This window comes from Vibrio sp. 03-59-1, from assembly GCF_013114135.1.
Lineage (GTDB): Bacteria > Pseudomonadota > Gammaproteobacteria > Enterobacterales > Vibrionaceae > Vibrio > Vibrio cortegadensis.
The window spans coordinates 57,672-115,342 of the sequence record NZ_VTYA01000004.1 but is presented as its reverse complement, the minus strand read 5'-3'; the positions used below and the strand labels follow the sequence as shown (position 1 = coordinate 115,342).

55 protein-coding genes, 1 riboswitch and 1 other annotated feature (2 of these 57 cut by a window edge) are annotated in these 57,671 nt (G+C 41.9%); of the genes, 34 read left to right on the top strand and 21 right to left on the bottom strand.

The genetic code is table 11. The features are described 5' to 3' along the window. The 3 genes in view from F0249_RS05340 to F0249_RS05330 are tightly spaced (each overlapping or abutting the next) and all read left to right on the top strand, a layout consistent with a single transcriptional unit that may run on beyond the window. On the top strand, window positions 1-80 hold the final stretch of the coding sequence (locus tag F0249_RS05340; protein ID WP_171756074.1) for a DUF2878 domain-containing protein. It extends 424 nt beyond the left edge of the window; the window shows 80 of its 504 coding nt (coding positions 425-504); its start codon lies off the left edge, out of view; its stop codon occupies window positions 78-80. Beyond that, complete coding sequence (locus tag F0249_RS05335) at window positions 49-804, top strand: hypothetical protein (protein WP_171756023.1); 756 nt, start codon at window positions 49-51, stop codon at window positions 802-804. The genes F0249_RS05340 and F0249_RS05335 overlap by 32 nt, the downstream gene beginning before the upstream one ends. Then, window positions 804-1,340: a DUF3833 domain-containing protein gene (locus F0249_RS05330; protein ID WP_171756167.1), complete on the top strand. Its 537-nt coding sequence runs from the start codon at window positions 804-806 to the stop codon at window positions 1,338-1,340. Before F0249_RS05335 ends, F0249_RS05330 begins: the two co-directional genes overlap by 1 nt. Before the next feature lie 112 nt (window positions 1,341-1,452). On the opposite strand, the gene purB is transcribed toward F0249_RS05330, so the two are convergent. From purB to mnmA, 3 genes are all read right to left on the bottom strand, one after another. After that, the gene (purB, locus tag F0249_RS05325; protein WP_171756073.1) at window positions 1,453-2,823 is read right to left on the bottom strand and encodes an adenylosuccinate lyase; all 1,371 of its coding nucleotides are present in this window, start codon (window positions 2,821-2,823) and stop codon (window positions 1,453-1,455) included. Window positions 2,824-2,896: 73 nt separating this feature from the next. Further along, a complete protein-coding gene (gene hflD / locus F0249_RS05320) occupies window positions 2,897-3,514 on the bottom strand; it encodes a high frequency lysogenization protein HflD (protein WP_017052225.1) in 618 nt (205 codons plus the stop codon). 26 nt (window positions 3,515-3,540) lie between these two features. Further along, the gene (gene mnmA, locus F0249_RS05315) at window positions 3,541-4,665 is read right to left on the bottom strand and encodes a tRNA 2-thiouridine(34) synthase MnmA (protein ID WP_171756072.1); all 1,125 of its coding nucleotides are present in this window, start codon (window positions 4,663-4,665) and stop codon (window positions 3,541-3,543) included. Between the two features lie 200 nt (window positions 4,666-4,865). Here mnmA and F0249_RS05310 point away from each other — a divergent pair, with 200 nt between their 5' ends. After that, entirely contained in the window at window positions 4,866-5,135 is a 270-nt protein-coding gene (locus F0249_RS05310) for a hypothetical protein (RefSeq protein WP_171756071.1), read from the top strand. 105 nt (window positions 5,136-5,240) lie between these two features. Then, complete coding sequence (locus F0249_RS05305; RefSeq protein ID WP_136993885.1) at window positions 5,241-6,545, top strand: inosine/guanosine kinase; 1,305 nt, start codon at window positions 5,241-5,243, stop codon at window positions 6,543-6,545. 68 nt (window positions 6,546-6,613) lie between these two features. Here the strand turns inward: F0249_RS05305 and F0249_RS05300 are convergent, their stop codons facing one another. Continuing rightward, entirely contained in the window at window positions 6,614-7,021 is a 408-nt protein-coding gene (locus F0249_RS05300; RefSeq protein ID WP_017052221.1) for an H-NS family nucleoid-associated regulatory protein, read from the bottom strand. A gap of 419 nt (window positions 7,022-7,440) precedes the next feature. Beyond that, window positions 7,441-7,621, top strand: a riboswitch (Lysine riboswitch). 113 nt (window positions 7,622-7,734) lie between these two features. On the opposite strand from F0249_RS05300, the gene F0249_RS05295 reads away from it, so the two are divergent. From F0249_RS05295 to hisIE, 9 genes are all read left to right on the top strand, one after another. Continuing rightward, a complete protein-coding gene (locus F0249_RS05295) occupies window positions 7,735-9,330 on the top strand; it encodes a Na+/H+ antiporter NhaC family protein (protein ID WP_171756070.1) in 1,596 nt (531 codons plus the stop codon). 188 nt (window positions 9,331-9,518) lie between these two features. After that, window positions 9,519-9,651 (top strand) — a sequence feature (His leader region). 67 nt (window positions 9,652-9,718) lie between these two features. Further along, a complete protein-coding gene (gene hisG / locus F0249_RS05290; protein ID WP_171756069.1) occupies window positions 9,719-10,615 on the top strand; it encodes an ATP phosphoribosyltransferase in 897 nt (298 codons plus the stop codon). A gap of 5 nt (window positions 10,616-10,620) precedes the next feature. Continuing rightward, window positions 10,621-11,943, top strand: coding sequence for a histidinol dehydrogenase (gene hisD / locus F0249_RS05285; protein WP_171756068.1), 1,323 nt, complete (start codon window positions 10,621-10,623; stop codon window positions 11,941-11,943). A 2-nt stretch (window positions 11,944-11,945) separates the two neighbouring features. After that, window positions 11,946-12,989: a histidinol-phosphate transaminase gene (gene hisC / locus F0249_RS05280; RefSeq protein WP_171756067.1), complete on the top strand. Its 1,044-nt coding sequence runs from the start codon at window positions 11,946-11,948 to the stop codon at window positions 12,987-12,989. Between the two features lie 92 nt (window positions 12,990-13,081). Beyond that, complete coding sequence (hisB, locus tag F0249_RS05275) at window positions 13,082-14,155, top strand: bifunctional histidinol-phosphatase/imidazoleglycerol-phosphate dehydratase HisB (RefSeq protein WP_113795953.1); 1,074 nt, start codon at window positions 13,082-13,084, stop codon at window positions 14,153-14,155. A gap of 14 nt (window positions 14,156-14,169) precedes the next feature. Beyond that, complete coding sequence (gene hisH / locus F0249_RS05270) at window positions 14,170-14,790, top strand: imidazole glycerol phosphate synthase subunit HisH (protein ID WP_171756066.1); 621 nt, start codon at window positions 14,170-14,172, stop codon at window positions 14,788-14,790. 72 nt (window positions 14,791-14,862) lie between these two features. Continuing rightward, complete coding sequence (gene hisA / locus F0249_RS05265) at window positions 14,863-15,600, top strand: 1-(5-phosphoribosyl)-5-[(5-phosphoribosylamino)methylideneamino]imidazole-4-carboxamide isomerase (protein WP_017054705.1); 738 nt, start codon at window positions 14,863-14,865, stop codon at window positions 15,598-15,600. After that, the gene (hisF, locus tag F0249_RS05260; protein WP_017054706.1) at window positions 15,582-16,355 is read left to right on the top strand and encodes an imidazole glycerol phosphate synthase subunit HisF; all 774 of its coding nucleotides are present in this window, start codon (window positions 15,582-15,584) and stop codon (window positions 16,353-16,355) included. Before hisA ends, hisF begins: the two co-directional genes overlap by 19 nt. Further along, window positions 16,352-17,005 (top strand): bifunctional phosphoribosyl-AMP cyclohydrolase/phosphoribosyl-ATP diphosphatase HisIE, encoded by a 654-nt coding sequence (gene hisIE / locus F0249_RS05255; RefSeq protein WP_017054707.1) that lies wholly within the window; start codon window positions 16,352-16,354, stop codon window positions 17,003-17,005. Before hisF ends, hisIE begins: the two co-directional genes overlap by 4 nt. Window positions 17,006-17,090: 85 nt before the next feature. Here hisIE and F0249_RS05250 read toward each other — a convergent pair whose 3' ends face one another. The 4 genes from F0249_RS05250 to F0249_RS05235 all read right to left on the bottom strand — a co-directional run bounded on the left by F0249_RS05250 (window position 17,091) and on the right by F0249_RS05235 (window position 20,332). Continuing rightward, window positions 17,091-17,630 carry a YchJ family protein gene (locus F0249_RS05250; protein ID WP_136995643.1) on the bottom strand — a complete coding sequence of 180 codons (540 nt, stop codon included), beginning with the start codon at window positions 17,628-17,630 and terminating at the stop codon, window positions 17,091-17,093. Window positions 17,631-17,707: 77 nt separating this feature from the next. Further along, window positions 17,708-18,931: an EAL and HDOD domain-containing protein gene (locus tag F0249_RS05245; RefSeq protein WP_017054709.1), complete on the bottom strand. Its 1,224-nt coding sequence runs from the start codon at window positions 18,929-18,931 to the stop codon at window positions 17,708-17,710. Between the two features lie 108 nt (window positions 18,932-19,039). Beyond that, entirely contained in the window at window positions 19,040-19,768 is a 729-nt protein-coding gene (gene lpxH / locus F0249_RS05240; protein WP_136995645.1) for a UDP-2,3-diacylglucosamine diphosphatase, read from the bottom strand. A 69-nt stretch (window positions 19,769-19,837) separates the two neighbouring features. Then, window positions 19,838-20,332: a peptidylprolyl isomerase gene (locus F0249_RS05235; RefSeq protein WP_017054711.1), complete on the bottom strand. Its 495-nt coding sequence runs from the start codon at window positions 20,330-20,332 to the stop codon at window positions 19,838-19,840. A gap of 194 nt (window positions 20,333-20,526) precedes the next feature. On the opposite strand from F0249_RS05235, the gene cysS reads away from it, so the two are divergent. Together cysS and F0249_RS05225 are read left to right on the top strand one after the other, a co-directional pair. Further along, window positions 20,527-21,909 (top strand): cysteine--tRNA ligase, encoded by a 1,383-nt coding sequence (gene cysS, locus F0249_RS05230; protein ID WP_017054712.1) that lies wholly within the window; start codon window positions 20,527-20,529, stop codon window positions 21,907-21,909. Window positions 21,910-21,985: 76 nt separating this feature from the next. Further along, window positions 21,986-22,564: a thymidine kinase gene (locus F0249_RS05225; protein ID WP_017054713.1), complete on the top strand. Its 579-nt coding sequence runs from the start codon at window positions 21,986-21,988 to the stop codon at window positions 22,562-22,564. A gap of 169 nt (window positions 22,565-22,733) precedes the next feature. Here the strand turns inward: F0249_RS05225 and F0249_RS05220 are convergent, their stop codons facing one another. Both F0249_RS05220 and F0249_RS05215 read right to left on the bottom strand, forming a co-directional pair. Then, window positions 22,734-23,570: an NAD-dependent epimerase/dehydratase family protein gene (locus F0249_RS05220; protein ID WP_171756065.1), complete on the bottom strand. Its 837-nt coding sequence runs from the start codon at window positions 23,568-23,570 to the stop codon at window positions 22,734-22,736. Further along, the gene (locus tag F0249_RS05215) at window positions 23,567-24,457 is read right to left on the bottom strand and encodes a LysR family transcriptional regulator (RefSeq protein ID WP_171756064.1); all 891 of its coding nucleotides are present in this window, start codon (window positions 24,455-24,457) and stop codon (window positions 23,567-23,569) included. Before F0249_RS05215 ends, F0249_RS05220 begins: the two co-directional genes overlap by 4 nt. A 92-nt stretch (window positions 24,458-24,549) precedes the next feature. Here F0249_RS05215 and F0249_RS05210 point away from each other — a divergent pair, with 92 nt between their 5' ends. Further along, entirely contained in the window at window positions 24,550-24,972 is a 423-nt protein-coding gene (locus tag F0249_RS05210) for a PACE efflux transporter (protein ID WP_113795958.1), read from the top strand. A gap of 70 nt (window positions 24,973-25,042) precedes the next feature. Here F0249_RS05210 and F0249_RS05205 read toward each other — a convergent pair whose 3' ends face one another. Then, entirely contained in the window at window positions 25,043-25,279 is a 237-nt protein-coding gene (locus tag F0249_RS05205) for a TIGR02647 family protein (protein ID WP_017054717.1), read from the bottom strand. Between the two features lie 297 nt (window positions 25,280-25,576). Here F0249_RS05205 and F0249_RS05200 point away from each other — a divergent pair, with 297 nt between their 5' ends. Then, window positions 25,577-26,959 carry a hypothetical protein gene (locus F0249_RS05200; protein ID WP_171756063.1) on the top strand — a complete coding sequence of 461 codons (1,383 nt, stop codon included), beginning with the start codon at window positions 25,577-25,579 and terminating at the stop codon, window positions 26,957-26,959. A gap of 204 nt (window positions 26,960-27,163) precedes the next feature. Next, window positions 27,164-28,000, top strand: coding sequence for a formate transporter FocA (gene focA, locus F0249_RS05195; RefSeq protein ID WP_017054719.1), 837 nt, complete (start codon window positions 27,164-27,166; stop codon window positions 27,998-28,000). 235 nt (window positions 28,001-28,235) lie between these two features. Here the strand turns inward: focA and F0249_RS05190 are convergent, their stop codons facing one another. Continuing rightward, entirely contained in the window at window positions 28,236-29,039 is an 804-nt protein-coding gene (locus tag F0249_RS05190) for an ABC transporter permease (protein ID WP_171756062.1), read from the bottom strand. 437 nt (window positions 29,040-29,476) lie between these two features. Between F0249_RS05190 and torE the strand changes: the two genes are divergently transcribed. The 5 genes from torE (at window position 29,477) to F0249_RS05165 (ending at window position 36,264) form a co-directional block, all read left to right on the top strand. Further along, complete coding sequence (gene torE, locus F0249_RS05185) at window positions 29,477-29,653, top strand: trimethylamine N-oxide reductase system protein TorE (protein WP_017054721.1); 177 nt, start codon at window positions 29,477-29,479, stop codon at window positions 29,651-29,653. Between the two features lie 45 nt (window positions 29,654-29,698). Further along, window positions 29,699-30,880 carry a pentaheme c-type cytochrome TorC gene (gene torC, locus F0249_RS05180; RefSeq protein WP_017054722.1) on the top strand — a complete coding sequence of 394 codons (1,182 nt, stop codon included), beginning with the start codon at window positions 29,699-29,701 and terminating at the stop codon, window positions 30,878-30,880. Window positions 30,881-30,905: 25 nt separating this feature from the next. Continuing rightward, entirely contained in the window at window positions 30,906-33,365 is a 2,460-nt protein-coding gene (gene torA, locus F0249_RS05175) for a trimethylamine-N-oxide reductase TorA (RefSeq protein WP_171756061.1), read from the top strand. 257 nt (window positions 33,366-33,622) lie between these two features. Continuing rightward, on the top strand, window positions 33,623-34,189 hold the full coding sequence (gene yeiP / locus F0249_RS05170; protein ID WP_017054724.1) for an elongation factor P-like protein YeiP: 567 nt from the start codon (window positions 33,623-33,625) through the stop codon (window positions 34,187-34,189). A 335-nt stretch (window positions 34,190-34,524) separates the two neighbouring features. Then, window positions 34,525-36,264: a glycoside hydrolase family 36 protein gene (locus F0249_RS05165; RefSeq protein ID WP_171756060.1), complete on the top strand. Its 1,740-nt coding sequence runs from the start codon at window positions 34,525-34,527 to the stop codon at window positions 36,262-36,264. Between the two features lie 180 nt (window positions 36,265-36,444). On the opposite strand, the gene F0249_RS05160 is transcribed toward F0249_RS05165, so the two are convergent. Next, entirely contained in the window at window positions 36,445-37,656 is a 1,212-nt protein-coding gene (locus F0249_RS05160; protein WP_171756059.1) for a putative manganese transporter, read from the bottom strand. A 308-nt stretch (window positions 37,657-37,964) separates the two neighbouring features. Between F0249_RS05160 and F0249_RS05155 the strand changes: the two genes are divergently transcribed. The 3 genes from F0249_RS05155 to F0249_RS05145 all read left to right on the top strand — a co-directional run bounded on the left by F0249_RS05155 (window position 37,965) and on the right by F0249_RS05145 (window position 41,576). Then, a complete protein-coding gene (locus tag F0249_RS05155) occupies window positions 37,965-38,870 on the top strand; it encodes a manganese-dependent inorganic pyrophosphatase (protein WP_017054727.1) in 906 nt (301 codons plus the stop codon). An 84-nt stretch (window positions 38,871-38,954) separates the two neighbouring features. Beyond that, window positions 38,955-39,344 carry a DUF2750 domain-containing protein gene (locus F0249_RS05150; protein WP_171756058.1) on the top strand — a complete coding sequence of 130 codons (390 nt, stop codon included), beginning with the start codon at window positions 38,955-38,957 and terminating at the stop codon, window positions 39,342-39,344. A gap of 279 nt (window positions 39,345-39,623) precedes the next feature. Beyond that, entirely contained in the window at window positions 39,624-41,576 is a 1,953-nt protein-coding gene (locus F0249_RS05145) for a hypothetical protein (RefSeq protein WP_136995653.1), read from the top strand. Window positions 41,577-41,711: 135 nt separating this feature from the next. Here the strand turns inward: F0249_RS05145 and F0249_RS05140 are convergent, their stop codons facing one another. From F0249_RS05140 to pspF, 6 genes are all read right to left on the bottom strand, one after another. Further along, on the bottom strand, window positions 41,712-42,494 hold the full coding sequence (locus tag F0249_RS05140) for an ABC transporter ATP-binding protein (RefSeq protein WP_017054729.1): 783 nt from the start codon (window positions 42,492-42,494) through the stop codon (window positions 41,712-41,714). Further along, window positions 42,491-43,486: an oligopeptide/dipeptide ABC transporter ATP-binding protein gene (locus F0249_RS05135; protein ID WP_017054730.1), complete on the bottom strand. Its 996-nt coding sequence runs from the start codon at window positions 43,484-43,486 to the stop codon at window positions 42,491-42,493. Before F0249_RS05135 ends, F0249_RS05140 begins: the two co-directional genes overlap by 4 nt. Next, window positions 43,486-44,373, bottom strand: a complete 888-nt coding sequence (gene sapC / locus F0249_RS05130; RefSeq protein ID WP_017054731.1) for a putrescine export ABC transporter permease SapC — start codon at window positions 44,371-44,373, stop codon at window positions 43,486-43,488. The genes F0249_RS05135 and sapC overlap by 1 nt, the downstream gene beginning before the upstream one ends. Next, window positions 44,360-45,322 (bottom strand): ABC transporter permease subunit, encoded by a 963-nt coding sequence (locus tag F0249_RS05125; protein ID WP_017054732.1) that lies wholly within the window; start codon window positions 45,320-45,322, stop codon window positions 44,360-44,362. The genes sapC and F0249_RS05125 overlap by 14 nt, the downstream gene beginning before the upstream one ends. Beyond that, window positions 45,323-46,942 (bottom strand): ABC transporter substrate-binding protein SapA, encoded by a 1,620-nt coding sequence (gene sapA / locus F0249_RS05120; RefSeq protein WP_029203576.1) that lies wholly within the window; start codon window positions 46,940-46,942, stop codon window positions 45,323-45,325. It lies immediately after the preceding gene. A gap of 169 nt (window positions 46,943-47,111) precedes the next feature. Then, window positions 47,112-48,110: a phage shock protein operon transcriptional activator gene (gene pspF / locus F0249_RS05115; RefSeq protein WP_171756057.1), complete on the bottom strand. Its 999-nt coding sequence runs from the start codon at window positions 48,108-48,110 to the stop codon at window positions 47,112-47,114. Window positions 48,111-48,302: 192 nt separating this feature from the next. On the opposite strand from pspF, the gene pspA reads away from it, so the two are divergent. The 7 genes from pspA (at window position 48,303) to F0249_RS05080 (ending at window position 55,779) form a co-directional block, all read left to right on the top strand. After that, window positions 48,303-48,974, top strand: a complete 672-nt coding sequence (gene pspA / locus F0249_RS05110; RefSeq protein ID WP_017054735.1) for a phage shock protein PspA — start codon at window positions 48,303-48,305, stop codon at window positions 48,972-48,974. 81 nt (window positions 48,975-49,055) lie between these two features. Further along, window positions 49,056-49,289 (top strand): envelope stress response membrane protein PspB, encoded by a 234-nt coding sequence (gene pspB, locus F0249_RS05105; RefSeq protein ID WP_017054736.1) that lies wholly within the window; start codon window positions 49,056-49,058, stop codon window positions 49,287-49,289. Then, complete coding sequence (gene pspC / locus F0249_RS05100) at window positions 49,282-49,671, top strand: envelope stress response membrane protein PspC (RefSeq protein WP_017054737.1); 390 nt, start codon at window positions 49,282-49,284, stop codon at window positions 49,669-49,671. The genes pspB and pspC overlap by 8 nt, the downstream gene beginning before the upstream one ends. 174 nt (window positions 49,672-49,845) lie before the next feature. Beyond that, entirely contained in the window at window positions 49,846-50,880 is a 1,035-nt protein-coding gene (locus F0249_RS05095) for an efflux RND transporter periplasmic adaptor subunit (protein WP_171756056.1), read from the top strand. Window position 50,881: 1 nt separating this feature from the next. Continuing rightward, window positions 50,882-51,958, top strand: coding sequence for an efflux RND transporter periplasmic adaptor subunit (locus F0249_RS05090; RefSeq protein WP_171756055.1), 1,077 nt, complete (start codon window positions 50,882-50,884; stop codon window positions 51,956-51,958). A 20-nt stretch (window positions 51,959-51,978) separates the two neighbouring features. Then, a complete protein-coding gene (locus F0249_RS05085; RefSeq protein ID WP_171756166.1) occupies window positions 51,979-55,080 on the top strand; it encodes an efflux RND transporter permease subunit in 3,102 nt (1,033 codons plus the stop codon). A 120-nt stretch (window positions 55,081-55,200) separates the two neighbouring features. After that, entirely contained in the window at window positions 55,201-55,779 is a 579-nt protein-coding gene (locus tag F0249_RS05080) for a DNA-3-methyladenine glycosylase I (RefSeq protein WP_171756054.1), read from the top strand. Window positions 55,780-55,884: 105 nt separating this feature from the next. On the opposite strand, the gene F0249_RS05075 is transcribed toward F0249_RS05080, so the two are convergent. Further along, on the bottom strand, window positions 55,885-57,072 hold the full coding sequence (locus F0249_RS05075) for a cystathionine beta-lyase (RefSeq protein ID WP_136995658.1): 1,188 nt from the start codon (window positions 57,070-57,072) through the stop codon (window positions 55,885-55,887). A gap of 121 nt (window positions 57,073-57,193) precedes the next feature. Beyond that, window positions 57,194-57,671, bottom strand: partial view of a cardiolipin synthase gene (gene cls / locus F0249_RS05070; protein ID WP_171756053.1) — the final stretch only. 977 nt of this gene lie beyond the right edge of the window; only the last 478 of its 1,455 coding nucleotides appear in the window; its start codon lies beyond the right edge, outside the window — the gene reads right to left on this strand; its stop codon occupies window positions 57,194-57,196.

The window sequence follows — 57,671 nt, the reverse complement described above, 5'->3', positions numbered from 1 at the left end:
TGATTGAATGGGCCATTGTTATATGGGTGACGTTGAAGGTTTATGATCATGGTAATCAAAAAATTAAATATCAACTGTAGCGAGCATGTGGCTTCGAATAATCCAACAAGAAAAGGGTTATCGCTATTCCTGTTTTTTAGTGCCTTGCTTTTTTGTGAAAAAACATTATCAAGCAGCGGAACGTCAAGTATATCGATAGTCGAAAAGCCTGTAACTCACACTACCTTAACAAACTGGGAGTCGTGGAAAAAAATAGGAGAGGCTCAGCTCTCTTGGCTATTTTTCGATGTCTATAAATCGACCTTATACAGTCCAACAGGGCGATACATTCAAGCGAGGGATATCACTCCTCATCCCATCGCGTTAGATATCAAATACCAAAGAACTATATCCAAGAAGCAGTTATTAGATGCAACGGAGGAGCAATGGAATGAGCTGAAATACCCTCAAGACAAACAAATAGAGTGGCTAGAGATATTAGGGACAATATTTCCGAATCTTAAAGAGGGCGATCGGTTGGTGTACGTCACCGATGGCGAATTAGGAAAAATTTACTTTATCGAAGCGATGTCTGAATCCGATGTTACTCGTCAAAAAGAGGTTGATCGTGAAACAGAGGCTATTAGTAAGAAAAATGCTATTGGTGACAAAAAGACTATTGTCGACAAAAGGGGGACTGACAACAAAAAGGTCATTGGTGAAATAGCAGATGAAGAGCTCAATGATGCTTTTCTTGCCATTTGGTTATCCCCAAAAAGTTCATATCCAGATTTACGTTCACAGCTTATAGGAGCAAGCCAATGATGATTAAATGGAAGGTTTTAAAGCTTTCACTGCTTATTTTTTGTGTTTCAGGCCTCGGTGGTTGTTCATCCGAAATCAGTGATTACCAAGCAAGTACCCCAAAATTTGAGTTGTTTGAATACTTTTCTGGGAACACTCAGGCTTGGGGGATGGTTCAAGACTATAAAGGCGTTCAGACTCGTCGATTTACGGTTTCCTTATTCGGAGAAGTAGAAGACAGAACACTGACATTGACTGAAGACTTTGTATTTGATGATGGAGAAGTTTCACAACGAATATGGGTAATCACGCGTTTGGATGATGGAACATATCAAGGAGAAGCGGATGACATTATCGGCTATGCGATTGGTCAGGAGAGTGGTAACGCACTTTGGTGGCAGTATGACTTCGAACTAAAAATGGAGGACTCAACGGTGACCGTCTTCTTTGATGATTGGTTGTATCGACAGGACGAAAAACGAGTATTTAATGTCACTAGCATTAAGAAGTTTGGCATTGAAGTAGGGAAGGTCACTCTCTTTTTTGAAAAAATCTAAAACCAAATATAGAAAAGGCTCCACTTAAGGAACCTTTTTTATACATTGAGCAAATTCAATTAAGCTAGGCCCAAAGGAACCTATGCCCAATCGAACTTATGCCTCATATTCATTACAGCTTATCAGTTAACTCAATCGCTTGGCCGATGTAGTTCGCTGGCGTCATCTCTTTTAGACGAACTTTTTCATCTTCAGGGATTTCTAAACCATCGATGAATGTACGCATACCTTCGCCGTCTACACGTTTACCACGAGTCAGTTCTTTTAGTTTTTCGTATGGTTTCTCGATACCGTAACGACGCATGACTGTTTGTACAGGTTCTGCAAGAACTTCCCAGTTTTTGTCTAGTTCAGCTTCAAGCGCTGCTTGGTTGATTTCAAGCTTGCTGATGCCTTTTAGAGTCGAGGTGTATGCGATGATTGCATAACCACAACCAACACCTAAGTTACGAAGAACTGTAGAGTCAGTAAGGTCACGCTGCCAGCGAGAAACAGGAAGCTTTTGAGCTAGGTGGCTGAAGATTGCGTTCGCAAGGCCTAAGTTACCTTCTGAGTTTTCAAAATCGATTGGGTTAACTTTATGCGGCATTGTTGAAGAGCCGATTTCGCCAGCAATCGTTTTTTGTTTGAAGTGACCAAGAGCAATGTAGCCCCAAACATCACGATCAAAATCAAGAAGGATTGTGTTGAATCGTGCAATCGCGTCAAATAGTTCAGCAATGTAATCGTGAGGTTCAATTTGCGTTGTGTATGGGTTCCAATTAACGCCTAGAGATTCAGTGATGAATTCTTCGCTAAATGCATGCCAGTCTACATCTGGGTAAGCAGAAAGGTGAGCGTTGTAGTTACCTACTGCGCCGTTGATTTTCGCTAGAATTTCAACATTTTCGATCTGCTTGAATTGACGCTCCATACGATACGCCACGTTAGCCATCTCTTTACCCATAGTTGACGGAGAAGCAGGCTGTCCGTGTGTGCGTGAAAGAAGAGGAACATCGCGGTATTCGTTAGCTAAAGCTTTAATCGCATCGATAACGTTACGGATCTCAGGAAGAATAACCGTATCACGCGCTTCTTTTAGCATTAGGGCGTGTGACGTGTTGTTGATGTCTTCAGAAGTACAAGCAAAGTGGATGAATTCATTGATAGCGTGCAGTTCTGGAACGTCTGCTACTTTTTCTTTTAGGAAATATTCAACGGCTTTAACATCATGGTTCGTTGTGCGTTCAATCTCTTTGATACGCATAGCGTCTTCTTCACTGAAGTTTGCTGCGATGTTATCTAAGAATTGATTCGCTTCAGCACTTAATGTCGCCACTTCCGCAATCGATTGCGTCGCGGCTAATTTTTGTAACCAACGAACTTCAACAACAGTACGGTACTTCAGCAAGCCGTACTCACTAAAGATGCTGCGTAAAGAAATTGTTTTACTTCCGTAGCGACCGTCTACAGGTGAAACAGCAGTTAATGCTGACAATTCCATGTGAATCTCCTAGATATGTAAATAAAAGTTGGGGTGTATAAAAAAGTAGCTCGCCAATCCAGGCGAGCTTTGCTTACATTCGAGCTAATAAAATTTGTGCTTGTTCTACCATTTTCTTACGAGAAAAAACTAAATGGAGGCGACGACCACCCACTTGACGCCAAAGAACAGCGCTGCGAATACCGGATAAAAGCAGTGCACGGACTTTATGTTGATTGGACGTTTGCTGTAATACTGATGGTGTGCCATTTACTTGAATTCGAGGCCCGATAGGACTCACAACGTCTAAGTAAATGCTCGCAATATTGCTGATCATCTGTTCATCAAGCAGATCATAGTGCTCTAGTTGACGTTCCACCATTTGGATACGATCGCCAAGTTGTGACATGGTGTCGTTACGAGCACTTAATTTACGTTCAAGAGCCATCAAACTGATAATGTAGCGTGTAATTTCACTCCCTGTTGGAGTGCTATCAATACCTTGAACTAAGCACTCTAGGCCCAGCTTCAAGTCTGACTCGCGGCCAAAAACACCGATGGTATTGATTGGATTCGTACTTACAATCGCATTCATAGACGCTTCAAAAGCATCATTATCACAAGAACCGTTCTTTGCTACTTGTTGAACTAGAGCAACAGCCTGGCAAATACCAGCAAAAGCAATAGTACGGTCATAAATGGTGTTAGCCACGTTGCGACTCCTAAACTTAGAATGAATTAAATGCGTTTCTCGATGATTCCGCCACCAAGACAAATTTCGTCTTTATAGAACACTGCGGATTGGCCCGGAGTGACGGCAATTTGAGGCTCATCAAATATTACTTTGATGTTCTCATCATCGACAGGGATTATTGTACAAGCAATATCTGTCTGGCGGTAACGTGTTTTCACAGTACATTTCATGGTTTCACGGATTGGTGTGCGATCTACCCAATGTAATTGTGACGCTAATAAGCCTTCAGATTTAAGTAGTGGATGATCCTTGCCTTGTACCGCGATAAGTACATTGCGATTAAGATCTTTCTCACCTACAAACCATGGGTCTTCGTTGCCACCGCCACCTTTCGTACCGCCAATATGAAGACCTTTACGCTGACCCAAAGTATGATACATCAAACCTTGGTGTTGACCGATGACTTTACCATCTGGGCTTTCGATATTGCCAGGTTGCGCAGGCAAGTATTTACCTAAAAACTCAGTGAATTTACGCTCACCGATGAAACAGATACCTGTTGAGTCTTTTTTCTTCGCAGTGATGAGATCTTGCTCTTCAGCAATTCGGCGTACTTCTGGTTTTTCGAGTTCGCCAACAGGGAATAAGCTGCGAGAAACCTGATCTGAACTTAGAGTGTACAAGAAATAGCTTTGGTCTTTGTTTGAGTCCAGGCCACGAAGCATTTCTGGCTTAGCACCATTCTCGATCTCTTCTGCGGTTGGGAAAGTTCGGCGAACGTAATGACCCATTGCGATAAAATCTGCATCGAGTACTTCGTCTGCAAATTCTAAGAAAGCTTTAAATTTAATTTCTTTGTTACAAAGAATGTCTGGGTTTGGAGTGCGACCCGCTTTGTACTCTTCAAGGAAGTACTCAAATACGTTGTCCCAGTACTCTGCAGCAAAGTTAATAGTGTGCAGATGGATGCCCAGTTTGTCACATACTGCTTGTGCATCGGCTAAATCTTCCGCTGCGGTGCAATATTCTTCGTTGTCGTCTTCTTCCCAGTTCTTCATGAACAGGCCTTCTACTTGGTAACCTTGTTGCTGAAGCAGGTAGGCAGAAACCGATGAATCAACGCCGCCGGACATTCCGACAATGACTTTCTTTTGGCTGTTATCTGACATTATATAAAACCACTAAATTGACTTGGGTGCAGATTCTAACAGAAAGAATTTGTGGGGGACAGATCCGAGACGTTAATCACAATTTATTCGATTAAGCGTTACGCAATTCAACCAAATTGAAGCTGAAAATCAGATTTTATTCCCAGTCATGATGAGGATGTGGCATAGTCCGCCTATTAATGATGATGAGAGCTGAAAAAATGACAGAACAAAGTGAATTTATCGATGAAGCAACACTGATCGAAACCATTGAAAATCAATTAGAAGAAGGTAACCCAAAGAAAGTAACTGAAACTCTAATGCGTCTTATGATGACAGGTTCGGCGCGTGAAGATGCCATTCAGGCGATGGCGTGCGCTTTAGCTATAGAGATCTTTGATGTCATGAAAAACGATGCTGAGTTTAATTTAAAGCGCTATTCTGAGCATTTGGATATGCTACCAGATCTTAGCTTTATGGAAGGTGAATAATAATTACCTTTAGCAATCGTTTGCTATAATCTCCATTATTGCCGCGCCTATTTGGTCGCGGTAGAATTCCGGATCTCAACCCTCTCCTTTACTTAGACGAATTGTATGAAATTTCCTGGCCAACGAAAATCAAAGCATTACTTTCCAGTCCACGCTCGCGATCCACTAGTGAGTCAAGCGCATGAAAGTAAAAAAATGTCACGTACCCATATTATTGGTATTGATCAAACATTGGTTGATATTGAGGCAAAAGTAAACTCAGAACTTATCGAAAAATATGGTTTGAGTAAGGGACATTCATTAGTTATTGATGACACTTCTGCAGAAGCGTTATATCAAGAGTTGAAGGAAAACCAACTTATTACTAATGAATATGCTGGTGGCACGATTGGCAATACGTTACACAACTATTCTGTACTTGCGGATGACCGTTCTACTTTATTAGGTGTGATGAGTCAGGACATTAAAATCGGAAGCTACGGTTACCGCTATTTATGTAATACCTCTAGCCGTATGGATTTGAATCACCTACAGGGCGTCGATGGGGCAATTGGTCGTTGTTTCGCACTAATTACAGAAGATGGTGAACGTACTTTTGCTATTAGTGAAGGTCAGATGAATCAACTTCATCCAGATAATATTCCTGAGCGTATTTTTGAAAATGCATCAGCGTTGGTATTAACCGCTTATTTAGTTCGTTGTAAAGCGGGTGATCCTATGCCAGATGCGACAATGCGAGCCATTGAGTATGCGAAGCAATATGATGTGCCAGTGGTATTAACACTAGGTACTAAATTCGTTATTCAGGATGATCCAGAATTTTGGCAAGATTTCTTACAACAGCACGTTACTGTTGTTGCAATGAATGAAGATGAAGCAGAAGCATTAACAGGTGAAAGCGATCCATTAGCAGCCTCTGATAAAGCATTAGATTGGGTTGACTTAGTTTTATGCACTTCTGGTCCTGTCGGCTTATTTATGGCGGGTTATACAGAAGAAGAAGCAAAACGTGAAACCTCGCTGCCACTATTGCCTGGTTCTGTGCCTGAATTTAACCGTTTTGAATTTAGTCGCCCTGCATTTAAAGGTTTGTGTGAAAATCCACTTAAAGTGTACTCACATATTGCACCATATATGGGTGGGCCTGAAAAAATTAAAAATACTAATGGTGCGGGTGATGCTGCGTTATCTGCGTTGTTGCATGATATGGCGGCAAATAAATATCACAAAGAGAATGTGCCAAATTCAAGTAAGCACCAGCATTCCTTTTTGACATATTCATCTTTCTCTCAAGTATGTAAATATTCAAACCGTGCGAGCTATGAAGTATTGGTTCAGCATTCACCAAGACTTTCTCGTGGCTTGCCTGAAAGAGAAGATAGTTTAGAAGAAGCGTACTGGGAACGTTAATTTCTATTATCGTAGATAAATAAAAAGGCTTCCAATTGGAAGCCTTTTTTTTGAATATATTAATTCAATTAAATAGCGAAATCTTCTAAAGATTTACCAGCATCTAATTGATCTTGGATTGCTGAAGGTGTGCGACCTTGACCAGTCCAAGTTTTTTCGTCACCGTTACCATCTACATATTTATATTTAGCAGGGCGTGGTGCACGTTTTTTCTTAGTTGTAGATTTAGTTTCACCAGAAAGAGCGGCAATTAAATCTTCAACATCAATACCGTCTTTTGCAATCATCTGTGCATATTCAGCTAATTTAGCTTCACGCTCTTCGCGTGCTTCACGCTCTTCCGCTTCAGACTCTTGACGCTCTTGAACCACAATTGTAAGTTTTTCTAGTGCTTCTTCTAATTGCTCAAGTGTTAGTTCACGTGAAAATGCACGAAGACTACGAATATTAAGTAGTGTTTTAGTTAGTTCCAACATGACTTTTCCTGTTCGATTAAATAAGGGGGTTTAAACAATAATAAACATCATCAGCTAATAAGACAATATTAATTATTATTTAAATTGTTTATATGATTAAAATTTAGGAATTATTAGAAAAATAGATAGTTTGAACAATAGACTAATTTCATATTGACGTTAAATAAAGTAATTGATATTTGATTTATAAATGCAATAAAGAAAATACATTTGGCAGCATAGGTCAAAAAGATGTGACTTTTGACACATAGTGCTGTGCAACTGCATACTTATTTGTATTGAATATGGTATGTCACATATGTTTTTAACCATGGAATGATGTGTTGCAATGGTGCTATAGATAAGTACAATGAGTTTTACCTGATGCAGGTATGCAGTTTTTTTGTTGCTTTTTTATTCACGCAATAGTCAAATTGTATTCTTGCCGTAGAGGTGCAATTACAATCAGTATCTGTTATTGGGGTGATGCCAATGAATAACAGTGAAAGGTGTAGTTGCCGAAGTAAGTCTGTAAATTAAAACGGCTTGCTGGGGTTGTCATCAAATAGGGACAACACTGCCATAGTCTTATTTTTTAAACTATGGAGCGCTACTGTAGGGTTGGGTTAGGCAATTGCTGTCCTTCCGTTAAGTTACATATAAGTCCGATTTAATAGTGAATCGTCACTTATCTGCAGTAGATCTCTAACCAAAATAACTGGTTTTTGAAGATCATGAATTTAATCGATTTTGCAACATCTCCTCTCTCTCTCTTGCCCGCAATCGTGGCATTGAGTCTTGCTATTATTACTCGTCGAGTTTTAGTCTCTTTAGGTGTCGGTATCGCCATGGGCGCTATTTTGCTTGCTGATTATTCAGTAGGTAGCGCAGTCAGTTACGTCGGAACGAAAGTGTCTGGTGTATTTATTGAAGATGGTGGCATCAACTCTTGGAACATGAGTATTGTTGGTTTCTTACTACTATTAGGCATGATGACAGCTCTGCTTACGCTTTCTGGTGGTACTCGTGCGTTCGCTGAATGGGCACAATCAAGAGTTAAAAGTAAACGTGGTTCAAAACTGCTTGCTGCATTTCTTGGCGTGTTTATTTTTGTCGATGACTACTTTAACAGTTTAGCTGTAGGTGCGATTTCTCGTCCAGTGACGGATCGTTTTTACGTTTCTCGCGCAAAACTGGCGTACATCCTTGATTCTACAGCAGCACCGATGTGTGTGATTATGCCTGCTTCTAGCTGGGGCGCATATATCATGACAATCATTGGTGGCATCCTAGTGACTCATGGTGTGACTGAGTATTCTGCATTGGGCGCATATGTCCGCCTTATTCCAATGAACTTTTATGCGGTATTTGCTCTGTTGATGGTATTCGCTGTTGCTTGGTTTGGACTTGATGTGGGCAAAATGCGAGAGCATGAGATTAACGCTTCTCAAGGTCGCGGTTTTGATGAAGATAATGATAGCCAAGATGCGCATGATCTTAATGAAGAGTTGGATATAAAAGAGAGCAGCAACGGTTCTGTACTGGATCTAGTGCTACCTATTTTGGCTCTTATTGCAGCCACTGTGGCGGCAATGCTTTATACCGGTAGTCAAGCACTGGCTGCGGACGGAATTGCATTTAACGTCTTAGGTGCTTTTGAAAATACCGATGTAGGTAAAGCACTTATCTATGGCGGCAGTGTTGGTCTAGTGTTGGCTTTAGTGACGGTTGTGCGTCAAAAACTGCCAGCGATTGAAATCGTGCGCACTATGTGGATTGGCGCTCGTTCAATGTTCGGAGCCATTCTGATCCTTGTTTTTGCATGGACAATCGGCTCTGTTATCGGTGATATGAAAACGGGTACTTACTTATCATCGCTTGCACAAGGCAATATCGGCACGCATTGGCTACCTGTAATTCTGTTCTTGCTTGCGGGTGTAATGGCATTCTCAACAGGTACATCGTGGGGAACATTCGGCATCATGTTACCGATTGCAGGTGATATGGCCGCCGCAACGGATATTGCATTAATGCTACCAATGCTCGGTGCTGTACTGGCTGGTTCAGTATTTGGTGATCACTGCTCTCCAATTTCCGATACAACGATATTGTCATCTACTGGTGCTCGTTGTAATCATATCGATCACGTTGCGACTCAATTGCCTTATGCAGTTTCTGTTGCGTTAGTCTCTTGTGTTGGCTTCATCGTGCTAGGTTTTACATCATCTGTTGCGCTTTCTTTTGTTGCAGCATCGGTGGCTTTTGTGGCCGTTTGTTGTGTATTAGCCGCGTTATCAAAATCAAAAATGGCAAATGCTCAGAAAGCTTAATTCATTGATTATCTGTGATAAAAAAGGAAGATTCGTCTTCCTTTTTTTGTGCGCGTAACAAATAAATGGTTAGCCAGTTAACTTTTTTTAAATTAGTTGTTGAAAATCATCACTAGCTTAGTTAGTGTGAATGACAAGACAGTAAGCCAACAAGAGTAAATAACTATGCGCAAATTCGTAATGAACATTCATCACCATCATCACCCAGTTTAGTCTTTCGGGAGATACGCGCATACCCGGGAGGCAGGAAAACTCCCGGAGGTTAAGTCAAAGTATTTAGATTTAAACCCTCGGGAGAGAAACTTCCGAGGGTTTTTTTATGCTTACAGAATTCATTATTTTTATAACGACTTAATAAATATTCAATAATTTGCACAGGGATAAAGCAATGCAATCACAACGACTAAGAATCGCAATTCAAAAAAAAGGCCGCTTAAGTAAAGAGTGCCAAGACCTACTTAAAAAGTGCGGTGTTAAATTCAGCATAATGGGTGAACGTTTAGTTGTTCACTCCGAAAATATGCCAATTGATCTATTACTCGTTCGCGATGACGATATTCCAGGTCTTATCATGGACGGTGTGGTAGATCTTGGTTTCATCGGTGAGAATGAATTAGAAGAGGTTCGCCTAGACCGTAAAGCACTGAATGAACCAAGTGAATTTATCGCATTACGCCGATTAGACTTTGGCGGTTGTCGACTGTCTATCGCGATTAATAAAGATGAAGAATATAACGGTCCGCAAGATTTGGCCGGCAAACGAATTGCGACAACATACCCTCAATTGCTAAAGAGCTACATGGATGAACAGGGCGTTGATTTCAGCACATGTATGCTAAAAGGTTCCGTTGAAGTCGCTCCTCGTGCTGGGTTAGCGGATGCGATTGCAGATTTAGTCTCGACAGGTGCAACCTTGGAAGCGAACGGCTTAAAAGAGGCGGAAGTCATTTTCCAATCTAAAGCGACCCTTATTCAGAGAACCGGTGAGTTTGATACTGACAAAGTGGCGCTGATCGAAAAACTGCTGACTCGCATGCAAGGTGTACAGCAAGCAAAAGAGTCAAAATACATTATGCTGCACGCCCCTACCGATAAGCTTGAGCAGATCAAATCACTGTTACCGGGCGCTGAAGATCCTACCGTACTCCCTCTATCATCTGATACGGATAAAGTGGCTGTACACCTAGTGAGTACAGAGAATTTATTCTGGGAAACGATGGAGCAGCTTAAAGAGCTCGGTGCGAGTTCAATTCTAGTGCTTCCTATTGAAAAAATGATGGGGTGATTGAGATGAGAACGGTTGTTTGGCAATCATTAAGTGAATCGCAGCAAGATGCGATTCTAGAACGTCCAGCTATTACTGAAGGCGCGAATATTACCTCTGCTGTCGCTGATGTTATTCGTCAAGTTCGTGCAGGCGGCGATAAAGCATTAATCGAGTTAACTGAAAAGTTTGATCGTGTTGTCCCTGAGTCTATCCGCGTCTCAAACCAAGAGATAGAAGATGCCTCTGCGCGACTGAGTGATTCGATGAAAGAAGCATTGAATCAAGCGTACGACAATATTGCAAAGTTTCATAAAGCCCAAAAGCCTCAACCTTTACGTGTGGAGACTCAACCCGGCGTCGTGTGTGAGCAAGTCACTCGCCCGATCAATACCGTTGGTCTATATATTCCAGGAGGAAGTGCGCCGCTCCCTTCAACCGTATTGATGCTTGGCGTTCCATCGCAAATTGCAGGTTGTCGAAAAGTCGTACTCTGTTCTCCACCTCCTATTGCAGATGAAATCTTATATGTAGCGAAGTTATGTAACATAGATGAAGTGTATAACGTCGGTGGTGGTCAGGCTGTTGCGGCAATGGCTTATGGGACTGAATCAGTTGCTAAAGTAGATAAAATATTTGGCCCAGGGAATGCTTATGTAACAGAAGCCAAGCGTCAGGTGAGTAATGACTTCCGAGGCGCGGCGATAGATATGCCTGCTGGTCCTTCTGAAGTACTGGTCATTGCAGATGAAACCGCTGATCCAGACTTTATAGCGGCTGATCTATTAAGCCAAGCAGAGCACGGGCCAGATTCACAAGTTGTATTGGTCACGCCTTCACCCGTGATTGCCGATCAGGTGACGGATGCAGTACAAGCGCAACTTCAGCAACTCTCTCGCGCAGATATTGCTCAAAAAGCACTATCATCAAGTTTGGTTATTATTGCTGAATCATTAACCCAAAGTATTTCGATTTCAAATTACTATGGTCCTGAGCACTTAATTGTTCAAACTAAGAACCCTCGTGAATTGCTTCCTTTGTTAGACAATGCGGGTTCAATTTTCTTAGGTGATTGGTCTCCTGAGTCTGCTGGTGATTACGCATCGGGTACCAACCACGTGTTGCCGACATATGGTTATACGAAAACATACTCTAGCCTTGGACTAGCTGATTTTTCTAAACGAATGACAGTACAAGAACTCACAGCGGATGGGCTGAAAGTTCTAGCTCCCACTGTCGTGACAATGGCAGATGCTGAAGGGCTAGATGCGCATAAACGCGCGGTAACCATTCGTATTGAAAAGCTTGCAAAAATAGAGATAAGCGACCAAGCAGAGAAGGGAGTTTAGTTATGGAAAAGCTTGCACGTAAACAAGTGCAGTCATTGACTCCTTACTTATCTGCGCGTCGAATTGGCGGCAGTGGGGATGTGTGGTTAAACGCAAATGAATCCCCGTTTGATAACGAATACAAAACCGACTTTTCACGCTTGAATCGTTATAGTGAATGTCAGCCTAAGGCTCTTATCGAAGCATATGCGGCTTATGCAGGTGTTAAACCTGAGCAAACACTGACCTCACGTGGGGCCGATGAAGGCATTGAGCTTTTGATTCGTGCTTTTTGTGAGCCGGGTGAGGATGCGATTCTGTTCTGCCCACCAACGTATGGAATGTACGCGATCAGTGCGGAAACATCTGGTGTTGAACAAAAAACAGTACCGCTTACGCAAGATTGGCAACTGGATATTAACGGTATCGAATCTAATTTAGAGTCAGTTAAATTAGTGTTTGTTTGTAGCCCTAATAATCCAACTGGAAACGTGATTAAGCGCGCTGATATCGTTCGTCTCCTTGAGATGACAAAAGATAAAGCTATCGTGGTCATGGATGAAGCGTATATCGATTTTTGTCCTGAAGTCTCAACGGTTGACTTACTTGAGCAATACCCGAATTTAGCGATTTTGCGTACGCTTTCCAAAGCTTTTGCTTTAGCGGGGTTACGTTGTGGGTTCACCCTCGCGAACAAAGAGATCATCGATGTTTTATTGAAAGTCATTGCGCCATACCCAGTTCCAGTTCCGGTTGCTGAGATAGCCATTCAAGCTTTATCTGAATCAGGATTGGCCCGTGCAAAATTTCAAGTATTGGATTTGAATGCAAACCGAGCTTATTTACAAGCAGGGCTGATGACCATTGCGGGTATCGAAATTTTCGAAGGGTGGGGCAATTACTTATTAGTGAAATTTAGTGATGGTGATGCGTTATTTAAAGCAGCATGGGAAAAAGGGATCATTTTAAGAAACTCCCCAATTAAAGACTGTGTTCGCATTAGTATTGGCAATCGAGAAGAGTGTGAGAAAACGGTTGGATTTATTCGTAACTATTACGCTGTCTAGATGATGATTTAAGAAAGTGGCGATATCGCTCGTTTCATGATTATTGAGGTTAGATTTTTAACCTTTAGCTTTATATTTAAAAGGAAGTTCCAGTGAGCAATCAACAAAAAATTCTATTTATTGATCGAGATGGCACCTTAATTGTTGAGCCGCCGATCGATTTTCAAGTTGACCGTTTAGATAAATTAAAACTTGAGCCCTTCGTGATTCCTAGCCTGCTTTCATTGCAGGAGGCGGGTTATCGATTAGTGATGGTGACTAATCAAGATGGCTTAGGGACAGACAGTTACCCTAAAGCGGATTTTGATGCCCCTCAAGATATGATGATGGAAATATTTGAGTCTCAAGGCGTTAAGTTTGACGATGTTTTAATCTGCCCGCACTTTGAAGAAGATAACTGCTCTTGCCGTAAGCCGAAATTGGGTATGGTTAAAGAGTACCTTCAAGGTGGCAAAGTCGATTTTAAACATTCAGTCGTGATTGGAGATCGCGCCACGGATTTAGCCCTAGCAGAAAATATGGCGATCCGAGGGATCCAATACAATCCAGAGTCGATGAACTGGAAAGATATCTTAAAAGACCTCACGGTGAACGCGAGAACCGCTGAAGTCATTAGAACCACTAAAGAGACGGATATTCGTGTTGCGGTCAATTTGGATGAATCTGGTGGTAATCAGATCGAGACGGGAATGGGCTTTTTTGATCACATGCTTGATCAAATCGCGACTCACGGTGGATTCCAGTTAAAGCTCAATGTGAAAGGTGATTTGCACATTGATGATCACCACACAATTGAAGATACAGCATTAGCGCTTGGTGAAGCGTTAAAAGAAGCGCTCGGAAGCAAGCGTGGCATAGGTCGATTTGGCTTTAGTTTGCCAATGGATGAGTGCTTGGCTCAGTGTGCTTTAGACTTGTCTGGACGCCCTTATCTTAAATTTGACGCAAAATTTAGCCGTGAGCAAGTTGGCGATCTTTCTACCGAAATGGTGGTGCACTTTTTCCGTTCGTTAACTGATACCTTAGCATGCACTCTGCACCTATCATCGACGGGTGACAACGATCACCACATCATTGAGAGCTTATTTAAAGCATTTGGCCGTACACTTCGCCAGGCGATTAAGGTCGAAGGGAATGAATTACCGAGCAGCAAAGGCGTGCTTTAACGAGGGAATGAATCATGCTTAATCAGAAAATTGTCATTATCGATACTGGTTGTGCCAACGTATCCTCAGTGAAATTTGCGATACAACGTTTGGGGTATGAAGTGGTGATTTCGAAAGATCCTGAAGTGGTCTTAGCCGCAGATAAGTTGTTTTTGCCAGGAGTCGGTACCGCAAGCGAAGCAATGAAAAACCTTGAGCAACGAGATCTAATCAGTTTAGTCAAACAAGTAGAAAAACCGCTGCTTGGGATCTGCTTAGGGATGCAGCTGTTAGGATGCCTCTCTCAAGAGAAAGGCCAGAAAGCAGATGCTCAAGTTGAGTGTTTAGGTTTGTGTTCTGGTGAAGTTCGTTTGATGGAAACGGGCGATTTGCCATTGCCACATATGGGGTGGAATACCGTGTCAGCATCTCAAGGGCACCCTTTATTCAAAGATATTGAAGAAGGCGAATACTTTTACTTTGTGCATAGCTTCGCCATGCCCGTTGGTGATTACACCATCGCTCGATGTGAATATGGCAACCCATTTACCGCTGCTTTGCAAAGTGATAATTACTATGGGGTTCAATTTCACCCAGAGCGTTCTTCAAAAGCAGGTTCGAAGCTGATACAAAACTTTTTAGAGCTGAGTTTTTAGAGATGAGTTTTTAGAGCTAAGTTTTTAGGGCTGTAGCCATACCGCATCTATGAGAAAGAAAAGGAATTTACATTGATCATTCCAGCATTAGATTTAATAGAAGGCCAAGTCGTTCGTTTGTTCCAAGGGGACTATGGTCAAGTAACAGAATACAAAGTGGATCCGGCTGAGCAGTTTAATCTGTATCACCAAGCAGGAGCGAACTGGCTTCATCTTGTCGATCTTACTGGCGCAAAAGATACCACTGCCCGCCAACTTGATTTGATCGCCACCTTGTTAGCCAGTACCCCAGCGAGTATTCAAATTGGTGGTGGCGTTCGCAACGAGCAAGATGTGGTGGATTTACTTGAAGCAGGCGCACAACGAGTCGTGGTGGGTTCAACGGCCGTTAAACAGCCTGAATTAGTTAAAGGTTGGATGACAAAATACGGAGCCGAGAAGATCGTACTCGCTCTCGATATCAATATTGATCAGCAAGGCGTACGTAAAGTTGCAATTTCAGGCTGGCAAGAAGATTCAGGCGTGACGATCGAAGCGTTGATCGATGATTATTTAACGGTTGGTTTGAAGCATGTGCTGTGCACGGATATTTCAAGAGACGGGACTTTAGAAGGCTCGAATGTCGAACTGTATGTTGATCTTTGTAAGCAATATCCACAAGTGCAATTTCAATCATCAGGCGGCATTGGATGCTTAGCGGACATTGAAGCTTTAAAAGGAAGTGGTGTCGCTGGCGTGATTGTTGGCCGTGCGCTTTTGGATGGTAAGTTTACCGCAGAGGAGGCGTTCTCATGTTGGCAAAGCGAATAGTACCGTGTCTCGATGTCCGAGATGGACAAGTGGTAAAGGGTGTTCAGTTCCGAAATCATGAAATTATTGGTGATATTGTTCCTTTGGCGCAGCGATACGCTGAAGAGGGGGCGGATGAGTTGGTCTTCTACGATATTACTGCATCGAGTGACGGCCGAGTGGTTGATAAAAGCTGGGTGGCACGTGTCGCGGAAGTGATTGATATTCCATTCTGTGTCGCGGGTGGCATTAAATCGGCTGAAGACGCATCTCGCATTTTAGAGTTTGGTGCAGACAAAGTCTCTATCAACTCGCCTGCGTTAGCAAACCCAGAGTTGATTACCAAGCTTGCTGATAAGTTTGGTGTTCAGTGTATTGTGGTTGGTATCGACTCCTATTTTGACAAAGAGACGGGAAAATATCAGGTATATCAATTTACCGGAGATGAAGCTCGAACTAAGGCTACTAACTGGGAAACCCGTGATTGGGTACAAGAAGTTCAAAAGCGTGGAGCAGGTGAAATCGTATTGAATATGATGAACCAAGATGGTGTTCGTAACGGTTATGATATCGAGCAACTTAATATGGTTCGTGAAGTTTGTGGCGTGCCGCTTATTGCTTCTGGCGGAGCTGGAGCGATGGAACACTTTGCACAAGCGTACAAAAAGGCCAATGTGGATGGGGCACTTGCAGCCTCAGTCTTTCATAAGCAAGTCATCAATATTGGCGAATTGAAACAGTATTTGAAACAACAAGGCGTGGAGATACGTTTATGAGCGATCAATTTCAGCAACAGTGGCAACAACAGGACGTAGCATCGCTTTCGGATCGTATCGATTGGGAAAAAGTTGGAGGGTTGGTTCCCGCGATTGTGCAGGACTTTACCTCAAGCCAAGTGCTTATGATGGGTTACATGAACACTGAAGCATTGGCTAAAACTGGGCAAACGGGTCAGGTCACCTTCTTTTCTCGAACGAAAGAGCGTTTATGGACCAAAGGTGAAACGTCTGGCAACGTACTGCAATTGAAGAATATCTCATTAGATTGTGACAACGATACTCTACTTGTGAAAGTTTCACCAATTGGCCCTACTTGCCATACAGGCACGACAACCTGTTGGGATTCAGACAAACAAGAAGAATCCCAAATGGTTTGGCTTCATCAACTTGAGCAGTTATTGGCTGCCCGCAAGGACGCCGATCCTGACTCTTCTTATACTGCCAGCCTTTATGCCCGTGGCACCAAGCGTATTTCGCAGAAAGTGGGGGAAGAAGGTGTTGAAGTCGCGCTTGCGGCGACGTCGGGTGATAAGGCGGAGTTAGTGTGTGAATCGGCTGATTTGATTTATCACTTGCTTGTTTTACTGCAAGATCAAGGTTTATCGATGAATGATGTGATTAATAAATTAAAAGAGCGACACAAATAATTTTTCAGGCTTGAATCTCATTTTTATTCGTACTGATTCGCTCCGTTTTTCTATTCGGAGCGAATTTTTTGTTTGTTGAGGAGGGCTAACCGCAACACTTCTTAAACTTTTTACCACTGCCACAGATGCATGGATCATTTCGTCCGATCTTGAAATTTTCAACCGTCTGATTTAAACGTGGATCGCTAGGCTGCTGGGGCTCTGTGTTATTAGGCTCATGGGGCTGATCTTGGACTTCTGGAAATTCCCCATCAATGTAATACCAAAGGTCGTTCTCTTTTAAAAAGCGAGACTTTTCTGATAAACAGAGCTGTTCACCATCTTCGTTTAGGTAAGCTTTAAATTCTACAAAGCCCTCATTTTCATCCTTACCCATTGAAGTTGAAATTACTTCAAGTTTACACCAGTCACTATCAATTGAATCTGCAATGCCTTCGCGTTGCTCTTGAGCGTTGCAACTTGGGTGATAAGTATCGACGACGTAATCGACGAGACCCAACACATGAGCCGAGTAACGTGAACGCATTAACTGTTCTGGCGTTGTGACATCAGCATGATGCTTATGAGCAATTTCACAGCAGCTTGAATAAGGTTTATTCGTTCCACATGGGCATGAAGACATGATTTATTCCTGATAATAAAATGACCTCAACAGAGGTCATCTAAAATATGTGAGTGGTGTAGTTGTACTGAGTGCGTTGGTTAATGCTGCATGGGGGACATTAAATCTTGTGACCATGCGACCGCTTCATCACAGCATTGGGCAAGTTGCTCTTCGCTGATACCGAGTTGTTCTCGCAAGAGAAGTGTCTTATCCCACTGTGCTTTTTCATACGCAGTGATCAAGGATAAGAGGTTACCCAGTAAACCTTCTTGCTTCGTGAGGGCGAGTCTTATCTCATCGTCAATTGGGATAGAGTCTATTAATTGATCCAGCGGGTGATCGAGCAGAGAATCAAGCAACGAAAACATACCCGTTAGAAACGCTTGCCCACGAAGATCGTCATTTTGTGTGTCTAGTTTTAGTGATAACAACTCACACAATCTGGCGCGTTGAATCGCGAGTCCATAAAGAGAATCGGGTTTACGCTCTTGAGTTGACGCAATGGCAACGAAAGAGACAAACTGTCTCAGTTTCTGTTCACCCAAATAGACGAGTGCTTGTCTAAAAGACTTGATACTCGTAGTAATCATATGATTTGAGTTTACGTAAGTGAGCAATTTAAACGATAACGTCACATCACACGACAGTAATCTTTCTACTTCAGCAAAGTTAATGGGCTCAACCGCGATCTCTTTACATAACTGAACAATCGTAATGAAATTTGGATTCATCGCTTTACGCTGAATCATCTCCGGCTTACTGAAGAAATAACCTTGAAAGTAATGGAATCCAGCTTTTTTTGCCTCTTCATACTCTTCGTAGGTTTCCACTTTTTCAGCTAAAAATTTGATTTTAGTATTGGCAAGTCGCTGGATGAAAACCGCTGACTTCTCAATTGAAACTTGGCGAATATCGAATTTGATAATAGAGATGTAAGGTAAAAATCGAACCCAAGCTTTACTTGGAATAAAATCATCAAGTGCGAGCTTGTACCCCATTGAAGCCAGCTTCTTAATGGCTTCAAATAGTTCATCATCAGGCTCACAGTCTTCAAGGATCTCAACAATTAAGTTGTGATTTGGAAAAAGAGAAGGAACCAGGTTCACTAAACTTTGATATGGAAAATTTACGAATCCAAGTTTCGTGCCCAACATGCTGTAGTGAGTCGTTAAAAAATGATCAGACAATAACCTGCTGGTTGCGAGGTTAGGGTCGATTTCAGGAAAGGTATTTTTAGGACCGTCTCTAAACAGCAGTTCATAACCGATCGTTTTCTTATCTATGTCTAAGATAGGCTGGCGTGCTACGTAGGTATACTTCAATGTCGAATCGCGTTCGGTTAAGATTATAATGATTTATGATAGCGTTTTTTAGTAAAAATTCTATGTTTCAGTCGAGGAAAATAAAATAAAAAGCGCAATCTTAACTAATTAACCTGAAAAGGGTCTTTCTTGTAGTTCAAAACCCTGCGCGTTTAGTACAAGAACTGAGCCCTGGGTATACCAATCACCAAGAACAATACGAGTTTTTGTACCTTGTGATGTTTGCAAGGAATGAATATTTGGTCTGTGGGTATGCCCATGAATCATCAAATCAACATTATTATGATCGAGCACTTTTTCAACTTCGCTTTGCGTCACATCCATGATATCCAAAGACTTAGTCTGCTTATCTCCTTTGATATCGGACTGCACCTTCGCAACGATTTTTTTCTTAATAAAAAATGGGATTCTATTGAAAACAAACTGTAACCACGGTTGATGTACTTTTTCCCGAAAAGCGAGATATTTCACATCTTCAGTACAAAGGGTATCACCATGCAGTACCACAGCCTTATTTCCATAAAGATCAATGACGGAGACTTCATCTAATAGCGTGACACCCGTCTGTTTAGCAAATCGCTTACCGACTAAAAAATCTCGATTTCCTTGAGTGAAGTAGCAAGGTACGCCAGAGTCGACTAACTGTCGAAACGCTGCGCGAATATCCGATGCGAATGTCGAAGTATCATCGTCACCCACCCAAAACTCGAATAGATCACCTAAGACATAGAGGGCATCGGCATGGATCGCTTCCTCACGCATAAAGGTATAGAAACATTCAGTGATATCTGGACGCTGGGGAGTAAGGTGAAGATCGGAGATAAATAGAGTATTCATAGTATAAAAAAGGGGAGTAATAAATACGCCCCAGTTCCTATTGTTTTGTATCGAATGTATTAAACCGAATTACGCTTCGATTGTTGTACCAGTGATGATCACTTCTTCTAGTGGTACATCTTGGTGCATACCCATAGTACCAGTGCTAACACCTTTGATCTTGTTAACAATATCCATGCCTTCAACAACTTCAGCGAATACACAGTAACCCCAACCATCACGGCTCTCTGAGCGGAAGTTTAGGAAAGCGTTGTCGTTTACGTTGATGAAGAACTGAGAGCTTGCAGAATGTGGTTCCATCGTACGAGCCATTGCTAACGTACCAACTTTGTTTGCAAGGCCGTTATTTGCTTCGTTCTTGATAGTCGCACGAGTTGTTTTTTCTTTAAGGCCAGAAGTCATGCCGCCGCCTTGGATCATGAAACCATCGATAACACGGTGGAAAAGCGTGTTGTCGTAAAAACCATCACGGCAGTACTGTAGAAAGTTTGCGCTAGTTTCTGGTGCTTTTTCTTCGTTTAGTTGAACTTTGATGTCACCAAAATTTGTGTGAAGGATGATCATGATTGTTACCTTACTGTGTTTTTTAATATGAGGTCGGGATTCTAGCCTAAGTCGAGCCACATTCAAATGGTGAAATGTCACGTTAAGTGCTTAGGATCGCGGAAATTGGTGTTACCTAATAAGGACGGAGTTGATATACTGCGAGCTTATTATGTTCCATGTACTGTTTCACATACTAATTATAGATAGAGATCATGCTAAAAATATATAACACACTCACAAGACAAAAAGAGGAATTCAAACCAATTACTGCTGGCAAAATCGGCATGTATGTCTGTGGGGTAACCATCTACGATCTCTGTCACATTGGCCATGGTCGTACATTCGTTTCATTTGATGTTGTTTCTCGTTACCTTCGTTACTTGGGTTACGACCTAACGTTCGTTCGTAATATCACTGACATTGATGACAAGATCATTAAGCGTGCAGCTGAAAACGGAGAGTCTTGCGATTCTTTAACAGAGCGACTGATTGGTGAGATGCATCAAGATTTCGATTCATTGAACATGAAGCGTCCGGATGTTGAGCCACGAGCAACGGACTTTATTCAAGAGATTGTTGCATTAGTTGAAAAGCTTATCGAGCGTGGTTTTGCATACGTTGCTAGTAATGGCGACGTGATGTTTGAAGTAAAAAAATACGATGAATACGGCAAGCTATCAAAGCAAGATCTTGATCAATTACAAGCGGGTGCTCGTGTTGACATCGAAAGTGCGAAACGTAGCCCACTTGACTTTGTTTTGTGGAAAATGTCTAAACCGGGTGAACCAACATGGGAATCACCATGGGGACCAGGCCGCCCAGGTTGGCACATTGAATGTTCAGCAATGAATTCATCGATTTTAGGTAACCATTTTGATATTCACGGTGGCGGTTCTGACTTGCAGTTCCCACACCATGAAAATGAGATTGCACAGTCATGCTGCGCCCATGGTACTCAATATGTGAATACTTGGATGCATAGCGGCATGGTGATGGTTGATCGTGAAAAAATGTCAAAGTCACTAGGCAATTTCTTTACAATTCGTGACGTGCTAAATCACTATGATCCTGAGACTGTTCGCTACTTCTTAATGTCTGGTCATTACCGTAGCCAGTTGAACTACAGCGAAGAGAACTTAAACCAAGCACGTGCTTCACTTGAACGCCTATACACAGCTTTACGTGGTTTAGATTTATCAGCGGCTCCTGCTGGTGGTGAAGAGTACGTAACTCGTTTCTCTGCAGCTATGAATGATGACTTTAATACACCTGAAGCTTATTCTGTGCTATTCGACATGGCTCGCGATATTAACCGTATCAAAGCGGAGAGTGTTGAGAAAGCAAGTGGTTTGGGCGCATTGATGCGTGAACTTGCGGATGTGATCGGCATTCTTCATCAAGAGCCTGAAGCATTCTTAAAGGGTGATGCTGGAAGTGATGATGAAGTTGCGGAAATTGAAGCATTAATTAAGCTACGTAATGATTCTCGCGCTTCAAAAGATTGGGCGAATGCTGATATGGCGCGTGATAAGCTTAATGAGATGGGCATTGAGCTAGAAGATGGTGCGGATGGCACCACTTGGCGACGTAAGTAATAAACAATTTAAAAAGGGCTGTTTTTCAGCCCTTTTTTATAAATAAATTTTTTAATTATTAGACAGGAATATCTCTGTGGCTCAGATGTATTTTTACTACTCGGCAATGAACGCGGGTAAATCAACAACACTTCTACAATCTTCATTTAATTATCAAGAACGCGGAATGAATCCAGTCATTTTTACTGCTGCTCTCGATAATCGCTATGGTGTAGGTAAAGTCAGCTCACGAATTGGACTTCAATCAGAAGCTCAGCTATTTCAAGCGGACACCAACCTCTTTGATGCCATTCAATTATTGAATAGTGAAGAGAAGCGCCATTGTGTGCTGATCGATGAGTGTCAATTCCTTTCTAAAGAGCAAGTTTATCAGCTCACTGAGGTCGTGGATAAATTGCATATCCCCGTTTTATGTTACGGGTTAAGAACTGACTTTTTAGGTGAACTTTTTGAAGGAAGTAAGTATTTACTATCTTGGGCTGATAAGTTAGTTGAATTGAAAACAATTTGTCACTGTGGTCGTAAAGCAAATATGGTTATTCGTACCGATGAACACGGTGTCGCGATAGCCGAAGGAGATCAAGTAGCCATAGGTGGGAATGACAAGTATGTGTCAGTTTGTCGCCAGCACTACAAAGAAGCTTTGGGCCGCTAGAACACAACGTTAGGTGACATGCTTCAATCTCTATTTAGCTAGAGAGTTAATTCCTACTCTCTAGCTAAAAAATGCGATGAAAAATTATGCTTCAGATTCTGCCTCAACATTCCCGCTTCTGTTTCCTCTCATTTACGACATAAACGCTCGACCTCAACCACTGTGCAGATCACAACGCATCAAGGGTGTGGTTGAAATGGAATTGATAGCCCAAGTCCATCAACTTCTTCGATGAAATTCTTTTATCGGCAGTATTCACAATGTTCGGCAGCTTTTCGGTTGAGCCAACAGCATTGAGTGCAGCTTGGTAGAATTCAGCTTTGCTGACGGTTTCTGGGCAGGTTGCATTAACGATCTGATTACTTAAATGAGTCAAAGTGAATATTACGCTATCAATAGCATCCTCAAGGTGAAGCATATTGGCTGGGGCGGCTTGGCTGACCTGTTTAAGTTTGCTGGCAAAACGTGAAGGATGACGATTCGGTCCGATTAAACCGCTGCATCGAACAATGTCGAATTTAATGCCAGAATCAATCACATACTGCTCAGCTTGCAGCATGATTAACGCTGAATTGGAGAAGTGTGGGGCGGTTTGAGACAGTTTTAGCGACGCATCCTCCTCTGTCATCGTGGTATGAGTTGCCGGGTAAACCGTGGTTGAGCTAATCATGATGATCTTTTGTACATTCGCCTCTTTCGCTGCTTGGGTTAAATACTTCCAGCGTAGAGCGTACTCCTCGCCGTTACCAGAACGAAACCCCGGTGGAAAACTGCCGATCAAAATATCACATTGTTGCGTCTGTAGATGGTGAACCAGTTGTTTATAATCGGAAGATAAATTGGATTCAGGAAGCAAGCAGACAAATCCACGAAGGTCACTCTCGGCCAGTGTCTCGACTCCAGTTTGCTGGGTTTTACTTGCGAAGACTTGGTGGCCTAGTCGTTTAAGGCGCAGTGCAAGGGGTTGGCCTAACCAGCCTGCACCGAGTATAGAAATAGTGCTCATTTTTCTTCCTTTTTAAGTAATGTTCGAAGCATTTGCCGCGCACATTTGTGCATTGGTTCATTACTTTTGTTTTGATGCTGGATCACGTCTACATTGGCAAACCAAGTTAAGTTTTCAAATTCAACAGGCACTCGGATCAGGTTTGATTTAAGAGATGGATCCTCAGCGAGATGAGAAGGGAGCAAACACCAACCCAAACCACTTTTAGCCATTTCAAAAAGCATATAGTAGTTGTCTGTATACCATATGTCTGGGCTATGTGCTTGGTGGAAGCTGCTCTGTTTAGAGTCTCTTGAGCTAATCAGCAATTGTCGATGTAGCCGCAGCATATCTATATGAGGTGCAACCTCTTGAGCTAAAGGGTGAGTATTAGAGACGTAAACATCAAAGGCAATCGAACCTACAGATTCAAAATCGATACAACTTGGCATTGATAATTCACTAAAAATGATGCCTGTTGTCGCCTGTCCTGATTGAACCATTTCAATAATATCAATGCTGGTCGCACTTAAGAGTTCAACTGAAAGCTGAGGATATTCATGATGAAGATCTTTGAGAATCGTTGTGATTTTTTGCAACGGGATCCCTTCATCTACTGCGATTACCAAAGTAGATGAGTAATGGTCCGTTAATGTATCAATCTTCCCAATTAGCCTTTTATGCTGAATAAGAGTGGCACTGGCATAGGGAGCAAGCTTTTTACCCTCTTCAGTCAATATTGGGTAGCGCCCAGATCGATCAAATAGCTCACAACCGCAATCAATCTCAAGATTAATGACATGTTGGCTGACGGCAGATTGTGCTTTTCCCAGTTTTCTTGCTGCGGCAGAGAACGAGCCTGTATCAATAGTTGCTTGGAAGGCTTCAAGTTGCTCAATACTAAACATATCGCTTTTCCAGATGGTATCTAATTATCTACTATCCGAATTATAGATGATAATACAGGCATTGAAACCACTGAAATCAATGGAATAAGAGAATGACAAATAAAGAAAGAATTTTTCATGCCGTTACATTTGAATGTATCGCATTGGCGCTGATTATCCCAGGAGCAGCACTCGCCACTGGAAATGCTGCTGGTGACTTAGCGATTGTCGGTGTTGCTCTTAGCCTATTTACCGTCGTGTGGAACTATATTTTTAATGTAATGTTTGACCGAATGTTTGGAAATAACAGAACAGAAAGGAGCTTAGGAATTAGAGTCGGGCATAGCATTGCATTCGAAGGTGGTTTGATTTTTGTCACGGTGCCAACTATTGCATGGTATTTAGACATGAGCATATTGAACGCACTTGCGCTTGAAGCTGGATTCTTAGTGTTCTTTTTCTTTTACACTATGGTGTTCAATTGGGGATACGATAAATACCAACCCTTTAAAAAATTGGCATTTGCCATTAAATAATGAAGATTGGTCAGATACAAAAACAGGGCAGCCCGTTAGGTTTGCCCTGTTTCGCGTTTAACTATTTTTTCTACGATGCGCTTAAGATACGTAGAACTTTATCTGCACTCTCTGCTGCTTCAATGCCTTCGTCAGTTAGGTAACCACCGTCTGGCAAAGTACATAAGTTTTTGCTGTAAAGACGTGCTACCGCGCCTTTTACTTCGTCAGATGCTTCGGCATGAACTTTGATCCCAGTTGCTGCGCTGCTTAGGTCAAATTGAAGAAGTAAGTTTAGTTCTGCGATGTGCTGTTCTGAGAATTTCATCTGAATACCTTTATTATTGATTTTCTACTTCCGTCACAATAAGTGCAGCGATATATATCTGCAATCATAATATCGAAAAAATGCCACATAACGCTAAATTGGCGCAGAATTGAACGGTCGATGAGTATAAATAGACCATGATGTGGTTAAATATTATTCATGCAACTTATGAACGGTTGTGGTCGTGAGCCTGCTTATATTATTATGGTTTAGTAATCACTCCAATAATAAATAAGATCTACCCAACGGAGTCGGAACAAGGATAGTATCTAAACGTAGCAGTAGTTAGGAATAATAATGAAAATCACAAAAACAGCAGTCGCTCTTTGTATGATTCTGGGTGTTTCGGGATGCCAAAGTACATCAGAATCAGTTGGAAGTAAGAGTGAAACTAACCAAGAAGGTGTCGAGCTGTTTACATCGGCATTTGAAGTATCACAAGCCCAATACCAAAAGTGGGAAACAGAGCTTCAAGGTTTCGAAGGCTTAAAAATCTATGCACCAGAAAATTTTTCTGAACTTAATTCTGCATGGAAAGAAGCGAGCGAGATTTATCAAGAATTACGAGTGGAACCAAGTAAAATAAATAAAAGCTATTCCATGTTTTCGAGTGAAACTTATGCTGAAGCTTTAACTGAACAGCTATCTATTGTTGAAGCTAGCTATCAAGCGTTGACTGCACTGAAAGCAAAGGCGGATACCATTTTAGCTGATGCAATAGCGCAGATGGATTACCTTGAAACAATCGAAGCGGACAAAATCTACAACCGTCAATTTAATTCACTTTATCGTAAATATAAGGCGTTATTTGAATACGTTGTAGTTGATGAGTTAGAAGAAGCTCAAGAGGCCCAAGTTGAGTTTCTGAATCAAGCTAAATCACTTGAAATTAAAGTGGTACAGAAAAAATTTATTCAACCATTAAAAGTGCGCTTAGTTCAATTAAGAAAAAATGACTTGAACGACATTGCTGTCACCAGCTTTGCTACTGCGGCTGCTCAAATAAAGCTTGCTGAAAGCACAGTGACGGCAAATCCAAGAGATTTAAAAAGCATTGAAGGCGCAGTTGCGGCAGCAAACTTTGAGTTAGAGCATGTAAAAAATGTGGCTCACCAAGTTAAATTATTGGCGAGTGTTGAAGATGAACATTTTGAACCCGCCGTTCTGGAAATAGAAAATCGTTTACTGGCAATATCTAAGGCTGTGGATGGTTCTGATTATAGAGATCAGGTTTTACGTGTTCAGGCTAAGAAGATTGTTGCAAGTATAGAAAGCTTGCATAATGAGGATCAGACAGAGTCATTACAAAAACAACTTAAAGCGTTAACGAGCGAGTTAGCGGAAGCTAAGTTACAAAATGAACGTAACGTCACTCTCTTAGCAGAGCAAGTGAAACAGAAAGATCTATTAACATCACAAGTGTCTCGCAGTGAAGCTCATATACAGAGTTTAGAAGAGCTTGTTGCGAATTTTAAGAGCCAAGCGGCACAAACAAAGCCTGAAGCGGAAGCGATACCGGCAGACAGTGCAGTGAACGCTCAAGAAGATGCGCCACTTGAAACAGAAGTTCAACAAATTGTAGAAACGCCTCTTAGTGAAGAGGTTGCTGTGACGCCTAGTGTTGATCTGTTGCCTAAAACATCAAAGGTGGCTAAAGAGATAGTGGCACCTTCAATATAACATCTTGTTATTGATCAATTGATTACGGCACCTTTATGGTGCCGTTTTTATTTCTATTGAGATATTTTTATAATATTTAAAATGAGATATAAGACCGCAAATAAACATTTTTAGTAAACATGCGAATTACGTCTTGATGTTCGACGAAAATAAGAGGATTATCCGAATCCCTCTATTTGTATCAATATGTAACCGGTGTTTGAAATGAATCAATTTGACTCTTTATTACCTCCACAAATGGCAGAACGAGCTGCAGAAGTTGGTGTCGGTAAAGCTACGAAAGATCCCATTAAATCTTTTTTACTGGCTATCACCGCGGGTTTGCATATTGGTATTGCTTTTGTGTTTTATACCACGATCACGACTGGTGCTGGCGATCTTCCTTGGGGGTTAACTCGTTTCATGGGTGGCGTAGCGTTCAGCTTAGGTTTGGTTTTGGTGATAATCACGGGTGGCGAGCTATTCACCAGTTCCGTTTTAACATTAGTCGCAAGAGCGAGTGGCAAGATCTCATGGGCAAGTTTATTTAAAAACTGGGTTGTGGTTTACGCTGGTAACTTGATTGGTGCTCTTTTGCTGGTGGGCATTATGCTTACTTCTAAACAATACATGTTCGACCATGGTCAAGTTGGTCTCAATACTATGCTGATCTCTCAACATAAGCTTCACCATGGCTTTTGGCAGGCAGTGGCTCTAGGCATCATGTGTAATGTCTTGGTTTGCGTGGCGGTGTGGATGACATTCAGTGGGCGCACCTTAACGGATAAAATCATCGTTATGGTTTTACCTGTCGCTATGTTTGTCTCTGCAGGTTTCGAGCACTGTATCGCCAATATGTTTCAGGTTCCAATGGCGATTGGAATTAAGAATTTTGCTTCTCCAGAATTTTGGCAAATGACAGGGATGAACCCCGCTGATTTTGCAGATTTGAATATGATAGGTTTCATTATCAACAACCTAATTCCTGTTACCCTTGGTAATATTATTGGGGGTGGGATTTTCGTTGGAATGGGCTATTGGCTGATCTATTTAAGAGATTAACCCTTACACGATATGAGCAGACTCTAGTGGAAATAGATATTAACGTGATATAGATATTAACGTGATATAGATATTAACTCGAAATAGATATTTACGTGAAATCACGCGATGAGCAACCCGCATTAACTGCGGGTTTTTTATTATATGAACAGTGTAGCAATATGATTTTTGGATGTTTTTTCTAATCTTATCCACAAAAGCTGTGGATAAAAGCATTAAAATTAGGTGAGTAACTCTAATTTTGATCTTGTTTATGGATAAATTGGATCTTTATTCGTCCTTGCTGCGTAAAGGTTTGGCGTAAGCAAAGCTGTAAAGTGAGAGTGATGGAGATCGACATCATGACAAAGATGGCAATCATAATCATCAGTTGATACTTAATGGAGACCATTGGACTTGCCCCTCCTAAAATCTGACCTGTCATCATTCCTGGAAGTGTGACCAGCCCTGTTGTTGCCATAGAAGCCATAATGGGAGCTAGCGATTTTTGCATGGCTGAGCGTATAAAACCACTAGACGCATAGTAGGGATGTGCACCCAGTGAGATCGCTGCTTCATATTCACTCTTACGTTCATTCAATGAGGTGAAAAAATTCTGTAAAGCGACAATGTTTCCACTAAGTGAGTTTCCTAAAAGCATACCCGCAATTGGAATGACAAACTGTGCACTATAGAGCGGTGTCGGTTGGATAATGACTAGGCATAATAAGATCATTAGGGGGCCTAACCCAACCGTTAGACCTAAGCATACCGGCAGAAACAGTGGCCGTTTAGGTAGCGAGGACTTACTCAATATCGCACTTGAACCAATTAAAATCATCAATATGACCCATGCGGTATTAACAATAACGTTATTCAAATGGAATAGGTATTCTAAATAAAATCCTATCAGAACTAGCTGAACTACCATCCTGATGATGCTGATCCCGGCTTCTTTGCCAAGCCCGAGTTGAAAGTAACGGTTGATTGCCAATGGAATGCTTAATGTTGTACAACATAAGCTTAAATCCCACCATGAAATTGCCACAATTCCTTCCATTATTCATCTCCATTTTTCCCGCAGCTATCATACAATACTTGTTAAATTCTTCAGCGAAAATTTATTGATTTAAAATTCATTTAAGGATGAAAATTGAACATTTCCCGGTCAATGCCTACTCTATTTACAGGTTGATTATTGCTAATCCTTAAGTGTTAGGTGGTCTTTGTTGCATATTTAAGTGTGGCATTTGTGTAAATATTTAATGACTTTGCAACAATATTAAATTGATATATTTGTTCACATGTTTACACATAAAAAAGCAAAAATACACAACTCGGTATGACGTCAAAAAAGTACGGAATAACAAGGTTTATCAGCGGTAATTCATTGAACCTTACCATTTGTATGGTCTAAAATTTTCACTAGAAATAGAAAAAAGTTTGGCTCATCCATAGAGCCTTCCGAAATTACTAAATACAAAATAGGCAAAATGTATGAGTGATGTTAATAAAATCGAAAGTAGCGAAAAACCTTCGTTGGAATGGAAATCTTTCCTTTTCATTGCTGTGGTTCTCTTTCCAGTATTGAGTGTTGCATTTGTTGGTGGTTACGGCTTCCTAGTATGGGCACTTCAAGTGTTCGTGATGGGTCCTCCTGGTGTTCACGGTTAAATCTGCCCGACCTTTTAATGCAACCAATTTTTAAGAGAGCAAATCATGAAATCCTTAATTTCTAAACTTTGGACGACAATGACTCGTCCAGCTGTGCACATCAGCTTAGGTGTGCTGACCATGGGCGGCTTCATTGCTGGCGTGATCTTCTGGGGTGGTTTTAATACTGCTCTTGAAGCAACCAATACAGAAGAGTTCTGTGTAAGTTGCCACACCATGCGTGATAACGTTTATGTAGAACTACAAGAGACGGTACACTGGAAAAACACATCTGGTGTTCGTGCCACTTGTCCTGACTGTCACGTTCCTCACGAATGGACCTCTAAAATCGCTCGTAAGATGCAAGCTTCTAAAGAAGTATTTGCTCAGATTTTTGGCGATTTAGATACGCCAGAAAAATTTGAAGAGCGTCGTATCGAATTAGCAAAACACGAATGGGATCGTTTCTCTGCAAACAAATCTCTAGAGTGTAAAAACTGTCACAACTACGATTCTATGGATTTTGAAAACATGCGTCCTACCGCTCGTATTCAAATGAAGAATGCGGCAGAGCGTGACCAAAGCTGTATTGATTGTCACAAAGGTATTGCTCACAACCTTCCTAAGGATATGGATAGTTCAGGCGGTATGATCAATGAGCTTGAAGCATTAGCGTCAAATACGGATTACTCAACAGGCAAAGACATTGTGAGTGTTCGTCACCTACCTGTTTACGAAGATGCAGAGATGACAGTAGAAGCTGGTCTTCTAAACCCAGCATCAAACGTGAAAGTGATTGCTGATAAAGGCGACATGATCCAAGTTGAGATTGCTGGTTGGCGTAAAGCGAAAGGCTTTGGTCGTGTAATTCAAGAAGACTTCGGTCTGAACATTGCGGTTGCTTCTCTTCTAAAAGATGCGGCACTTAGCGATGAAATTGTAGAAACATTCGAAAGAAAAGAAGACGATATGACTGGTCTTCCATGGCAACGTGTTACTGCGAAAGTTTGGATGAAGAAAGAAGCGATGCTAGGTGATATTACTCCTATCTGGGAAAAAGCAGAGCAAGCTTACAAAACGAACTGCTCTGTATGTCACACACAGCCAGATGAAGCTCACTTCACTGCTAACGGTTGGCCAGGTATGTTTGACGGCATGCTAGCGTTCGTAAACTTCGACAGAGACAGCGAAGCTCTTGTCTTGAAGTATCTTCAGAAGCACTCTTCAGATTTTTCTGAAGGCCACTAATAAGCGTTGGATGGAGTATTAAAACATGGCTATTACACGCAGAAGTTTTCTTAAAGGTGTAGCGACGACAAGTGCCGCATCTGTTATTGGTCCAAGCTTATTGGCATCAACAGCACACGCAGCAGAAACAACAGGAACGTGGAAGGTTTCAGGTTCTCACTGGGGCGCGTTCCGTGCTCACATCTATGCTGGTAAGGTTCAAGAGATCAAACCGCTAGAACTTGATTCACATCCGACAGAAATGTTGAATGGTATCAAAGGCATCATTTACAGCCCGTCACGTGTTCGTTACCCAATGGTACGTCTAGATTGGTTGAAGAAGCATAAATACAGCGGCGAAACTCGCGGTAACAACCGTTTCGTACGTGTGACTTGGGATGAAGCGTTAGATTTGTTCTACCGTGAGCTAGAGCGCGTTCAAAAAGACTACGGTCCTTGGGCTCTGCACGCTGGTCAAACTGGTTGGCGTCAAACTGGTCAGTTCCACAGCTGTACCAGCCACATGCAACGCTCAGTGGGTATGCACGGTAACTTCATTACTAAAGTAGGGGATTACTCTACGGGCGCAGGTCAAACGATTCTGCCGTACGTATTAGGTTCTACAGAAGTATACGCACAAGGTACATCTTGGTCTGAAATCCTAGAAAACAGTGACAACATTGTTCTTTGGGCAACCGATCCAGTGAAAAACCTACAAGTAGGTTGGAACTGTGCGACTCACGAAGCATTCCCTTACTTAGAGCAATTGAAAGATAAAGTCGCGAAAGGCGAAATTAATGTTCTTTCTGTTGACCCTGTGAAAAACAAAACACAGCGTTACTTGAACAACGACCATATGTACATTAACCCACAAACTGATGTGGCGTTCATGATGGCAGTGGCGCATGTTCTTTATAATGAAGATCTTTACGATAAGAAATTTATTGAAACTTACTGTTTAGGTTTTGATGATTTCATCGACTACGTGAAAGGCGAAACCAAAGATAAGATTGAAAAAACGCCAGAATGGGCGGCTGAAATCTGTGGTGTTGATGCTGATAAGATCCGCGAATTTGCACGCATGCTGGTTAACGGTCGTACTCAATTGTTATTTGGTTGGTGTATTCAACGTCAAGAGCACGGTGAGCAACCTTATTGGGCAGGTGCGGTAGTAGCGGCTATGGTTGGTCAAATTGGCCTACCTGGCGGCGGTATCTCTTACGGTCACCACTATTCAGGTATTGGTGTTCCTTCTACTGGTTTTGCGGCTCCTGGTGGTTTCCCACGTAACGTGGACCAAGGTCAAAAACCTAAGTGGGATAACAACGATTTTAACGGCTACAGCAAAACAATCCCTGTTGCTCGTTGGATCGACTGTCTACTCGAACCTGGAAAAGAGATCCGCTACAACGGCTCTAAAGTGAAACTGCCAGATTACAAAATGATGGTAATTTCAGGTAACAACCCTTGGCATCACCACCAAGATCGTAACCGTATGAAGCAAGCATTCCAAAAACTTCAAACGGTTGTGACGGTTGATTTTGCATGGACAGCAACATGTCGCTTCTCTGACATCGTATTGCCAGCATGTACTCAATTTGAGCGTAACGATATTGATGTTTACGGTTCTTACTCTGGTCGTGGCCTATTAGCTATGCATAAGCTTGTCGATCCTCTGTTCCAATCTCGTACAGATTTCGAGATCTTCACAGAGCTATCTCGCCGCTTTGGTCGTCATAAAGAGTACACTCGTGGAATGGATGAGATGGAGTGGGTACGTTCACTTTACTCTGATTGCCGTGATGCAAACAAAGGTAAGTTTGATATGCCTGAGTTTGATGAGTTCTGGGAAAAAGGCGTACTTGACTTTGGTACAGGCAAACCTTGGGTTCGCCATGCTGATTTCCGCCAAGATCCTGAGATTAATGCACTAGGTACACCTTCAGGTTTCATCGAAATCTCAAGCCGTACTATCGATCGTATGGGTTATGAGCACTGTCAAGGCCACCCAATGTGGTTCGAGAAAACAGAACGTTCACACGGTGGTCCAGGTTCTAAGAAGCACCCATTCTGGTTGCAATCTTGTCACCCAGACAAACGTCTTCACTCACAAATGTGTGAATCAGAAGATTTCCGTGCAACGTATTCTGTACAAGGTCGTGAGCCTGTTTACATCAACCCAGTTGATGCGAAAGCGAAAGGTATTAAAGATGGCGATTTAGTTCGCGTATTTAACGACCGTGGTCAGTTGATGGCAGGTGCGGTAATTTCTGAGTCTTTCCCTCGTGGTGTGATTCGTATTGAAGAGGGTGCATGGTACGGTCCTCTAAATGAGAAACCAGGTGCAATTTGTACTTACGGTGATCCAAATACGCTGACGCTAGACTTAGGCTCATCTGAACTTGCTCAAGCGACATCTGCGAATACTTGTATCGTAGACTTTGAGAAATTCAAAGGTAAAGTACCGCCAGTAACATCATTTGGTGGTCCAATCGAAGTGGCATAAGCCGTTCTCGATTAGTAAGTCATAAGTAGTAAGTAACAAACGAAAGTCCGTCTAGCTCTATCAATAGAGCGTGGCGGGCTTTTTGTTTATGTGTCAAAAAGTAAAAGTGTCAGTGAACCTGTGATTGTTCTATTTTTAGTCAAGTTGACGAAAACCGTATTTTTCCGCGAAATATGCGTGAGTTTATGCAGCAAAAGCTTGTCAATAATTGAGATCATGGTAATTTTGTCCCACATTCATTTTTAGGATTATTTGATATGCCAAAGGCAAGTGATATTAAAAAGTTCGCCGCAATCGAACATAATGGTAAAGTTTTTCTTGTTAAAGAAATCAACAAGTTAACGCCAAGTGGCCGTGCGGGTGCAAGCCTTTACAGAATGCGCCTTTATGATGTAACAACAGGTGCAAAAGCTGATGAGAGCTTTAAAGCCGATGAGATGATTAATCTTGCTGACTTTAGCCGTCGCCAAGTATCGTTCTCTTACATTGATGGTGATGAATACGTGTTCATGGACAATGAAGACTACACACCATACAACTTCAACAAAGATTCAATTGAAGAAGAGCTTTTATTCATCACTGAAGAAGTTCAAGGTCTTCAGGTGCTTATGGTTAACGATAGCCCTGTAGCTATCGAACTACCTTCTGCAGTTGAACTTTTAATTGTTGAAACAGACCCTTCAATCAAGGGCGCGTCTGCAAGTGCACGCACAAAACCTGCGACTCTAACAACAGGTCTAACAGTACAAGTTCCTGAGTACATTGCGAACGGCGATAAAATCAAAGTTAACACTGCCGATCACAAATACATGAGCCGCGCATAATCGCAGCCAACAGTATTTACGTGAACTAGCATCACGGACAGCAGACACATTTAGCCATTTTGGATCTTTTTCAAAGTGGCTTTTTTATACCAAATATTCAGTTCGAAGGCATAAAGACCCTACATATTTGACATCATATTGACTAAATTATCGGCAAGTATCCTCATTAGATTTATACTCATTAGAAGTTTGGCAAATCTTAACTCAAAGCGTGATCAAGTTAGTATTTAGTGCATTTGTTCAATTAGACAAAGATCAATCTTACATGCTCTAATCGAATCTTAATTCATGCATATGCAGTTGTATTTTGGGCGTTTACGCTATTTGGTGTACCTATGAGAGAAATTATTACGTTACCTTGCTCACGTGAACTTGAGCCGATTCAGTCTGATGTCAATTGTCGACATGAAGACAAACAAATTTGGTTTAAATACATAGGAATTCATAACTCACCACTACCTACCTATTTTCCCTTGATCCAGACCAGCTGCAATTTTGAACGCAGTGCGACAGTTATTGGCGATGGATATCAGATGTTGGCTCAAACTGGTGGTACCGTTGACCAACCGATTGATATTGGTCGTTGCCCTGATAACGATGCCAGTTACCGAATCTACCCTCAAAATGCAGCCAAGCGGTATTACAATTATTTGGTTCTTGAAGAGTCGAATGGCTATACCCTGTTTGGTTTTACAAGTTGCCAACGTTTCGCCGGTTTTTTTGAAATCATCGAGGGAGAAAATGGGCTGGAAATAATAGCCAGTATCGATGGTGAAGGCAGCCAACCGCAAACATGGGAAAATAACAATCTCGAATCCATCACCATCCTAACTGGGTCATCCTTAGCCGAACTGTACACTGAATATGGTGAACTGATTGCGCAGCACCATAAGCCGCGTTTAGGTGTCAATCAGAAAGCGCCGGTCGGGTGGTGTTCTTGGTATGCCTATTATGCTGAGGTCACTGAACAGAATATTCAGCTTAATGTTGACCATATGAAGGGTGATTTAGATAATCTTGAGTGGGTGTTGCTCGATGATGGTTACCAAGCCTTTATGGGGGATTGGTTAACGCCATCAGACAAATTCACTAATGGTGTAAAAGAGCTGATTCAAAGTATTAAAGAAAAAGGAAAGAAACCTGCGATCTGGATGGCGCCCTTTATTGCTCAGCCAGAATCTGAAGTTTTCCGTAATCATCCAAACTGGTTTGTGAAAGATGAGCAAGGCAACTTACTGAAAGCTGAAGATGTCACTTATGGTGGCTGGAGATGCACACCTTGGTATATTTTGGATACATCTCATCCAGAAGTGAAAGCACATTTGACTCATATCGTAAAAACGATGCGTGAAGAGTGGGGCGTTGAATTATTCAAGCTTGATGCTAACTACTGGGGAACATTGAAAGGTAAGCGTTATCAACCCGGCGTAACAGGTGTTCAAGCTTACCGAATGGGGATGGAAGCGATTGCTAAAGGGGCTGGTGATGCTTGGTTGCTTGGTTGTAATGCACCAATGTGGCCATCGTTAGGTTTAGTCGATGCAATGAGGGTTTCTGATGATGTAGAGCGACACCCTCATCGGTTTGAACAAATAGCGAAAGAGACCTTTTATCGAAGTTGGCAGCATCGCAAACTCTGGCAGATAGATCCAGATTGCGTCACATTAACCTCTTTACCGAACCAAACGACAGATCGCAAAAGTTATAATTTTCATCGAGATGTTTGCCTCGCAAGTGGTGGTTTACTGCTGTCTGGTGATCCACTGCCAGAATTAACTCCCTATGCTCAGCGTTCGTTGAGTAAGCTGATAATAAGGCATAAACATAGCCAGCAAGCGGCCGAGTTCTCTTCATTATCATTAAATCACGCCGTACTGAATTTAACTGAGCATAATCATCTTCATTGCTTATTTAACTATCATGGTGATGAGAAAGAGTTCACATTGGCTTCTGATCATCCAGTGCATTGGTATCACTATTGGACAGGTGAAAAACTGAGTGAGCAACCGACTCAGATTTTCCAATTTACGTTACCCGCAGGATTGACGAGCCAGGCAATTGTCACGGCAGAGTAACGATGACCTAAAGACCGATTACTTTTCGGTTCCTTAGTGAATCGGAAATAATTAATGTTGAAATAGTTAATATTGAAAAAGCGAAAAGCAGCCATATCAGTGGCTGCTTTTTTATCGCAAGAACGAAATTTTAGATATTGAATCTCGAACTTGGAACCAATTTCTAAAACAGAGTTGGCCTTAAATCTCGAACAAAAAGTAGTACCCATAGCCAACAATGAGAGCGGGTATTGCGGAATATAGAGTGGCGACCATGGCTGCTTTTGGAGCGAGAGCTATCGCTGGAAACAGCGCATCGCCATCATTTGAAATCGCATTAGCCATTTGGGTGGAGAAGGGGACTGCTCCTGAAATGTACATGCTAGTGATTAAGATTTGAGGCCCACATCCGGGTAACATTCCAACCGCGAGTCCGATTAGAGGCATAAAAGCTCCCCAACCAGAAAATGCGCTATGGAGATCAACTTGCGTAAAGTACGTCGTTAATTCAAAAACTAGGAAGGCGATAATCACCCATGCACTCACAAAGTTGGTGTCTTGTGCAGCCTTTTGAATTGGGTGGGAGGTGATACATTTTTTGTCTTCCGATACCGTCGACTCGTAATCATGAAGTTCTTCTGTCAAAGCCCAAAGACTCATTGTTGTCACTGATAGCATGGCTCCAATCCACTCGATGGAAAGGTCAGGTAGAGAAAGCAGAGCGTTGATATCAACTTGAAATGAGCCTAAAACCGCAATTATGCTCGCGGGAACCAATAACCATTCCCAAAATGCTCCTTGCAGGTTAATTGCCCTTTGTTGCAGTGGAGATGGCTTGAGTTTTTTCGAGCAGGTAGACAGCGTGCTGCTTAGTTTCTTTTGGCGTTCGGGACGTAAAAAATCATCGGCGTGAAAATGGTTTACGACTAAACCTGAAATGGTTCCGACAATCACCCCTAATACAATAATGCCGAACCCTGTTGAAGGTTGGCTCGCAAGCAGGAGAAATGCCGCATCTCCCATTGTAGAGGTTAACACCGCAACAATAGCGCCAAACCCTACGCGACCACTGATAAATTGAGTGGTGACAACAATAGCGCCACCACACCCAGGTAACGCCCCTAGCAGCGCAGAGAAAAAAACCTGATAGTGTCTAGAGCCTTGATATAGTTTAGTAATTTTATTGGTTTTACTTATAAATTGAGAAATGTAGTGATAAATAGCAAGAGTCAATGCCACATAGCAAGAGACCGCCCAGAAAGCATCAGATAATGTAGCAACAGTAATATCTCGTGTATTCTCAACTGAGAGTAAAGTGATCAGGGCAATAGGCAGAATCAATCGCTTATGAGAGATTTTAAACTGAGAGACAGAAAACAATCTTGTTGATGATAGATGCTTGAGTAATTCCATAATACTGACCAATTCAGATGAGACTGTAATTACTATATACGAATGAGAATGATTATCAATAATAATTGTCAAATTTGGAGAAACAGCCCTACACTTATTAGTGAGAATAAGCATGTTTCGGCAATCAACCGATTAATAAGATGGATCTTAAGAGATTCTCTGTTTGTTTTTTGAACATTTTTTTACATGATTAATTCGCCCAAACTCATGATCTGATCCAAAAAATCAGGTAAAGTATCGCCCATTGTGAGAATTTGCTTATCTACATTGTAGGTAGGTTATAAAAATAGATATTGATAGGAAGAGAAATGATTCTAGTTGTTGGTCATAAAAACCCAGATAGCGATAGTATTTGTAGTGCACTAGTAGCGACTGAGCTGCTTAAAGCTCGTGGTCTTGAAGCGCAACCAATCCGTCAGGGTGAAATCAACCGTGAAACACAGCACATTCTTGAAGTGGCTGGAGCGACGTCTCCTGAGCTTCGAACTTCAGTTGCGGGTGAAAAAATCTGGCTAGTCGATTATTCAGATCTTGCTCAAGCACCGGATGATGTGGCTGACGCAGAAATCCTAGGTATTGTCGATCACCACCGTTTAGGCGATGTGATGACGGTAAACCCAATGGAAGCTTGGATCTGGCCTGTAGGTTGTACTAACACCGTTCTATTCAATATGTTCAAAATTGAAGGACATGCTATTTCTCAACAAATTGCAAAATTAATGATGTCTGCGATTCTTTCTGACACAGTAGGCTTTGCGTCTCCAACATGCACGCAAAAAGATAAAGATGCGGTTGCTGAACTTGCAGAAATTGCAGACGTTCAAGATGTTGATGCGTTCATCAAAGATCTATTGATTGCGAAAACAAACATCGAAGGCCTTTCAGCGGCTGAATTGGTAGAGAAAGATTTAAAAGGTTACCCGTTTAACGGCCGTGACGTTGTCGTTGGTCAAGTTGAGCTTGCAACACTTGAGCAAGTAGACGGTATGATTGAAGCGCTTGAAGCTGACCTTGTTCGTCGTTGCGAAGAAGACAAATTGGCTTTTGCTGCTGTGATGCTGACGGATATCACCACGGCTCAAACTCGACTTATCTACAAAGGTGAGTGGGCTGAAAAATTAGCGAAGCACGAAGTTAACGGCATGCTAATGATGGAAAATACTCTTAGCCGTAAAAAGCAAGGCTGGCCTTGGCTTCAAGGTGAGCTAGTTTAATTACAAACTACTATTAGTGATTAGAAAGGGGTTGGCGTAATCGTCAGCCCTTTTATTTTTTAAATCTTCAATCGAGAACTCGTTATGTCAAAGTCTTTAGATGCTTCACAAATTGATGCCATTAATAAATACGACGAAGAAAAGCGTTTTAAATACTGTGTTAAAGAGATCGTTGCAAACCGTGAAGTTTGGATTCTAACGGATGAGCACGGTTGTGTGATGCTAAATTCAGAAGAAGAAGATTGTGTGCCAGTATGGCCAAATCAAGAATTCGCTCAAGCGTGGGCCACTGGTGAATGGGAGGCTTGCAAAGCAGAAGCTATTTCACTTAACAAATGGCACAGTCGCTGGACCGTCGGATTAGAAGATGACGAACTGGCTGTTGTTGTTTTTCCAAATGAAAAAGAAGAAGGGGTAATTTTATTCCCTGATGAATTTGATTTTGAACTTAAAAAACAAGCGTCACGTCGCTAGTTAAACATGAGTCAAAACAAGATATTATTGTTGTCGATTGTTTAGATCCAATAGGTGGAGATGCGTCTCTATTTATTGGATTACATTGCGTTAATTAAGTTTTATATCATTAGTGATATTTAATAAAATAAATTAAAATCAATAAGTTAGATCCTAATTCCATTCTGTAAACATATTTTCATCGCCTATTATTATTGCCGCTAATATCACTGTGAAGCATCAGATTGAAGTTCAACTCAGTATTGATCTTAAGCTACTTTTTACAGCAGGAATAATAATATGAAGAAAAATCCCCGCCAAATTAAAAGATGGTCAAAAAACTTGATCACGACAATAGGATTGACCAGCTGCACCCTTATTGCGAATGCCACTTACGCACAAGATGTGATGACGATTGACCAGCCTGAAAACTATATTCATGACGTATGGTTGCGTGATAATGACAGACTAAACCACTTTACTAGCAAAACCTTTTATCCTTCAAATGTACTAAGAATTACAGCAACAGATGACTATCTAACTCTGTTCAATGATGCGCCACTTGTGTTCACTAATATGGTGTATGTTGCAAAACTGGCCAATGGTACTACCGTTGATCTTTTAAATGTCTCTTCACTGCCTGCGATTTCAGAACTCCGTTTTACACACCCTATTCATTCTGGATTCTTAGAGTACCAAATAACAGGCACTGAAGAGTTGGTCACGCTAACAGCAGATGATTTTATTGATGCTACGTATGACTACATTCCACAAGATAAAGATCAGCAAAATGCTCGTCCTAACTTATCGACTATCTCATTTAAATTTAGATCTCGATTATTTCATCAGGAGGACTTCAAATTAACTTCTAGTGTTAAATGGCGTCCAGAAACGCCCAATGCGATGAGATATATGCTTGGGGCTATTATTAATTGGTCGAAAATTGTAGGTTCAGAAGAATTTGAGCAAGCATGGATGGATACCCCATTCTTAAATGTGAAAGCGGCTAACCCTGCATATAAATGGAATACTGAAACTGATTATGCCGAGTTAAGCGAGAAAGGGCGAGAATACTATGACGAGGCTTTTTCTCGTTATGATCATGACTATGGCAAATTCTATTCAAATGATACAAAAGAATGGCGTTTGAACACGCTGCGTTCACGGTATTATAACTACACAGAAACTGGCGGCGGAGGCTGGGGAGGCGGTGCCACGCTAGGTGTCAGTGCAGCAAGAGGCTTTTTTAATGGACATTTCTTGTATGATGAACGAGCTGCTGAACATTATGACGCAAAAAAATGGTATGGCTTACCCGATCAAAATGGGACAAACACAACAATATTTAATCATGGCATGGAGATCTACTCACACGAAGCGGGTCATACAATCGGTGGTGGTCACTATGATAACTTCTGCAACGAATACAGTGATTGGGGTATAAACCCACTAACCAAAATTTTCTTAGCTGGCTTTATTAAAGATGGGAAAATGTTAATCAATGAAGACAATATCATTGAACGTAATTTGCTTTGGGAGTCCAATAGAAAAGATAAACGACCGAATTCAGCCGCTCCATTTAATAACTCATGGCAGCCAATAGAATGGGGTGGTATATGGGGGCATCACAATATAGAGCTACCATATCCAAACAAAACAATGGATATAGATTCGAACTATATTGAATTATTTAGGAAGTATGTTGAAGCCCATAATGAAGGGAAAGGCTTGGAGTACTTGAAAACACTTCCATTTAACCAAGATGTTAAATATCACCCAGAAGGTGCCCCAAAAACGGAGTTATCTGATTTCCAACGCCAAGGTAAATATACTCAGTTTGGTGAGCGGACACTTACCAATGTGGCGCTAAATAAGCCAGTAAGTGCAACGACTGCCCGTAGTCATAGCCCTGTAGTGAATTCAGTGGATGGTGATACATCGACACGATTTATCTCTAGTAGGAATCAAAATCAAGAGCTAACGATTGATCTGACAAAAGAAACAGCGGTAAGATCAATTGTCGTACATGGTGTAGAGAGAGAGCGCTACAAGCACAGAATGAATGGTGCCGTAGTTAGTGCGTACGATGAAAGCCATAATTTGATTTGGCAATCTGAACCAATGGCAGTGCAAGAAGGGGATGAACAAGTGTTTGTTTATAACTTTGCTGCGCCATTGGCAAACGTCTACTACGTTAAATTCCGAACGGATAGCAAAAATATTGAAGTGAATGAAATTGAGGTATTTGAATAGGCTTACTGAACGGTAACTTTCCGATACCTATAGAAAGTATTCATTAACTGATAAACCCCTGTTGGCAAGCTAACAGGGGTTTTTACTATTGATAACCTAAACCTAAACCTAGATCTTAATACAGAGATTTTGGCGTTAATGATTTGGCGCTTTATAGAAATGGCTTTCAACCAAACGTTGGGTAATTTGGTGGCTTGGGTTGGTCAATACCTCGTGAGTGTCGCCAGATTCAACAACTTCACCTTTATCCATTACCATAATTTGGTCGGTAATATGTTTCACGATCCCAATATGTTGAGAGACATAAATAAAAGAGACGCCCATCTCTTCTTGAAGTTCAAGAAATAGGTTAATGATCTGCGAACGCATCGCCATGTCCAAACCATTAAGAGCTTCATCTGCAACAATAATGGAAGGTTGAAGGATTAACGCTCTTGCCAAGCATACTCTCTGCTTCTGGCCTGTTGCGAGCATTTGCGGATAAAAATAAGCATGCTCTGGAAGTAGACCAACTCTTAGCAACGTGTCTTTTACGCGGCGCATTCTCGCTTCAGGAGGCATGTTGGTATTTCGCTTCAGAGGCCCCTCCAGAATTCGACCGATTTGGATTCTTGGGTTCAACGACGTATTCGGATCTTGGAAAATCATTCGAATAAGCTTGCAGCGCGTTGAATAATCTTTGTGTTCTAACTTTTCGCCATTGACACGAATTTCGCCTGAGGTTGGTTCAATCATTCCCGAAAGCATTCTTGCAATTGTCGATTTACCTGAGCCATTTTGACCGATAAAACCAATCGTTTGACCCGCTTCTAAGCTAAAACTTACGGGTTTAACAGCCTGATGTATTTTCTTTCGAAATAGGCCTGAACGCGTTACGAAATCTTTTGAAAGACCGTCAACTTCAAGTAATGCACTCATGATTTTTTATCCATGTTGAGTGGGAAGTGGCAACTGAACTTATGATTTTTGATTCGTCTTGCATAAGGGATTTCAACACATTGTCTTTGTGCGTATGGACAACGAGGCCCGAGTCGACAACCAATAGGCAAGTGCTGAAGGGGTGGTATTGAACCAGGAAGAGATTGAAGTTTCTCTTTGTGTGGGATCCACTCTCCAAAATCGGGCATCGCCTTAAGTAAAGCAACCGTATAAGGATGTTTCGGTACATCAAGGATTTTTCTTGTATCGGCAGACTCAACCGATTGCCCACAATACATAACCGTAATGCGGTTGGCCCATTGGGTGATGGTCGTTAAATCATGGCCAATAAGAACAATCGTTGTGTTATTAATTTGGTTCATACGGCTCAGCAAACGCAAAATCTGAGATTGAGTGATTGGATCTAAGTCGTTGGTTGGTTCATCAGCAATCAATAATTTTGGCTTGGTTGCAATCGCCATCGCAATCATGATTTTCTGACACTCACCATCCGTCAATTCATATGGGTAGCTGCCCATAATTCGAGTATGTTCTTTTATGCCCACTTTATGCAGCAGTGCAATGGCTTGCTTTTTACGCCATTTGAAACGCTCCCACCATTTGCCATCAAATGACTTTGAAGGGATCGATTCAATCAATTGCTTGCCAACTTCTTCGGAAGGGTCTAGGCATGTTGAGGGCTCTTGGAATATCATCGCAATATCTCGTGAAATAACTCTTCGACGCTCTCTTGGAGTGAGTTGCAATAGATCAATACTACCCATGCGCATGCGGTCAGCCGTCACTTTCCAATTATCTTTACATACACCAACAATGGCTTTTGCGACTAAGCTTTTTCCTGAACCTGACTCTCCCACAAGCCCACGAATTTCACCTTCATTCAAGGTTAAACTCATACGATCAACCGCCTTAACGGTTCCTTGAGGCGTTTCAATTTCGATCGTTAAATGTCGAATATCTAGTAATGGCATTATTCGATTCCTGCATTAAGAGCTTGTCGGACACCTTCACCAACTAAGTTAATGATAATAACCGCAAACATGATCGCAAGACCTGGAAGCGTGACAGTCCAAGGTGCAAGGTAGATGAGTTCAACAGAGTCACCTAAAATTGCCCCCCATTCTGTGCTTGGGGCTTGAGCGCCTAAACCTAAGAACCCTAGAGCGGTAATGTCTAAAATTGCGATGGAAAGTGCCAACGTACTTTCGGCGGCAATGACAGTTAATACGTTAGGTAAAATGGAGTTCCACAGCAGGTAAAAGTCGTTTGCACCGTCGAGTCGGGCTGCCATGATGTAATCTTTTTCAACTTCGTTATGTACAGCAATATAGATTGAGCGAATAAACCGCGGAACAAGAGCTAAACCTATAGCAAGCAGAATGTTGAACTCACCAAAACCAAGGAAAGCCACAAAAATAATCGCAAGTAGCAGAGACGGTATCGACATCACGGTATCAAGTAGGTGATTGAGCGTACTTGAAAGTAACCCTTTAGTCATACCGGCAAATACACCAACAATGCAGCCAATGACTCCGGCAATGGTGGTAATGATGATAGCTGCGCCAAACGTGAGCTGAGAACCGATGATCAGTCGCGACAAAATATCCCGCCCCAGATCGTCTGTACCTAAAAAATATTCAACGGTTCCAGCAGGGTTCCAAGATGGTGGAATGAGCAACTCCCCCGTTTGAGCTTGTGCATCATGAGGGGCTAGCCAAGGAGATAAAAGAGTGACTAAGATTAAAAATAGCAGGCACCATAGACCAAACATCGCCAAACTGTTGGCTTTGTAGCTGCGCCAAAAACGCTCAAATTGCGTTGGAATCTGTTCTTCTTGATAAACACTACTTGTTAGCATACCACTCTTTCCTTACTAGAGGGTTGATCATCGCACCCACAAGATCTGACAGAATATTTGCAGTGAGAACTAGAGTTGCCACGACGATCACGCCCGCCTGAATAGAGACATAATCTTGATTGGATAAAGCATCAAGCAGCCAACGACCAATACCGGGCCAATTAAAAATGGATTCAGTAATAATCGCCAGCGTCAGCATACTTGATAGCTGCACACCAAATTTAGGAATGATTGGTGGAATGGCATTTCTGAGTACATGTTGAGTGACGATTTCGTGGCTTGTTAGACCTTTGATACGTGCGGCTCGAATATAGTTTTGAGTCATCACTTCCGCGACCGATGCGCGCATAAGACGAATAACTTGCGTTGTCGGCGCTAATGCCAAAACCAAGCAAGGCAAAATCATATGCTCTAAAACACTTTGCAAGGCATGGGCACGGTAATTACCCTTTGCCATGAATGCATCGATGATGGCGAAACCTGTGACATGGTCAATTTCGTAAAGTAAATCGTAACGCCCAGCGACAGGAAACATCTCAAAGTGAAGAGAAAAAACCATGATCATGAGTAGGGCAACCCAAAAAATAGGCGCAGAGTACCCAGACATGGAGGTGAATGAGATTGCGGTATCAATCCACTTGCCTTGGCGCATTCCTGCTAACGTCCCAAGTGGAATGCCCACAAACAGTGAAAGAATAAAGGCGACTAAGCACAATTCCAGAGTTGCAGGGAAAACAACCGCTAATTCCGTGCTGATTAAAACACCGCTTTTATTCACGCCAAAGTTGAGCTGGATGAGCTCTTGAATGTAGGAGAACCAACCTAGCCAAAATTCTTGTAGCGCCCAGTGAGACGTTGTATCTAGACGAAGCAGTGAATAACCCACGATGGTTAATATTGCTAAAGTAATGATAAAGAGATTAAGCCTACGAACCGTATACCAAAACATCTATTCGCTCCTCTCGACTAAATCAAATGGTTGAACGTTAAAAGGATTGACGCGAAAGCCAGATAACGATTTATCATGAACTTGGAATTGAACACCGTGAGCGAGAGGAATGACTGGGAATTCTTCATTCAAAATATTTTGAGCCTGTTTATATAGATTAAAGCGATAACGCTGTTCATTTGCCTCTAAAGCCAGATCGAGTAAAAAGTCAAAATCAGAATTACACCACATTGAAACATTCAGCCCAGCACGTTCCGAGCCGCATGAAAGAAGAGGGCGTAAAAAGTTATCAGGATCACCCGTGTCACCAATCCAGCCAGTTAAAAGCAAGTCGAAATCCGAAATGTTGGTTAATTCTGTTCGATTAAAACGATCATCCGTTAACAGATTAAGCTTAATGCCAATATCGGCAAAATTAGCCTGTATCAACTCGGACGTCTTACGTGGGCTAGGGTTGTATGCTCTCGGTTCTAGAGGAACCCACATAGAGAGTTCAAGGCCAGAGTCAACCCCCGCTTCTCGCAGTAAAGCCAGTGCGTAATTCTTATCGTAGCGAATTTGGACGGTATCTTTTTGGTAAGCCCAAGAGTTCGGTGGTAGTAGAGTGTATGCCTTGCTACCTGTTCCGTAATACACTGAATCTAAAATATTTTGACGGTTGATAGCCAGATTTAACGCTTTTCTTACGCGAGGATCATTCAATGCTTCATGAGTGGTATTTAACGCTATAAAAGAGACATTCATTGCGGGCTTTGCGGTCAACTCTAAATCCGCTTGCTTTTGGATAATAGGGATCTGGCTTGAAATCGGCGAGCTTAAAACATCGCACTCTTTACGCAGTAATTTGGCGAGAGTTCCTGTGCCTCTATGGGAGATGTCAAACACCACTTGATCCATTTTTACCTCACCACGCCAATAATTATCGTGCTTTTTAAGACGGATCAAATCATTGACTTGGTATTCATCTAAATAGAATGGCCCACTTCCAATAGGGTGCGAATCTATCTGGTTTTTCTCATCTTTTGCAGCCAATTCACGCCCATATTCGGCGGAAAGAATAACGGAATGGCTGGTCGAGATATTGGATAAAAATGAATTATCAGCACGGCTTAGCGTAAATTTAACCGTGTGTTCATCGAGCGCTTGTACATCAACAAGAAGATTTTGGAAATCAAGACTAGTGAACCAAGGATACGCACTCTGACCAACAAGGTGAAAAGGGTGGTTAGGATCAATAATACGTCGAAAACTGAATACCACATCATTGGCATTCATAGCACGAGTAGGAGTAAACCAATCTGTTGTTTGGAACCAAACATTATTACGTAAGGTAAACGTATACTCAGTGCCATCGTCATTGGTTGTCCAACTGGTTGCGATGTTTGGCGTAGGTTGAAGTGTTTCAGGATCAAGCTGAAGCAGAGTATCAAATATCTGTGGGCTAAGTGCATCGGCAGTGATGCCACTGTCGATCAGTTGTGGATTAAAGGTACTAGGGTTACCTTGGCCACAAAATACGAATCCGTTCTGACGAATTTCGTTGTGGTCAATCTCTTCACCACAGCCAGAAAGTAGGCTTAAAGTGAATAATCCAAAGGTAAGTTTTAAGAGTGCTTTCATAGAAAGAAATTTTTTAATGAACGAAGTTATTGGAGATACGATCTCATACTTCAAGATCCCACTAATTTACCATTTTTAAGCAAGCTGCACCAATCACAATAATCATATATAGCAAGCAGTTATTCGGTTTTGTTTTACTTCGACTATTTTTGATGGGATTTTAGCCAGATTACTCACCTGAAGAGCCATTGAGCCCATATTTTCGGATCATGCCTCTTAACTGATGATAGCTTAATCCCAGTAACTCTGCGGCTTGACGTTGATTAAATTTACTCTGCTTGAGGACCTGATTCAGCAGTACTTTATCTTGCTGTTCTTGCCATAACTTGTAGTTTAATGGGAAAGAAAAAGCCTGTTCATCTGTCGAACTGTCATCGATAACATCTGATTCTTGGCTATCCCAATGAGGTATGAATGGGTCAAATATCAACTCATCAATGGCATATTGTGAGGTCCCATTTTGATATACCGCTCGTTCGATAACATTTTTCAGTTCTCGAACATTACCGGGCCAAGGGTAAGCGAGTAACTCATTGACAGCGCTTTCAGTGAACCCTGAAAATAGCTCCAGTTGGAGTTCTCTACACATTTTGATCGCGTAGTATTCAGCCAGAAGTAATATATCCTCTTTACGCTCTCGCAGTGGTGGTAAATTGATAACATCAAAGGCTAGCCTATCTAATAAATCGGCTCTAAATTCGCCAGTCTTTGCGAGTTGAGGTAGGTTGGCATTCGTCGCACACACTAATCTGACATCTGCACTCAGGACTTTTTGGCCACCGACTCGTTCATACTGACCATATTCAATCACCCGTAAAAGTTTCTCTTGTACGGAAAGTGGCGCAGTAGCGAGTTCATCCAAAAATAGAGTACCACCTTCTGCCCGTTCAAATCGGCCTTGATGACGGCCTTTTGCCCCAGTAAATGCTCCAGACTCATGTCCAAAAAGTTCCGAGTCAATTAATCCTTCGCTTAATGTTGAACAATTGAGCGAAACTAGCGGTTGATCCCAGCGTTTAGAGAGATAGTGTAGTCGCTGAGCAATGAGTTCTTTGCCTGTTCCTCGCTCACCAATAATCAGTATTGGTCTTTGGATTGGAGCCAGTTTCGATACTTTGTCCAACACCGCGAGAAAAGCAGGTGATTCACCGATTAAGTTCTGTTTCATTTGAGCTTGGCTCCTGTGTGGCTAAATTTACCAACAATAGGTTAAATTCATCATAGCATGGATTGGGTGCATTCCTTGCTTTCTTGTAACTTATTGTTTTTAAATAACTATAATATTGGCATGGTTATTGGTTATATAACAATATACATAAACAGGTGTATTGAAGATTTAACATTAATAAGGGGAACCACCATGGGTATTTTTTCTCGTTTTGCAGATATCGTAAATTCAAACATTGGCGCATTGCTGGATAAGGCTGAAGATCCTGAAAAAATGATTCGCCTTATTATCCAAGAGATGGAAGACACTTTAGTAGAAGTGAGAACTAACTCAGCAAAAGCCATTGCTGATAAAAAAGAGTTAGCGCGTCGAGTGGAAGCAATGGCCGATCAAATTAATGATTGGCAACAAAAAGCCACATTAGCATTAACGAAACAGCGTGAAGATCTTGCTCGTGCAGCGCTGATTGAAAAGCAGAAACTCGAAGATATTATTAAGGGTTTACACACTGAGCAGACACTCGTCGAAGAAACCATCACCAAACTTACCGATGAAATTGGTAAGCTTGAGACTAAAATTACCGAAACACGAGCGAAGCAACAAGCGTTAGCTATTCGTAATCAAGCGGCGTCAAATCGTCGTGATGTACAAAAACATCTGCATTCAAGCCGAAGTCATGAAGCGATGGCAAAGTTTGAGCAATACTCGCGTAAAGTGGATGAGTTAGAGGCGGAGGCTGATGTGTATGCAAAATCGGGTACTGCGAAGTCACTTGACCAAGAGTTTGCTGAGTTGCAAGCTAATGATGAAATAGAGAAAGAATTAGCGAAACTGAAGCAACAAGTTGAGCAACAAAACAAATAATTTAAAGCGGTTCATCACTTGGCTGCTTTAAACAAGAAAGCAGCTAGATAGCTTTGAATAATAAAAGGTTAGGAGTGGATTATGTCATCATTTTTTATAGCAGGCCCATTAATTGTTTTTCTGATTTTTGTTGCTCCGCTATGGCTGTTTTTACATTACAGAGGTAAGCGAAAATCGGAAAATGGCTTATCGAGCGAAGATTACCAAAGGTTACAAACCTTGTCTGAAAAAGCGGAGTCGATGCAATCTAGAGTCGAAACGCTAGAGCGTATCCTTGATGCGGAGTCACCTAATTGGAGGCGAAATTATGACTAAGCGAGAGCTCTACCGAGATACTGAAAATGGGAAAATATCGGGTGTATGTGCAGGTTTGGCAAACTATTTCGGTTCAGAAGTATGGTTGATACGAATCTTAGTCATTTCAGCCGCTCTGCTTGGTGGTAGTTTCTTAGTGTTATTAGCTTATATCGCCATGACGTTGATGCTGGAAAAACAACCAGTGCAATATGTCGAAAGCTTAAAATCTCAGCAAGAACATACCTTGAAAAGCAAACCTTGGCAGCAAGGAAAAACAGCAGATGCACTGCTGAAAACGTTAGAGCAAGAATTTAATCAAATAGAAACCAAAGTGCGAGACATGGAAGCGTATGTGACTTCTGACACTTTTAAAGTTAACCGCGAATTTAATAAGTTGTAGCGGCCAATTGTTATTAAATGAACCTTCGGAATAAGTTGAAGAGTGCGCTACTCCTCAACTTATTCTTTTTTATAAAGTTCTCAAGTTATTTACTGGAAGCTAATCGTCGATTCATCTATGTTAATAAGTAGAAAAAATAGTTAATACTACGAACATTAACAAGGATGATAAATCATGCACAAAGCGATATTGCTCCTGTTTGGAGCTTTGTTGGGGCTATCGGGCTGTGGAAGAGATCTTCCTCCTGTTCCAGAACCTGACTCTCGACCTGCTAAGTTGTTTCGTGTTTCGGTTGGAAATACACAATTTGAACGAAGCTTTCCTGCAACCAGTGACGCCGGTGATAAAGCGGTATTAGCATTCCGTGTTCCAGGGCAACTCCAAACCATTGATGTTCTTGCTGGGCAACCCGTTGAAAAAGGCGCACTTCTTGCCACGCTTAATCCTGATGAATACACCCTTTTAGAGCAGCAAGCAAAAGCCAACTTTAAACTTGCAGATGTTCAATATCAGCGCATGAAAAAGTTACGTGTTGATAAAGTGGTGTCTGAACAAGATTTTGACCAATCAAAAGCCAATCATAACTCCGCCAAAGCTCTTTTAGAGCAAGCCCAAGCCAATTTACGCTACACGCGACTTATCGCGCCCTATAAAGGCACCATTTCTATCATACCTGCGAAAACGAATGAATTCATCGATGCGAAACAAGGCGTGATGAATATTCAAACCAATGAAGTGCTTAAAGTCGTTTTTCAAATTTCTGATAAATTATTAAATCGCTTTGCTAACGGCAATCAAGTTAGTGTCACTATGGTTTTTGATGCTTTCCCAGAACGCTCTTTCCCATTAAGTTTTCAAGAGGTTGATACAGAAGCGGATTCAACAACAGGCTCTTATAAAGTGACTATGGTTATGGATCGCCCTAAAGATATTGGGATCTTGCCGGGAATGTCTGGCTCCGTTACCGCTATTGCTGCTAGAGGTAATGCGACTCGAATTCCACAAGATGCCCTATTTGAAGAACAAGGAGAAACGTGTGTTTGGCGCGTTTCCGATGAGGGGATTGTTGAAAAAGTACAAGTAACGCTGAATGAAAAGAGGCAAGTGCTTTCTGGCTTAACTGACGGTGATCAGATAGTAACGTCAGGGGTGAGTCAGATTGAAGCGGGCATTAAAGTTCGAGAATGGGTCAAGGAGCGAGGTCTTTAATATGAAAATTTGGATCAAGACATTCGCGTTATGCACGCTGCCACTACTCTATGATTGTGGAGAACCCACAACGGTTGATGTCGTCAGTACGCCGCTTGTGAAAGTGGTCGATGCGGGTAGTCATGAAATGCAAGATAACCTGTATTTCCCCGCCGTCGCAAATGCTGCCGAACGAGCGCATTTAAGTTTCCGAGTTTCAGGAGAAATAAATAAGCTTAATGTTCGTGAAGGAGATAGAGTCAAAAAAGGCGATATTTTAGCTGAAATTGATCCGACGGATTATCAGTTAGATGTGGATAATGCGAGTGCAAAATACTCGGTTGCAAACAGTCAGTTTGAGCGTTCAAAACCTTTGGTTAAAAAAGGGCTTTTAGCGAAGTCACAATTTGATGAGCTTGCAGCGCAAAGACAAATCGCACTGTCTGAATTTGAGTTAGCAAAACTCCGATTGTCATTTACGAAATTACGCGCTCCTATTGATGGCATGATTTCACGAGTGAACGTGGATCAATTTGAAAATATTCAAGTAGGCCAACAGGTGGTTAATATCCATAGCGTTAAGGATGTGGAGGTGATGATATTACTTCCAGACCAAATCTATGTGAAGCAACCTGATCCTGAGAAATTGGCCAAGGTGAGAGCCACGGTACGAGTTCCAAGTGGTAATGAATATTTGGCTTCAATCAAAGAATTTACCACGGAACCTGATCCAAAAACGGCGTCATATACCGTTACTTTGACACTCCCAATGCCTCAAGAAGAGTTCATTTTAGATGGCATGGCAGTAGAAGTGACAACAAAAGGGGAGTCGATTGAAATCGACCTGAACGCAGGGGTGAATATTCCGATAGAAGCCATATTCAATGCTGGGGGATTACAGCGTGAAAATATGTATGTTTGGGTTTTAAATGAAGATTCTACGGTCAGAAAACAGAAGGTGGTGACAGGTAAGGCAATCCAAGATCATATTCAAGTCACGGATGGATTAATGGGCTCAGATCAGATAGTGGTGGCTGGTATCAGCCGATTGCGAGATGGAATGGCGGTTAAAGTGATACAGCAAGAGGTGAATCAATGAGCAATTTAACAGAACAAAACATGCCTAAGCCTCAACCATCTTCACCACAAGATGATTCTGATGTCACTGGCGTTGCGGCTTATTTTATTCGTAATAAAGTGATTAGCTGGATGCTCTCTTTGATTTTCCTCATTGGTGGTGTCGCCGCATTTTTTGAACTTGGACGTTTAGAAGACCCCGCCTTTACCATTAAAGATGCAATGGTCGTGACATCCTACCCTGGCGCAACACCTCAGCAAGTGGAAGAAGAGGTGACTTATCCGCTTGAAAAAGCCATCCAGCAGTTGTCGTATGTAGATGAAGTCAATTCGCTCTCCAGTCGCGGCTTATCACAGATAACGGTAAGCATGAAAAATAGCTATGGTCCGGATGATCTTCCGCAAATATGGGATGAATTACGTCGTAAAGTGAATGATCTCAAATCACAACTTCCGCCGGGCGTGAATGACCCAAGTGTGATTGATGATTTTGGTGATGTGTATGGGATTTTATTGGCGGTAAGTGGTGAAGGCTACAGTTACAAAGAGCTGCTTGATTATATCGATTATTTACGACGTGAGTTAGAGCTAGTTGATGGTGTGAGTAAAGTTTCGGTGTCAGGTCAACAGCAAGAACAAGTCTTTATTGAAATCTCAATGAAGAAAATTAGCTCACTTGGGTTATCACCAAACACTGTTTTTAATCTGCTTTCGACACAAAATGTCGTGTCCGATGCTGGTGCTATCCGCATCGGTGATGAGTACATTCGCATCCATCCCACGGGTGAGTTTGACGATGTAGACCAGTTAGGCGACTTAATTTTAACGGATGGCGGCAGCGATGGGCTGATCTACTTACGCGATGTTGCCGAAGTGAAGCGTGGTTATGTGGAAGTGCCAAGCAATATCATTAATTTCAACGGAAAGTTGGCACTGAATGTTGGTGTTTCGTTTACCGCTGGAGTGAACGTAGTTGAAATTGGCAAAGCTTTCGACCGTCGTCTTGCGGAACTGAAATTCCAACAGCCAGTAGGGATTGAGATAGGCGAAATTTACAGCCAACCAAAAGAAGTCGACAAATCCGTCAGTGGGTTTGTGGTCAGTCTTGGGCAAGCTGTTGCAATCGTTATTATTGTTCTGCTCTTCTTTATGGGGCTTCGTTCTGGCTTATTAATCGGTTTGATACTGTTGCTTACGGTTCTGGGCACGTTTGTCTTCATGCAGTACTTCAAAATCGATCTGCAAAGGATCTCGTTGGGTGCGTTAGTGATCGCCCTTGGGATGCTGGTGGACAATGCCATTGTGGTGGTAGAAGGGATACTCATCGGTACCCAGAAAGGACGAACTCGGTTACAAGCGGCAACCGATATTGTAACTCAAACCAAGTGGCCATTATTGGGGGCGACAGTGATCGCCGTGACCGCGTTTGCTCCGATTGGTTTGTCACAGGATTCTACGGGTGAATACTGTGGAACACTGTTTACCGTTTTACTTATCTCATTGATGTTAAGTTGGTTCACTGCCATATCATTAACGCCATTCTTTGCCGATATCTTTTTTAAAGGTCAGAAAACACCAGAACAAGGAGAGGATTCTGACCCATATAACGGCATGGTGTTTGTTGTTTATAAGAACTTTCTCGAATTTTGTATGCATAAAGCGTGGCTCACGGTTGCAGTGTTAATCATTGGCTTAGCAGCGAGTTTGTATGGCTTTACACAGGTTAAACAATCCTTTTTTCCTTCATCAACTACCCCGATGTTCATGGTTGATATTTGGATGCCTGAAGGGACTGATATTCGAGCGACGAATACAAAATTGAAGGTATTGGAAGCTTGGTTAGCAGAGCAAGACGAAGTATCTCATGTCACCACAACGGCGGGTAAAGGTCTGCAACGTTTTATGCTGACTTATGCTTCAGAAAAAAGTTATGCCGCATACGGTGAAATTGTGACTAGAGTGAAGAGCTATGAGGTGTTGACCCCCTTAATGGCTCGGTTCAGAGAGCATATACAATCTCAGTTCCCTGAAATTAACTTTAAGCTGAAGCAGGTGGAGCTAGGGCCTGGTGGTGGCGCGAAGATTGAAGCGCGTTTAGTGGGTTCTGATCCAACAATATTACGTAAATTGGCAGAACAGATAATGGACGTTATGTATGCCGATAGTGGTGCGCATAATATTCGTCATGACTGGCGTGAACGAACAAAAGTCATTGAGCCACAATTTAATGAGAGCCAAGCTCGTCGTTATGGGATCAGTAAATCTGACGTTGATGAATTCTTAATGATGTCGTTTTCGGGTAAATCAGTGGGTGTGTACCGTGATGGCACAACGTTGATGCCGATTATCGCGCGTTTACCTGAAGATGAACGAGTGGATATCAGGAATATTGAGGGGATGAAAATTTGGAGCCCAGTATTAAGCGAATTCATACCGTTGCAACAGATCACTCAAGGTTATGAGATGCGCTGGGAAGATCCGCTGATTGTGCGTAAGAATCGTAAGCGTATGCTAACGGTGATGGCAGATCCCGATATCTTAGGAGAAGAAACCGCATCAACGTTACAGAAGCGCTTACAACCACAAATCGAAGACATTGAGATGCCCGCGGGCTATTCATTGGAGTGGGGAGGGGAGTATGAGTCCTCTAGTGACGCACAAGCTTCGCTATTTCAAACCATGCCAATGGGCTACCTATTCATGTTCTTGATTACGGTATTCTTATTTAATTCTGTAAAAGAGCCATTGATCGTATGGCTGACCGTTCCTCTGGCGGTGATTGGGGTAAGTACGGGACTACTATTACTCGATACACCATTTGGCTTTATGGCGTTGCTTGGGTTCTTAAGCTTATCCGGAATGTTGCTGAAAAACGGTATTGTTTTACTCGATCAAATTGAGATTGAAATGCACTCAGGGAAAGATCCTTATCTCGCGGTAGTTGATGCCGCTTTAAGCCGTGTTCGCCCTGTTTGTATGGCCGCGATAACCACTATTTTAGGGATGATTCCGCTGCTGCCGGATACATTCTTTAAGCCAATGGCGGTGACGATCATGTTCGGTTTGGGATTTGCAACGGTATTAACATTGATTGCGGTACCTGTTTTCTATCGATTATTTCATCGAATTAAGATCACTGGCTAAGTAGGTGCGCTACTATATGACTATGCCTTTAAATGACCCATTTAAAGGCATTTTTTTGATATTTATCCATGTGTATATGTGCACAATAAAACAAGAATTTAAATCATGTTAGGTGACGATATGAGTGATATAGAAGATCATACTTGCCCTTGGGCGATGACTCATGAATTAGACCGTGAGTATCATGATGCTGAATGGGGTGTCCCTGTTTATGATGACATCAAGCTATTTGAATTTATTACCTTAGAAGGGGCGCAAGCAGGGTTGAGTTGGATTACGATTCTGAAAAAGCGTGAAGGGTATCGTGCTGCCTTTGAAGCTTATAACATTGAGAAATTGGCTCAATACGATGAAGATCATGTGCCCTACATTATTGAAAATTTTGATGTGGTTCGCCATAAAGGAAAAATTGCATCCGTTTATAGTAATGCGAGAGCGGCGTTGGCTTTGCAGCAAGAGTATGGATCTCTTGAGAAAGCGTTATGGCAATTTGTCGATGGAAAGCCAATCGTCAATCAGTGGCGTTCTCAAGATGAGGTTCCAGCGTTCACAGAACAATCAAAAGCGATGAGTAAGTTTCTTAAAAAGGAAGGGTTTAAATTTGTCGGTGAGACCATTTGTTATGCATTTATGCAGGCGACTGGAATGGTCAATGATCATTTAGTGACATGTCCCAAGTATCATTTGGATGCTCGCTAGGAATACAGTTTGAAGAGAATACAATAGGGAAAGGTAAGTGTTGATTTCAAATGCAACACTTACGCAATTAAATATATTATATCAATGGGTTAAGATGTAAGAGAGTTAAGATATAAGAGCGTTGTAGCGTTCAAGTCCTGATTCTAGATCGGCAATGAGGTCCTCAACATCTTCTAAACCTATGTGCAAACGAATGAGTGTGCCTGAAAAATTTGGGTTCGCAATGGTTCTTAAGCTATCGAAACTTTTAGGCTCATTCGCCAAAATCAGACTTTCGAATCCTCCCCATGAATAACCCATACTGAAATGAGTCATGCCATCGAGTAACGCGGTGGTTGCTCGTGGGTAAGATGTTTTCAATACAAAAGAAAACAGTCCGTTACCACCAGTAAAATCGCGCTCATAGAATTCGTGCCCTGGGCATGTTTCCAGAGCGGGATGACGGACATGATCGACTTCAGGGCGTGTTGCAAGCCATTGAGCGACCTTAAGGCTATTTTTAGCATGTTGGCGCATCCGCACATCAAGAGTTCGGATACCTCTTAGTCCGAGGTATGCATCATCAGGGGATACGCATTGTCCCATGAGGTAACTCTGCTCTCGAAGTTGGTCCCAACATTTCTCATTAGCGACAGCAGTACCAAGCATGACATCGGAGTGACCAACAATGTACTTCGTGGCAGCCTGAATTGAGATATCGACACCATGATCAAATGGTGAGAAATTGACACCAGCGGCCCAGGTATTGTCCAGCATAACGACAATATCGTGCTCATGAGCAATTCGAGCGAGGGTCGGAACATCTTGAACTTCCATGGTGATGGATCCTGGAGATTCGGTGAACAGAACTTTGGTATTCGGCCTGATCAATGTTCTTATATCTTCGCCTATTTGAGGATCGTAATACGTGGTTTCGACCCCCATTTTTTTCATTATTGTATTACAGAAATCTCGAGTCGGTTCGTAACAGGTGTCTACCATCAAAATATGATCACCGGTTTCAACAAAAGATAAAATGGCATTTGAAATAGCAGCGGTGCCGCAAGGGAATAGGGCACAGCCGGCTCCGCCTTCAACATCAACCATGGCATCTTGAAAAGCAAAGTGAGTATTGGTGCCACGGCGACCATAAAAAAGAGTCTTGTTCGCTCGATTGATCGTTGCGTGGTTTTTCTCGGCTACGGTATCAAACACAATCGTAGATGCGCGCTGAATAGGAGGATTTACCACGCCATTGGTCCACTTTTTGTCGCGGCCAGCGGTAATCAATTGAGTTTTTTTCTTTTCTGCCATTTGAATTCCTTGTCAGAGTCAATGCTGTGAGAGCTTACATAGTGATGTTAATGCTTATATAAAGCACGTTGAGGTCGAATAATGCAAGCTACGATTCGTTATGCGTTATTACCAATTGAAATTAGAGCAATGGATTGAATAAATAAAATGCACGTTCAAAAAAGCGGTTGTAAACAGATCGTTTGTTCCATTCCGGTAATAATATGCTGTGCGAACTATCAATATAAGTCTGCTGTAACCAATACAGTTCTTTAGTAAACGCCTTATCATCCACAGCGAGAGTGACTTCAAAATTGAGCCACAAGCTGCGCATATCAACGTTTACTGTTCCGACTAAGCAAAACTTCTCATCAACCACCACAGATTTGGTGTGCAATAGACCGCCATAAAATTCGTATATCTTGACACCTGCTTCTAGAAGTTCGCTATAAAAAGCACGAGATGCCCACTTGACCATCAGTGAATCGTTTTTGTGCGGAATGATTAACTCAACGTTCACGCCCCGCTGAGCCGTCATTTTTAGCGTTTCTAATAGATCAGCACTGGGAACAAAATAGGGTGTAGTGATTCGAATAGATTCATTGGCTTGATGCATGGCG

Bases quoted from the DNA above. Each gene is read 5' to 3' on its own strand.
- F0249_RS05090 (WP_171756055.1), top strand. From the start codon at position 50,882: ATGAAAATTTGGATCAAGACATTCGCGTTATGCACGCTGCCACTACTC.
- mnmA (WP_171756072.1), bottom strand. From the start codon at position 4,665: ATGTCAGATAACAGCCAAAAGAAAGTCATTGTCGGAATGTCCGGCGGC.
- F0249_RS05205 (WP_017054717.1), bottom strand. From the start codon at position 25,279: ATGAAATTCTCAGAACAGCACATCGCAGAACTAAACTTACTTCTTCAA.
- hisF (WP_017054706.1), top strand. From the start codon at position 15,582: ATGTTGGCAAAGCGAATAGTACCGTGTCTCGATGTCCGAGATGGACAA.
- pspC (WP_017054737.1), top strand. From the start codon at position 49,282: ATGACTAAGCGAGAGCTCTACCGAGATACTGAAAATGGGAAAATATCG.
- F0249_RS05075 (WP_136995658.1), bottom strand. From the start codon at position 57,072: ATGGCAGAAAAGAAAAAAACTCAATTGATTACCGCTGGCCGCGACAAA.
- F0249_RS05200 (WP_171756063.1), top strand. From the start codon at position 25,577: ATGAAAATCACAAAAACAGCAGTCGCTCTTTGTATGATTCTGGGTGTT.
- F0249_RS05155 (WP_017054727.1), top strand. From the start codon at position 37,965: ATGATTCTAGTTGTTGGTCATAAAAACCCAGATAGCGATAGTATTTGT.
- cysS (WP_017054712.1), top strand. From the start codon at position 20,527: ATGCTAAAAATATATAACACACTCACAAGACAAAAAGAGGAATTCAAA.
- sapA (WP_029203576.1), bottom strand. From the start codon at position 46,942: ATGAAAGCACTCTTAAAACTTACCTTTGGATTATTCACTTTAAGCCTA.
- F0249_RS05335 (WP_171756023.1), top strand. From the start codon at position 49: ATGGTAATCAAAAAATTAAATATCAACTGTAGCGAGCATGTGGCTTCG.
- F0249_RS05135 (WP_017054730.1), bottom strand. From the start codon at position 43,486: ATGCCATTACTAGATATTCGACATTTAACGATCGAAATTGAAACGCCT.
- F0249_RS05160 (WP_171756059.1), bottom strand. From the start codon at position 37,656: ATGGAATTACTCAAGCATCTATCATCAACAAGATTGTTTTCTGTCTCT.
- F0249_RS05150 (WP_171756058.1), top strand. From the start codon at position 38,955: ATGTCAAAGTCTTTAGATGCTTCACAAATTGATGCCATTAATAAATAC.
- torE (WP_017054721.1), top strand. From the start codon at position 29,477: ATGAGTGATGTTAATAAAATCGAAAGTAGCGAAAAACCTTCGTTGGAA.
- purB (WP_171756073.1), bottom strand. From the start codon at position 2,823: ATGGAATTGTCAGCATTAACTGCTGTTTCACCTGTAGACGGTCGCTAC.
- F0249_RS05210 (WP_113795958.1), top strand. From the start codon at position 24,550: ATGACAAATAAAGAAAGAATTTTTCATGCCGTTACATTTGAATGTATC.
- F0249_RS05235 (WP_017054711.1), bottom strand. From the start codon at position 20,332: ATGATCATCCTTCACACAAATTTTGGTGACATCAAAGTTCAACTAAAC.
- F0249_RS05125 (WP_017054732.1), bottom strand. From the start codon at position 45,322: ATGTTTTGGTATACGGTTCGTAGGCTTAATCTCTTTATCATTACTTTA.
- F0249_RS05330 (WP_171756167.1), top strand. From the start codon at position 804: ATGATTAAATGGAAGGTTTTAAAGCTTTCACTGCTTATTTTTTGTGTT.
- yeiP (WP_017054724.1), top strand. From the start codon at position 33,623: ATGCCAAAGGCAAGTGATATTAAAAAGTTCGCCGCAATCGAACATAAT.
- F0249_RS05190 (WP_171756062.1), bottom strand. From the start codon at position 29,039: ATGGAAGGAATTGTGGCAATTTCATGGTGGGATTTAAGCTTATGTTGT.
- lpxH (WP_136995645.1), bottom strand. From the start codon at position 19,768: ATGAATACTCTATTTATCTCCGATCTTCACCTTACTCCCCAGCGTCCA.
- hisIE (WP_017054707.1), top strand. From the start codon at position 16,352: ATGAGCGATCAATTTCAGCAACAGTGGCAACAACAGGACGTAGCATCG.
- hisG (WP_171756069.1), top strand. From the start codon at position 9,719: ATGCAATCACAACGACTAAGAATCGCAATTCAAAAAAAAGGCCGCTTA.
- pspB (WP_017054736.1), top strand. From the start codon at position 49,056: ATGTCATCATTTTTTATAGCAGGCCCATTAATTGTTTTTCTGATTTTT.
- F0249_RS05305 (WP_136993885.1), top strand. From the start codon at position 5,241: ATGAAATTTCCTGGCCAACGAAAATCAAAGCATTACTTTCCAGTCCAC.
- sapC (WP_017054731.1), bottom strand. From the start codon at position 44,373: ATGCTAACAAGTAGTGTTTATCAAGAAGAACAGATTCCAACGCAATTT.
- F0249_RS05165 (WP_171756060.1), top strand. From the start codon at position 34,525: ATGAGAGAAATTATTACGTTACCTTGCTCACGTGAACTTGAGCCGATT.
- hisH (WP_171756066.1), top strand. From the start codon at position 14,170: ATGCTTAATCAGAAAATTGTCATTATCGATACTGGTTGTGCCAACGTA.
- hisD (WP_171756068.1), top strand. From the start codon at position 10,621: ATGAGAACGGTTGTTTGGCAATCATTAAGTGAATCGCAGCAAGATGCG.
- focA (WP_017054719.1), top strand. From the start codon at position 27,164: ATGAATCAATTTGACTCTTTATTACCTCCACAAATGGCAGAACGAGCT.
- pspA (WP_017054735.1), top strand. From the start codon at position 48,303: ATGGGTATTTTTTCTCGTTTTGCAGATATCGTAAATTCAAACATTGGC.
- F0249_RS05215 (WP_171756064.1), bottom strand. From the start codon at position 24,457: ATGTTTAGTATTGAGCAACTTGAAGCCTTCCAAGCAACTATTGATACA.
- F0249_RS05140 (WP_017054729.1), bottom strand. From the start codon at position 42,494: ATGAGTGCATTACTTGAAGTTGACGGTCTTTCAAAAGATTTCGTAACG.
- torC (WP_017054722.1), top strand. From the start codon at position 29,699: ATGAAATCCTTAATTTCTAAACTTTGGACGACAATGACTCGTCCAGCT.
- F0249_RS05220 (WP_171756065.1), bottom strand. From the start codon at position 23,570: ATGAGCACTATTTCTATACTCGGTGCAGGCTGGTTAGGCCAACCCCTT.
- F0249_RS05300 (WP_017052221.1), bottom strand. From the start codon at position 7,021: ATGTTGGAACTAACTAAAACACTACTTAATATTCGTAGTCTTCGTGCA.
- F0249_RS05295 (WP_171756070.1), top strand. From the start codon at position 7,735: ATGAATTTAATCGATTTTGCAACATCTCCTCTCTCTCTCTTGCCCGCA.
- F0249_RS05095 (WP_171756056.1), top strand. From the start codon at position 49,846: ATGCACAAAGCGATATTGCTCCTGTTTGGAGCTTTGTTGGGGCTATCG.
- hisC (WP_171756067.1), top strand. From the start codon at position 11,946: ATGGAAAAGCTTGCACGTAAACAAGTGCAGTCATTGACTCCTTACTTA.
- F0249_RS05085 (WP_171756166.1), top strand. From the start codon at position 51,979: ATGCCTAAGCCTCAACCATCTTCACCACAAGATGATTCTGATGTCACT.
- pspF (WP_171756057.1), bottom strand. From the start codon at position 48,110: ATGAAACAGAACTTAATCGGTGAATCACCTGCTTTTCTCGCGGTGTTG.
- F0249_RS05310 (WP_171756071.1), top strand. From the start codon at position 4,866: ATGACAGAACAAAGTGAATTTATCGATGAAGCAACACTGATCGAAACC.
- F0249_RS05145 (WP_136995653.1), top strand. From the start codon at position 39,624: ATGAAGAAAAATCCCCGCCAAATTAAAAGATGGTCAAAAAACTTGATC.
- torA (WP_171756061.1), top strand. From the start codon at position 30,906: ATGGCTATTACACGCAGAAGTTTTCTTAAAGGTGTAGCGACGACAAGT.
- F0249_RS05080 (WP_171756054.1), top strand. From the start codon at position 55,201: ATGAGTGATATAGAAGATCATACTTGCCCTTGGGCGATGACTCATGAA.